The organism is Alteromonas genovensis (assembly GCF_010500895.1).
GTDB classification, from domain to species: Bacteria; Pseudomonadota; Gammaproteobacteria; order Enterobacterales; family Alteromonadaceae; genus Alteromonas; species Alteromonas genovensis.
This window is the reverse complement of the sequence record NZ_JAAAWO010000009.1, coordinates 57672-115342: the sequence shown is the minus strand read 5'-3', so window position 1 is coordinate 115342 and position 57671 is coordinate 57672. Positions and strand designations below refer to the sequence as shown.

56 protein-coding genes and 3 tRNA genes (2 of these 59 cut by a window edge) are annotated in these 57671 nt (G+C 45.3%); 27 read left to right on the top strand and 32 right to left on the bottom strand.

Going from position 1 to position 57671, the window contains the following annotated elements; translation table 11 throughout:
* From GTQ48_RS12665 to rpe, 5 genes are all read right to left on the bottom strand, one after another.
* Positions 1 to 575, bottom strand: partial view of an aspartate aminotransferase family protein gene (locus GTQ48_RS12665; RefSeq protein WP_163107009.1) — the 5' end (the start) only. Its footprint begins 631 nt before the window's first position; only the first 575 of its 1206 coding nucleotides appear in the window; it begins with the start codon at positions 573 to 575; the stop codon falls past the left edge of the window.
* Between the two features lie 336 nt (positions 576 to 911).
* The gene (locus GTQ48_RS12660; RefSeq protein ID WP_287010467.1) at positions 912 to 2087 is read right to left on the bottom strand and encodes an HDOD domain-containing protein; all 1176 of its coding nucleotides are present in this window, start codon (positions 2085 to 2087) and stop codon (positions 912 to 914) included.
* Positions 2088 to 2535: 448 nt separating this feature from the next.
* Positions 2536 to 3117 (bottom strand): anthranilate synthase component II, encoded by a 582-nt coding sequence (locus tag GTQ48_RS12655; RefSeq protein ID WP_163107007.1) that lies wholly within the window; start codon positions 3115 to 3117, stop codon positions 2536 to 2538.
* A 174-nt stretch (positions 3118 to 3291) separates the two neighbouring features.
* Positions 3292 to 4299, bottom strand: a complete 1008-nt coding sequence (gene trpS / locus GTQ48_RS12650) for a tryptophan--tRNA ligase (RefSeq protein WP_032095181.1) — start codon at positions 4297 to 4299, stop codon at positions 3292 to 3294.
* A 29-nt stretch (positions 4300 to 4328) separates the two neighbouring features.
* Entirely contained in the window at positions 4329 to 5006 is a 678-nt protein-coding gene (rpe, locus tag GTQ48_RS12645) for a ribulose-phosphate 3-epimerase (RefSeq protein ID WP_163107006.1), read from the bottom strand.
* Positions 5007 to 5439: 433 nt separating this feature from the next.
* Between rpe and GTQ48_RS12640 the strand changes: the two genes are divergently transcribed.
* The 3 genes from GTQ48_RS12640 to GTQ48_RS12630 all read left to right on the top strand — a co-directional run bounded on the left by GTQ48_RS12640 (position 5440) and on the right by GTQ48_RS12630 (position 6856).
* Complete coding sequence (locus tag GTQ48_RS12640) at positions 5440 to 6165, top strand: TorF family putative porin (protein ID WP_032095183.1); 726 nt, start codon at positions 5440 to 5442, stop codon at positions 6163 to 6165.
* Between the two features lie 179 nt (positions 6166 to 6344).
* Complete coding sequence (locus GTQ48_RS12635; RefSeq protein WP_239060110.1) at positions 6345 to 6659, top strand: hypothetical protein; 315 nt, start codon at positions 6345 to 6347, stop codon at positions 6657 to 6659.
* Positions 6659 to 6856, top strand: coding sequence for a DUF2970 domain-containing protein (locus GTQ48_RS12630; protein WP_032095185.1), 198 nt, complete (start codon positions 6659 to 6661; stop codon positions 6854 to 6856). The genes GTQ48_RS12635 and GTQ48_RS12630 overlap by 1 nt, the downstream gene beginning before the upstream one ends.
* 97 nt (positions 6857 to 6953) lie before the next feature.
* Here GTQ48_RS12630 and GTQ48_RS12625 read toward each other — a convergent pair whose 3' ends face one another.
* The 9 genes from GTQ48_RS12625 to pilM form a co-directional block, all read right to left on the bottom strand.
* Positions 6954 to 7880 (bottom strand): Dam family site-specific DNA-(adenine-N6)-methyltransferase, encoded by a 927-nt coding sequence (locus GTQ48_RS12625; protein ID WP_163107005.1) that lies wholly within the window; start codon positions 7878 to 7880, stop codon positions 6954 to 6956.
* 205 nt (positions 7881 to 8085) lie between these two features.
* Positions 8086 to 9627, bottom strand: a complete 1542-nt coding sequence (locus tag GTQ48_RS12620; RefSeq protein ID WP_163107004.1) for an SPOR domain-containing protein — start codon at positions 9625 to 9627, stop codon at positions 8086 to 8088.
* Positions 9628 to 9715: 88 nt separating this feature from the next.
* Positions 9716 to 10783, bottom strand: coding sequence for a 3-dehydroquinate synthase (aroB, locus tag GTQ48_RS12615; protein WP_163107003.1), 1068 nt, complete (start codon positions 10781 to 10783; stop codon positions 9716 to 9718).
* A 31-nt stretch (positions 10784 to 10814) separates the two neighbouring features.
* Positions 10815 to 11330, bottom strand: coding sequence for a shikimate kinase AroK (gene aroK / locus GTQ48_RS12610; protein WP_032095188.1), 516 nt, complete (start codon positions 11328 to 11330; stop codon positions 10815 to 10817).
* A 270-nt stretch (positions 11331 to 11600) separates the two neighbouring features.
* A complete protein-coding gene (locus tag GTQ48_RS12605; protein ID WP_163107002.1) occupies positions 11601 to 13373 on the bottom strand; it encodes a type IV pilus secretin PilQ in 1773 nt (590 codons plus the stop codon).
* A 2-nt stretch (positions 13374 to 13375) separates the two neighbouring features.
* Positions 13376 to 13900, bottom strand: a complete 525-nt coding sequence (locus tag GTQ48_RS12600) for a pilus assembly protein PilP (protein ID WP_163107001.1) — start codon at positions 13898 to 13900, stop codon at positions 13376 to 13378.
* Positions 13900 to 14511: a type IV pilus inner membrane component PilO gene (locus GTQ48_RS12595; RefSeq protein ID WP_163107000.1), complete on the bottom strand. Its 612-nt coding sequence runs from the start codon at positions 14509 to 14511 to the stop codon at positions 13900 to 13902. Before GTQ48_RS12595 ends, GTQ48_RS12600 begins: the two co-directional genes overlap by 1 nt.
* Positions 14512 to 15090 (bottom strand): PilN domain-containing protein, encoded by a 579-nt coding sequence (locus tag GTQ48_RS12590; protein WP_032095192.1) that lies wholly within the window; start codon positions 15088 to 15090, stop codon positions 14512 to 14514.
* Positions 15078 to 16145, bottom strand: coding sequence for a type IV pilus assembly protein PilM (pilM, locus tag GTQ48_RS12585; protein ID WP_163106999.1), 1068 nt, complete (start codon positions 16143 to 16145; stop codon positions 15078 to 15080). Before pilM ends, GTQ48_RS12590 begins: the two co-directional genes overlap by 13 nt.
* 138 nt (positions 16146 to 16283) lie before the next feature.
* On the opposite strand from pilM, the gene GTQ48_RS12580 reads away from it, so the two are divergent.
* The 3 genes from GTQ48_RS12580 to yghU all read left to right on the top strand — a co-directional run bounded on the left by GTQ48_RS12580 (position 16284) and on the right by yghU (position 22109).
* Positions 16284 to 18944 carry a PBP1A family penicillin-binding protein gene (locus tag GTQ48_RS12580; RefSeq protein WP_163106998.1) on the top strand — a complete coding sequence of 887 codons (2661 nt, stop codon included), beginning with the start codon at positions 16284 to 16286 and terminating at the stop codon, positions 18942 to 18944.
* 77 nt (positions 18945 to 19021) lie between these two features.
* Positions 19022 to 20713 carry an NAD-dependent malic enzyme gene (locus GTQ48_RS12575; protein WP_032095195.1) on the top strand — a complete coding sequence of 564 codons (1692 nt, stop codon included), beginning with the start codon at positions 19022 to 19024 and terminating at the stop codon, positions 20711 to 20713.
* A 538-nt stretch (positions 20714 to 21251) separates the two neighbouring features.
* Entirely contained in the window at positions 21252 to 22109 is an 858-nt protein-coding gene (gene yghU / locus GTQ48_RS12570) for a glutathione-dependent disulfide-bond oxidoreductase (protein WP_163106997.1), read from the top strand.
* Between the two features lie 163 nt (positions 22110 to 22272).
* On the opposite strand, the gene GTQ48_RS12565 is transcribed toward yghU, so the two are convergent.
* From GTQ48_RS12565 to argC, 8 genes are all read right to left on the bottom strand, one after another.
* Entirely contained in the window at positions 22273 to 22845 is a 573-nt protein-coding gene (locus tag GTQ48_RS12565; protein ID WP_203565215.1) for a hypothetical protein, read from the bottom strand.
* 88 nt (positions 22846 to 22933) lie between these two features.
* On the bottom strand, positions 22934 to 23800 hold the full coding sequence (locus tag GTQ48_RS12560) for an alpha/beta hydrolase family protein (RefSeq protein WP_338023322.1): 867 nt from the start codon (positions 23798 to 23800) through the stop codon (positions 22934 to 22936).
* A gap of 137 nt (positions 23801 to 23937) precedes the next feature.
* Positions 23938 to 25251, bottom strand: a complete 1314-nt coding sequence (gene argA / locus GTQ48_RS12555) for an amino-acid N-acetyltransferase (protein ID WP_163106996.1) — start codon at positions 25249 to 25251, stop codon at positions 23938 to 23940.
* Between the two features lie 18 nt (positions 25252 to 25269).
* Positions 25270 to 26652, bottom strand: coding sequence for an argininosuccinate lyase (argH, locus tag GTQ48_RS12550; protein ID WP_163106995.1), 1383 nt, complete (start codon positions 26650 to 26652; stop codon positions 25270 to 25272).
* 24 nt (positions 26653 to 26676) lie between these two features.
* Positions 26677 to 27882 (bottom strand): argininosuccinate synthase, encoded by a 1206-nt coding sequence (locus GTQ48_RS12545; RefSeq protein WP_163106994.1) that lies wholly within the window; start codon positions 27880 to 27882, stop codon positions 26677 to 26679.
* Positions 27883 to 27896: 14 nt separating this feature from the next.
* Positions 27897 to 28808, bottom strand: a complete 912-nt coding sequence (locus tag GTQ48_RS12540; protein WP_163106993.1) for an ornithine carbamoyltransferase — start codon at positions 28806 to 28808, stop codon at positions 27897 to 27899.
* Complete coding sequence (argB, locus tag GTQ48_RS12535) at positions 28805 to 29611, bottom strand: acetylglutamate kinase (protein WP_163106992.1); 807 nt, start codon at positions 29609 to 29611, stop codon at positions 28805 to 28807. Before argB ends, GTQ48_RS12540 begins: the two co-directional genes overlap by 4 nt.
* Complete coding sequence (argC, locus tag GTQ48_RS12530; RefSeq protein ID WP_163106991.1) at positions 29608 to 30621, bottom strand: N-acetyl-gamma-glutamyl-phosphate reductase; 1014 nt, start codon at positions 30619 to 30621, stop codon at positions 29608 to 29610. The genes argB and argC overlap by 4 nt, the downstream gene beginning before the upstream one ends.
* 577 nt (positions 30622 to 31198) lie before the next feature.
* Between argC and GTQ48_RS12525 the strand changes: the two genes are divergently transcribed.
* The gene (locus tag GTQ48_RS12525) at positions 31199 to 31609 is read left to right on the top strand and encodes a methylglyoxal synthase (protein WP_163106990.1); all 411 of its coding nucleotides are present in this window, start codon (positions 31199 to 31201) and stop codon (positions 31607 to 31609) included.
* A 127-nt stretch (positions 31610 to 31736) separates the two neighbouring features.
* Here the strand turns inward: GTQ48_RS12525 and GTQ48_RS12520 are convergent, their stop codons facing one another.
* Positions 31737 to 32609 (bottom strand): Spy/CpxP family protein refolding chaperone, encoded by an 873-nt coding sequence (locus tag GTQ48_RS12520; RefSeq protein WP_163106989.1) that lies wholly within the window; start codon positions 32607 to 32609, stop codon positions 31737 to 31739.
* Positions 32610 to 32855: 246 nt separating this feature from the next.
* On the opposite strand from GTQ48_RS12520, the gene GTQ48_RS12515 reads away from it, so the two are divergent.
* The 4 genes from GTQ48_RS12515 to trmL all read left to right on the top strand — a co-directional run bounded on the left by GTQ48_RS12515 (position 32856) and on the right by trmL (position 36597).
* Positions 32856 to 33563, top strand: a complete 708-nt coding sequence (locus GTQ48_RS12515; protein WP_163106988.1) for a response regulator transcription factor — start codon at positions 32856 to 32858, stop codon at positions 33561 to 33563.
* A gap of 5 nt (positions 33564 to 33568) precedes the next feature.
* The gene (locus GTQ48_RS12510) at positions 33569 to 34918 is read left to right on the top strand and encodes an ATP-binding protein (protein WP_239060109.1); all 1350 of its coding nucleotides are present in this window, start codon (positions 33569 to 33571) and stop codon (positions 34916 to 34918) included.
* Positions 34919 to 35099: 181 nt separating this feature from the next.
* Positions 35100 to 36065 carry an alpha/beta fold hydrolase gene (locus GTQ48_RS12505; protein ID WP_163106986.1) on the top strand — a complete coding sequence of 322 codons (966 nt, stop codon included), beginning with the start codon at positions 35100 to 35102 and terminating at the stop codon, positions 36063 to 36065.
* 67 nt (positions 36066 to 36132) lie between these two features.
* On the top strand, positions 36133 to 36597 hold the full coding sequence (trmL, locus tag GTQ48_RS12500; RefSeq protein ID WP_163106985.1) for a tRNA (uridine(34)/cytosine(34)/5-carboxymethylaminomethyluridine(34)-2'-O)-methyltransferase TrmL: 465 nt from the start codon (positions 36133 to 36135) through the stop codon (positions 36595 to 36597).
* Between the two features lie 177 nt (positions 36598 to 36774).
* Here the strand turns inward: trmL and gpsA are convergent, their stop codons facing one another.
* From gpsA to GTQ48_RS12480, 4 genes are all read right to left on the bottom strand, one after another.
* Positions 36775 to 37839 carry an NAD(P)H-dependent glycerol-3-phosphate dehydrogenase gene (gene gpsA, locus GTQ48_RS12495; protein WP_338023321.1) on the bottom strand — a complete coding sequence of 355 codons (1065 nt, stop codon included), beginning with the start codon at positions 37837 to 37839 and terminating at the stop codon, positions 36775 to 36777.
* 5 nt (positions 37840 to 37844) lie between these two features.
* Positions 37845 to 38354: a protein-export chaperone SecB gene (secB, locus tag GTQ48_RS12490; RefSeq protein WP_032095458.1), complete on the bottom strand. Its 510-nt coding sequence runs from the start codon at positions 38352 to 38354 to the stop codon at positions 37845 to 37847.
* 62 nt (positions 38355 to 38416) lie between these two features.
* Positions 38417 to 38677, bottom strand: coding sequence for a glutaredoxin 3 (grxC, locus tag GTQ48_RS12485; RefSeq protein WP_163106984.1), 261 nt, complete (start codon positions 38675 to 38677; stop codon positions 38417 to 38419).
* A gap of 13 nt (positions 38678 to 38690) precedes the next feature.
* The gene (locus GTQ48_RS12480; protein WP_032095456.1) at positions 38691 to 39116 is read right to left on the bottom strand and encodes a rhodanese-like domain-containing protein; all 426 of its coding nucleotides are present in this window, start codon (positions 39114 to 39116) and stop codon (positions 38691 to 38693) included.
* A 310-nt stretch (positions 39117 to 39426) separates the two neighbouring features.
* Here GTQ48_RS12480 and GTQ48_RS12475 point away from each other — a divergent pair, with 310 nt between their 5' ends.
* The 3 genes from GTQ48_RS12475 (at position 39427) to GTQ48_RS12465 (ending at position 42171) form a co-directional block, all read left to right on the top strand.
* Positions 39427 to 40605 carry a murein hydrolase activator EnvC family protein gene (locus GTQ48_RS12475; protein WP_239060108.1) on the top strand — a complete coding sequence of 393 codons (1179 nt, stop codon included), beginning with the start codon at positions 39427 to 39429 and terminating at the stop codon, positions 40603 to 40605.
* A gap of 202 nt (positions 40606 to 40807) precedes the next feature.
* On the top strand, positions 40808 to 41608 hold the full coding sequence (locus GTQ48_RS12470; RefSeq protein WP_338023320.1) for a divergent polysaccharide deacetylase family protein: 801 nt from the start codon (positions 40808 to 40810) through the stop codon (positions 41606 to 41608).
* Positions 41609 to 41733: 125 nt separating this feature from the next.
* Positions 41734 to 42171: a MerC domain-containing protein gene (locus GTQ48_RS12465; RefSeq protein ID WP_163106983.1), complete on the top strand. Its 438-nt coding sequence runs from the start codon at positions 41734 to 41736 to the stop codon at positions 42169 to 42171.
* Positions 42172 to 42193: 22 nt separating this feature from the next.
* On the opposite strand, the gene GTQ48_RS12460 is transcribed toward GTQ48_RS12465, so the two are convergent.
* The 4 genes from GTQ48_RS12460 to rsgA all read right to left on the bottom strand — a co-directional run bounded on the left by GTQ48_RS12460 (position 42194) and on the right by rsgA (position 45841).
* The gene (locus GTQ48_RS12460) at positions 42194 to 42883 is read right to left on the bottom strand and encodes a glycerophosphodiester phosphodiesterase (RefSeq protein ID WP_163106982.1); all 690 of its coding nucleotides are present in this window, start codon (positions 42881 to 42883) and stop codon (positions 42194 to 42196) included.
* A gap of 8 nt (positions 42884 to 42891) precedes the next feature.
* Positions 42892 to 43773 carry a DMT family transporter gene (locus GTQ48_RS12455; RefSeq protein ID WP_163106981.1) on the bottom strand — a complete coding sequence of 294 codons (882 nt, stop codon included), beginning with the start codon at positions 43771 to 43773 and terminating at the stop codon, positions 42892 to 42894.
* Between the two features lie 3 nt (positions 43774 to 43776).
* Complete coding sequence (gene asd / locus GTQ48_RS12450) at positions 43777 to 44655, bottom strand: archaetidylserine decarboxylase (protein WP_163106980.1); 879 nt, start codon at positions 44653 to 44655, stop codon at positions 43777 to 43779.
* Positions 44656 to 44797: 142 nt separating this feature from the next.
* Positions 44798 to 45841, bottom strand: coding sequence for a small ribosomal subunit biogenesis GTPase RsgA (gene rsgA / locus GTQ48_RS12445; RefSeq protein ID WP_163106979.1), 1044 nt, complete (start codon positions 45839 to 45841; stop codon positions 44798 to 44800).
* Between the two features lie 86 nt (positions 45842 to 45927).
* Between rsgA and orn the strand changes: the two genes are divergently transcribed.
* The 9 genes from orn (at position 45928) to ilvN (ending at position 54621) form a co-directional block, all read left to right on the top strand.
* The gene (orn, locus tag GTQ48_RS12440) at positions 45928 to 46473 is read left to right on the top strand and encodes an oligoribonuclease (RefSeq protein WP_032095449.1); all 546 of its coding nucleotides are present in this window, start codon (positions 45928 to 45930) and stop codon (positions 46471 to 46473) included.
* A 100-nt stretch (positions 46474 to 46573) separates the two neighbouring features.
* A tRNA-Gly gene (locus GTQ48_RS12435) sits at positions 46574 to 46649 on the top strand.
* 286 nt (positions 46650 to 46935) lie between these two features.
* A tRNA-Gly gene (locus tag GTQ48_RS12430) sits at positions 46936 to 47011 on the top strand.
* 182 nt (positions 47012 to 47193) lie between these two features.
* Positions 47194 to 47285, top strand: a tRNA-Gly gene (locus GTQ48_RS12425).
* Between the two features lie 530 nt (positions 47286 to 47815).
* Positions 47816 to 50902: a TonB-dependent receptor domain-containing protein gene (locus tag GTQ48_RS12420; protein WP_163106978.1), complete on the top strand. Its 3087-nt coding sequence runs from the start codon at positions 47816 to 47818 to the stop codon at positions 50900 to 50902.
* Positions 50903 to 51081: 179 nt separating this feature from the next.
* The gene (locus GTQ48_RS12415; RefSeq protein ID WP_163106977.1) at positions 51082 to 51543 is read left to right on the top strand and encodes a hotdog fold domain-containing protein; all 462 of its coding nucleotides are present in this window, start codon (positions 51082 to 51084) and stop codon (positions 51541 to 51543) included.
* Positions 51544 to 51766: 223 nt separating this feature from the next.
* Positions 51767 to 52150, top strand: a complete 384-nt coding sequence (locus GTQ48_RS12410; RefSeq protein WP_203565214.1) for a MaoP family protein — start codon at positions 51767 to 51769, stop codon at positions 52148 to 52150.
* Between the two features lie 255 nt (positions 52151 to 52405).
* Entirely contained in the window at positions 52406 to 54124 is a 1719-nt protein-coding gene (locus GTQ48_RS12405; protein ID WP_032095485.1) for an acetolactate synthase 3 large subunit, read from the top strand.
* A complete protein-coding gene (gene ilvN, locus GTQ48_RS12400; protein ID WP_032095445.1) occupies positions 54124 to 54621 on the top strand; it encodes an acetolactate synthase small subunit in 498 nt (165 codons plus the stop codon). Before GTQ48_RS12405 ends, ilvN begins: the two co-directional genes overlap by 1 nt.
* A gap of 111 nt (positions 54622 to 54732) precedes the next feature.
* Here ilvN and GTQ48_RS12395 read toward each other — a convergent pair whose 3' ends face one another.
* Entirely contained in the window at positions 54733 to 55779 is a 1047-nt protein-coding gene (locus GTQ48_RS12395) for a hypothetical protein (RefSeq protein WP_163106976.1), read from the bottom strand.
* Positions 55780 to 55961: 182 nt separating this feature from the next.
* Here GTQ48_RS12395 and tatA point away from each other — a divergent pair, with 182 nt between their 5' ends.
* The 4 genes in view from tatA to GTQ48_RS12375 are tightly spaced (at most 25 nt apart) and all read left to right on the top strand, a layout consistent with a single transcriptional unit that may run on beyond the window.
* On the top strand, positions 55962 to 56201 hold the full coding sequence (gene tatA, locus GTQ48_RS12390) for a Sec-independent protein translocase subunit TatA (protein ID WP_032095444.1): 240 nt from the start codon (positions 55962 to 55964) through the stop codon (positions 56199 to 56201).
* Positions 56201 to 56500: a Sec-independent protein translocase protein TatB gene (gene tatB / locus GTQ48_RS12385; RefSeq protein WP_032095443.1), complete on the top strand. Its 300-nt coding sequence runs from the start codon at positions 56201 to 56203 to the stop codon at positions 56498 to 56500. The genes tatA and tatB overlap by 1 nt, the downstream gene beginning before the upstream one ends.
* On the top strand, positions 56501 to 57274 hold the full coding sequence (tatC, locus tag GTQ48_RS12380) for a twin-arginine translocase subunit TatC (RefSeq protein ID WP_032095442.1): 774 nt from the start codon (positions 56501 to 56503) through the stop codon (positions 57272 to 57274).
* Between the two features lie 25 nt (positions 57275 to 57299).
* Positions 57300 to 57671, top strand: the 5' portion of a protein-coding gene (locus GTQ48_RS12375) for a hypothetical protein (RefSeq protein WP_163106975.1). Its footprint extends 189 nt past the window's final position; 372 of the gene's 561 nt are visible here — the first part of the coding sequence; it begins with the start codon at positions 57300 to 57302; the stop codon falls past the right edge of the window.

The window sequence follows — 57671 nt, the reverse complement described above, 5'->3', positions numbered from 1 at the left end:
CCTTGTAACGGCTCCATCATAACTGCACAGGTTTTATCAGAAATCATTGCCTCAAAAGCAGCAAGGTCGTTGAAGTCGCAATGCTCAACGGCGCCTGGCTTAGGTCCAAAACCATCAGAGTATGCTGCTTGTCCGCCCACTGTTACCGTAAAGAATGTACGGCCGTGGAAACCTTTATTAAACGCAATAATTTGATTCTTATCTTCGCCGTGCTTATCAAGAGCCCAACGGCGCGCAAGCTTAAGTGCCGCTTCGTTTGCTTCTGCTCCAGAATTTGCGAAATAGACTTTGTCAGCGAACGTAGCGTCAGCCAGTTTTTTCGCCAAGCGTAGTGATGGCTCGTTAGTAAAAACATTACTTAAATGCCAAAGCTTTGAGCCTTGCTCATTTAATGCTTTAACAAGCTCAGGGTGGCAGTGACCTAATACATTTACTGCAATGCCGCCTGCAAAGTCGACGTACTCAGCACCTTCTTGATCCCAGACGCGCGAGCCTTCGCCGCGAACCGGTACCATATGAGCCGGGTTATAGTTAGGAACCATTACATCGTCAAACGTCGCGCGAGTTACCTTCATTATCACTACCTCTGCATTGAGCGCCTTACACCAAATCTGGCGTGAAAAAGCGCAAAAAATAAAACTATACTGGAGCGCAGTATGCCATTTTTTTTAACATTTGTCTTGTCTTAGGGGTGCTCTAGCCCTTTGTTTACAAGGACTGTGGCTTAATTTGCAAGAAAAGTGAATAACTATTAACTGCTAAGCAATATCATTTGGTAATAGAGATTTTCAGTAGTGGATTTTAGGCTGAGGCATGCAGCAACGGGGGCGCTGCGACTTAAAATGAGTGACTAGTTTTTGCTTAAACGATTATCTCTTGCGCTGGCGGGCTGCATGAATATCCACTAAAAATTAATCTTCAGCATCACTTTTTACGAGAGGAAGTGTGAAAATATCGATATTTTTCAACTTTGCTAATATTCCCTGAGGGTATTTTAATGCTGACAATGTGCTTTTTGCTGTTTTGGCGTCGGTGAGTTTGGTTTGATGCAGCGCTCGAACTTGAGCGTATAATCGCGCTTGTGACAATGTATCGCTTAACACTGAGGGTTGTGCGTGTGATGAACCCGCAACTGCCCGCATAGCAGGCGTGATAAACAGTCGTTTCAATGCCAGTTCGTCTAACACATCTGCGGTTAACGCATCGGCAAAAGTGTGCTGTAGCGCAATGAGATGATTGGCTGATGGCACTATTTTAACTAATGCATCGTGGCGCTTGTGCTCTTTGTCTTTCTGACACTCTTGCAAGAGATGCAGCTGTACTTTGTCGAACATTCTAAAATAAAGGCGAATAACAGCGCATCTGCCTAAGTTACCTAACATGCCAAGCATATAGGCATCGCTCTTGTTTATTCCCTGTGCGATAGCGATGTGCTGCGCTGTTATCGCTACACCCGTTGAATAACTAGACAGCTTTTGTTTGATCAGCGGGTAGGGATCGGTAATTTGTGGCGTGGCGCGTTTTACAATGAGTGACGGGATAAGCAGTCTTAAGTTTTCAATGCCTAAAAAGCTAAGCGCCGTTCGCAGTGTCTCAACAATGATGATGCGACCTCGAGAATCTTTTCTTCTAAAGCGAGCTGTATTAACAATGCGCGTAAGGTCGTCGACAAGCCACGGCATAGTGGCAACAATAGGTTCAAGTTTTGAGACAGAACAGGCTCTTACCGTTAGTGAATCAAGAAGCATACCAATATTGGACGGCAGTTTTAGCAGGTTGCTTATCACCCCTGGCGTATCTTTGAGATACTCCGACATTTCTTCAACGATAATATCGTGGAGTTGATAGCTGATTGATTCGATATAAGAAGCTTCGGAGGTTCTTTGTAGCCGCTTATTCTCAATGGCCACTTTTTCTACGTGCAGCAGCTGCCTGCGAGCATCGCCTTGCTCTGATTGCTCAAAGGTAACTTTGCCCGTTGGCGATTTTCCCAAGATCTCGAACACACGTTCTGTTGAGACAATAAAATTCTCAAAACAGTCGTTAACAGTGGGTTGTTCTGTGTGTTCTTTAGGGGCTGTGGGCACGTGCAGTCGACTCCGATGCTTAATAGTTTCGTACGTTGCTGTATTGTCGTACATTTTATGGCAGTTTCCCACTTTCGATTATCGCTATACCGCTCTTTCACCAAAAAGTCGCTTAATAGCCTGCTTCCTAAGCGTAGAGTCGACAAGGCCTCTAGCTAGTCAAAACCCTAGCTAGTCAGAACTCTAGCTAGTCAGAACGCTAGCTAGTCAGAACTCTAGCTAGTCAGAACTCTAGTTAGTCAAAACTCTAGCTAAACAGGCCTCTAGCTCAAGACTCGGCTAAGCACATCAACTTTGCATTTTAGGTAAGCAATGTATTTAAACACTATAAAAAATGGACTTTTTCAGTCCGAATTAAGGACGTATCGGCAAGAGATACAATTACTTAAGCTATGGCTTGATTAGGGTGTGCTTATCTTTGCTGAACATTTTCTCAGCAGTCTGTGGGCTATTTAGACAGGGATATAAACTTCGCTAGCACATCGTGACCATATTCGGTCAACAGCGATTCAGGGTGATATTGAACTCCCCAAATAGGCATACTTTGATGAGAGATAGCCATAATTTCTTTTTGACCAACATTGGTGGTGCACCACGCATCAGCATTGAGGCATATAGGCAGACTTTCGGGTTTTAATACCAGAGAGTGGTAACGAGTAACGTTGAACGCCCTTGGAAGTCCGTTTAGTAGGCCGGTATCACTATGCTGTAGTTCTGATACTTTTCCGTGCTTTATTTCTTGTGCACCAACCACACTAGCCCCAAAAACTTGACCTATAGCCTGATGTCCCAAGCACACACCCAAAATAGGAATAGTACCGGCAAATCGCTTTATTGCCTGTAAACTAATCCCCGCTTCATTCGGTGTGCAGGGGCCTGGTGATATAACGAGCTGAGAGGGCGCTAGATGAGCAATCTCATCCAGCGTGATGGCGTTATTTCGCACTACTTTTACGTTTACGCCTAACTCTAAAAAATAGCGAGCTAAGTTGTGCGTAAACGAATCAAAGTTATCAATCAACAATAACACGGTAGTGCTATACCTCTGTGTGATATTAAAGCTATGTATTTTATAAAAACGAGTATGAAACACGTAGCATGATCAGTAAGTACTATGCTCAACAAGTACTATGTTCAACAAGTGCTATGCTACACAATTATCATGATCAACACGTGAGTGGGTTACTTTACGGTAAAAGCGACCCTATGGTTTAGGAATGAAACCCACCGCATCATACACTTTCTTCAATGTCACACTTGCTCGTTCTGAGGCCTTATTGGCACCACTTTGCATTACCTCGTTAAGGAAAGCTCTGTCGGCACGAATTTTTGCGTACTCTTCTTGAATCGGTGTAATCAGTGACACAACTGCTTCAGCAACATCGCCTTTAAGGTGTCCATACATCTTGTCAGTGTACTCAGGCTCCAGTTCTTTTATCGATTTGCCCGTTGATAAAGATAGCAAGGTCAGTAAGTTAGATACGCCCGGCTTCTCCTTAGGGTCAAAATAGATATTGGCCTGCTCGTCTGAGTCGGTAACGGCGCGCTTTATTTTCTTCGTCAGCTTTTTAGGCTCTTCAAGCAAACCAAGAAAGTTATTCGGGTTTGTATCCGACTTAGACATTTTCTTTTCAGGCTCTTGTAAGCTCATGATTCGAGCCCCAAAGTCTGGAATATATGGGTCAGGTAATTTAAATACATCGCCGTAAAGATTATTCACCCGAGTCGCGATATCGCGAGTTAGCTCTAGATGTTGTTTCTGATCTTCACCAACGGGCACTTTGTCTGCTTGATAGGCCAATATATCTGCGGCCTGCAATACCGGATAGCTATATAAACCTACGTTGATATTGTTTTCGTTTTTGGCAGACTTATCTTTAAACTGAGTCATTCGGTTGAGTTCGCCCATTTGAGCGTAACAGTTTAGCACCCAAGATAGCTGCGCATGCTCAGGTACGTGAGACTGCATAAAGATAGTGCTTTTTTGCGGGTCGATACCACAAGCAAGGTAGAGCGCTAGGCCATCTAAGCAGGCTTCAAATAACTGCTTGGGATCTTGGCGCACCGTAATCGCATGCAAGTCGACAATCATATAAAGACAGTCGTAATCTGCTTGCATGGAAACCCATTGCTTAAGCGCACCCATATAGTTACCTAGGGTGAGTTGTCCAGAAGGCTGACAGCCACTTAATACAACGGGTTTATTACTCATTATTTTTACCTGTAATTGTGTTTAATAAATTATGCTTTAGACAGCGATGCAAGCTCTTGTCGCATTTCGCTGATGACTTTTGTGTAATCGTCTTGAGAGAAAATGGCGGAGCCAGCTACGAACATGTCTGCGCCCGCTTCTGCGATGTCGCGAATGTTATCTACTTTTACGCCACCGTCAATTTCTATTCTTATATCGTAGCCACTTTCTGCAACGCGCTGCTTAACTGAGCGTACTTTATCCAGTGTCGATGGGATAAAGGCCTGTCCGCCAAAGCCTGGGTTCACCGACATTATAAGAATGTGGTGAAGTTTATCCATCACATGATCTAAGTAATGTAGCGGTGTCGCTGGATTAAAGACCAATCCTGGCTTACATCCCGAATCGATAATGAGCTGCAAAGACCTATCGATATGCTCAGAAGCCTCAGGGTGGAAGCTGATATAGGATGCACCCGCATTGGCAAACTTTTCTATTAGATCGTCTACAGGCTTCACCATTAAATGCACATCAATGGGTGCGGTAATACCGTAGTTTCTTAATGCGTCGCAAATCATAGGCCCAAAAGTAAGGTTTGGGACATAGTGATTGTCCATCACATCAAAATGAACGATATCCGCGCCTGCGCTGATCACTTTCTCAACGTCCGCACCAAGTCGGGCAAAATCTGCGGAAAGAATAGAGGGCGCAATTAAAAATGGTTTCATTTTTCATCCTTAGTCATTAATGCATACACAGCGATTGATGCTGCAGTGTACATATACGCAATGTACACAGATGCAATGTGCATAGATGCAGGTTGATGAAAGTTTAACGAAATCCGTCGTGCTTTACTACGAACTCTGTGTTTCCTCCAGACAATTTAAAATGCGCCCCTATTTCGAAGAGTGAGAAATGCAATACAGCCTGCCCAATTTTGGGGAGTGCGCGTTAATCTGGTGCATTTTTATTCATTTGAGCTGCATGGATATTTTCATTGGGTTCTTTGGGTTTTTAAATAAAATCATTAAAATCAATTATTTAAAATTAATTTTAACTCTTTTTTACTTGTGCCATAAACGGGCATCAGTTTTGCGTTAGCTAGTGCAAATATAAAAATACAGACAGAAAAACAAATTAGAATTTGACTGGAGAACACACATGAAAACGTCTACAAAAAGAACTCTACTTGCCGCTGCTATATCAACAGCGTGCCTTTTTACTGCAATGCCTACTTATGCAGAAGTTACTGCAAACGCAAGCTTCACAAGCAACTACATCTGGCGTGGTCTTACTCAAACAACGAATGATGCAGCTGTTCAAGGCGGTATTGACTATGCACACGAAAGCGGTTTTTACGCAGGTACATGGGCATCAAATGTAAACTACGGTGCTGACGATATTTATTCGTATGAGCACGACCTGTATTTCGGTTTCTCTGGTGAGTCTGACCAAGGCATCGCTTATGATGTGGGTTACTTGTACTACAACTATGATTCAGAAGCTGAATTTGATTTCGCAGAGGTTTACGGCTCAGTAGGTATGGGTGGTGTTAGCCTTACGGTTTCATTACTAGCGCACACAGAAGCAGATGAAGGCGAAGGGCAAGATTTTGGTTTTGGTAAAGCAACCTATGTTTCATTAGACTACGGCATGCCAGTACTAGACGGTGCTGAACTTGGTTTCCACGTTGGTTACCACCAAGGCGATTTCGCAGAAGCGTTTAACGGTGTACCAGATGGTTACGCAGATTACGGTATTTCATTATCTAAAGACGGTTTTAGCTTTGCGGTTACGGGCACCGATTTAGACGATACTGGCGCAGATGCATACGACAACGATGCAGTAAAATTCACTGTTAGCTACGGTATGGACTTCGAGCTATAAGTGTATTGAAAAGTCTGTTTAGTAAAGACTTTTCTGTTAATTGAAAAAAAAGCCCAGCTCATAATGCTGGGCTTTCTCAATGAATACGTGGGCTAACAGCAGGTTAAAATAATTAGCTTGTTCATTAACCTATTTAGATTATACTAAGATGGAATTTTAACCGAGTGATAGGAGTGTTCATGATGAAAGTTCTCCCATTTTTTGCCTTGTGTGGTGTCGTTGCGCTTGCTAGTGCGACAATGGTTTCAGCACCCAACGCTCGCTCGTCTGTCTGTGACTTTCAGCCTGTGACAGAGTTCAACCCCAAGCTACCCGCTAGTCATGTCATGAATCAATGTGCTCGTTATCAAGAAGGCGTTGAGGAAGTCAGCTGGCTCTCGTGGGTTGCAGGTAAGTCATCGTCATTCCAGTTTCACTTCCTCGATTTATTAGAGCTGTTACACAGCGACAATTCTCACCAAGACTTTTCTTCGTCTCCTAAAGACGCTCAGTAATGAGTCACAAGTCCGACTCTGGCTTATGGGCGATAGTTGGCAGCGTTCTAGCTAGCTTGTTTGGCGTGCAAAGCCACAAAAATTACGAACGGGATTTTACGCAGGGTACCTTTATTACCTATGCGGTAATTGGCGTGGTCATGGTGGTATTGTTTGTGGTGAGCTTGTTTACTTTTGTGAAGTGGTACGTAGGCTAGCTAATACCAGTCCGCATAGATAATTACCCTAACTAACGCCTGTCTAATCTCTTCATAACGTCGAACTCTCCTGCCTAATCTTTTCATAGCGTCGTGTCTACGATGTGTTGCTTTTACTTGTCTGCACTGCTGATAAATTTAACGCAGGCTTTTTTGCTTTTCTCGCTCCCTTCGCTCCCTTCGCTTTTTTCGCTGACGGCATCACCGGGGGGAAAAACGCGAGTATTTCATCGACAGGATTGCGCTTCGCGCCATTTTGACTGATGGAGCGTTTTACAGACAACATGCTGAAATCTGCCCCTTGATACAAGTCTCTGGTTAATGGCAAGTCGTGATTTGAGACTAGCACTGGGATCCCTCTTTTTTGCGAGGTTTTAGCTGCAAGCTTCGCCAATTTTTCCTGCGCTTCTTGCCCAAAACTATGACTGGCGTAACTGGTAAACGCGGCAGTTTTACTTATTGGTGCGTAGGGCGGGTCGCAGTAAATGACATTACCTTGTCTCGCCCTAGTAAACACCTTTTCAAAGGGTAAGCAGGTAAAGGTCGCTTTTTGCGATTTTTCCGAAAACACAAACATTTCATGTTCTGGAAAATAGGGTTTTTTATAGCGCCCGAATGGCACATTAAACCGGCCTTGAAGGCTGTAACGACACAATCCATTGTAGCCATGTCTGTTTAAGTAAAGAAATAAAATGGCGCGGTAGTACTCATCTTCGGTTTTATTAAACTCTTCTCGTAACGCGTAGTACATGGGCTCATTGTTACGAGCAGTACTAAAAAAGTCACGGGCATCATTGATAAGTGCGTCAGGCTGCGCTTTGAGAAAGTTATAAAGATTAATTAAATCTGGATTGATGTCGTTTAAGAGGTAACGTTTGTATTGCGTATTCAAAAACACAGATCCGGCGCCGACAAAAGGCTCAATAAGCTTATTTGCTTGCGGTAATCTGGCTTGAATATGCTCAACCAAGCTGTATTTGCCACCGGCCCACTTCAAAAAAGCACGGTTCTTTTTTTGCATCATGCGAAAACGTTACTACCTACACGGAATGAAGACGGTGGTTGTTCCTAACGTCGCCGTTCTAGGCGTATTGCTGGGGAAGGGAGCCTCTCGGCGTCACCACACTAATCGGTAATTGTATCTTTCATCGTTTAAACGGACAACCGGCAAGTGCCGGCCATTTGATATCTTTTTCAAATCGACTAAAAAGCCTGCAGCTAACGCCCATTTACCGACTTTCAGATAGGGCTATTTCCTGCAATATTTGTTGTCCATTTTTTACAAACGCTGACCCATTGCCGGGGTAATCAGGCAGCGCTTGTTTGGCTTGCTGAGCCTGTGTAGCAGATGAAAACGTTTGGGCGTATATCACTACATACCAATCGCCGCCATAGCGACGTGTTTTATAAACTCGGGTTTGCTGTGCCAAGTTATTTTCTTCAATAAAGTCGTTGAGCACTTGTTCGTTTTTCATTGCTAGCATTTGTAGCGCGTACTCATTAGGAGCAATGAACGGAGCTTCTGTACTGCTAGTGACACCTAACTCAGCCCCGGACGCAGATGCGTCAGTGTTTAGACTAGGTTTAGGTTCAGCTAAATTTGCTGTGTTAGCCCCATTGGCGTTTTCGCTTGTGCCGCTGGCAGCCCTTTTATCCTGAGGTAAGGCACTGCCTTTCTTCGATAAGTCACCAGTATCTTTTGATATGGCATTTTGCCAACTGGTAATTAACGCCTCCGGTTGGTTTTGTGCGGCTTCATTGCTTTGCGTGTTCACGCTCGCGTTTACTGTGTCATCAGAGGATGCGAAATTATTATTGATATCATCAGCGCCCTTTATTGTGGCAGCCCCACCGATTAGAGAGCCCTCAGCGTATGGAAAAGAGCCCTCAGCGGTAGGTAAGGAGCCCTCAGCGTATCGTAGAGAGCCCTCAGCGGCAGAATATGAGCCTTCAGCGTTCACTCCCGCTTCATTACCCATAGTTTCTGCTGCTATCTGATCGTAAGCAGAACCAGGCGCAACAAGGTTAGCGTTAGCACCATCTGCGTTGTCTATTGGCGCGAACAAAGAAGCGATGTCGTCGCCGTATTGCCAATAAACTAAACCTGAAAATGTGCTAACAAAAACGCAAAGCAACAATACATAGAGCCATCTCGACTTTAGCGGGTTGGAAAAGGTCAGTGCGCTTTGCTGCTGTCGGTTTTCAAGATGCGCTTGAAAGGCTTCTCGACGCGTTGCAATCATTTTATCTAAATCAGATGCAAAGTTAGGTTGCTCATCGATGACAGACTGACTGCTAATAATTAAGGGTGTTTCCGTGTTTTTGGCGGGTAGCCACTGCTTTGCTCGTTCTGCCCACTGGCTATCGGCAAACAATAATACGTTTAAATGCTGCTTATTGCCGGCAAATCGACTTTGAAGAACAAGGTCCCACAACTCTTGTAAAAAGCTATCCGGTAGGTGATGAGATTGAGTAATGGCAACCAGTATAGGCCCTTCGTGATTATTTAAATCAACAAGTAGCTCGTTTAGCGGTCTGACAAAACTGCCTACTACTTGCCCTAACAGCTGGCGACAGAGTTGGCGACGGTAGTCAGACACATCCATCGTCTCTTGTGCTGTCAAATAGGCTATTTCAGTATCATCATGCTGCTGAAAGACAAAGGCTTCTAGGGTTTTTTGCTGCTGAGCAATAGAGTCTCCACTGACAAAAATCAGTTGCGACGAGTAGTTAACTAAATACTCCAAACGTTCATGCAGTTCATTTTGCATGTGTTTGCCCCTATAAAAACCTTGCTGTGAGTAGAAAACAGTAACACCGCAAACGAACGTGTTTATTTGCGGTGTCGAATCTTTAAGGCTAGGAAAGTACGTTAGAAAGTATGTCGTCGGTCACTGCTTTTGTAACCACCGCGTTGCCAATGCCTTTAGGAAGCACAAATCGTATGCTACCGGCTTCTACTTTCTTGTCTCGCTTCATATGCTTGACGTAGTCAGCTTTGTTCATACTCTTAGGACCTTCAACGGGAAGGTCGAAGGCTTTAAACAGCGCGGCAACACGACGAGTTTCTGACGTTTCGAACCAATCTAGCTCTTGTGCAGCTAAACAAGCAATTATAGTACCAGCTGCCACGGCTTCACCATGCAGCCAGTTGCCATAGCCTTGCTCTGCTTCTATAGCGTGACCAAACGTATGGCCCAAATTTAGAATGGCGCGTAGCCCGCCTTCTCGTTCGTCTTTTTCTACCACATCGGCTTTTATTTCACAGCAGCGGTGAATAGTTTGGCTTAACACGTCGTTGTCGAGCGCTTTCAGCGATTCTACTTGAGACTCAAGCCAAGTAAAGAAAGGTGCGTCGTAAATAATGCCATACTTCACGACTTCAGCCATCCCAGCCGCGAATTCTCGCTTTGGAAGGGTGGACAATGAGAGTGTGTCTATTGCTACAAAAACAGGCTGGTAAAATGCACCAATCATGTTTTTCCCAAGAGGATGATTGACTGCAGTCTTTCCACCCACTGATGAATCAACTTGGGAAAGTAATGTAGTAGGAACCTGAATAAAAGGGATGCCGCGCTGATAGGTTGCTGCTACAAAGCCAGTAAGATCGCCAATTACCCCGCCGCCTAATGCGATTAACGTGGTATCGCGAGCGGCATTTAGCTCTAACAAACGGGTCATAACGACTTCGAATTGTTCGAGGTTTTTATACTGTTCGCCGTCGGGCAGGATAATGGTTTCTACGTTAACGTCGCCACAGGCAGCTTTTGCTGTCTCTAGGTACAATGGCGCAACGGTTTCATTGGTAACGATAACAGCGAGAGGCCCTTTTATGTAAGGGCTAAATAGAGCAGGCTGCGAGAGCAAACCTGCTTCTATCTGTATTGGATAGCTACGGTCTCCAAGTTCCACAGTTAAGGTTGACATGGGCGCAGCACCTCCTAATACATTATGCTATTTAAAGACCGATTTTACTGATGATTTGGTTTGCTACCGCACGTGCAGACTGGTCGTCGGTATCAACTACGTAGTCGGCTACCTCTTCGTACAAAGGGTTGCGTGAGTCAGCTAGGTCGCGAAGTACCTTCTCAGGATCTTCGTTTTGAAGAAGAGGACGACGCTTGTCACGTTGTGTACGAGCTACTTGCTTATCGATAGTGGTTTGCAAGTAAACAACGATACCGCGGGCAGATAAACGGTTACGTACTGCTTTAGTCACGATAGAGCCACCGCCAGTAGCAAGCACAATGCCTTGCTTGTCGGTTAAATCGTTGATGACGTTTTCTTCGCGTGCTCTAAAACCATCTTCACCTTCTAAGTCAAAGATCCAGGCGATATCAGCCCCAGTGCGGCGCTCAATTTCCTGATCCGAATCAAAAAAATCCAAGTGAAGTTCGTCTGCTAGATGTCTACCGATTGTGCTCTTGCCAGCACCCATCGGGCCAACTAAAAAGATATTACGTTTTTCAGCCATATTTGCTTATATCACAACTTAATCATGTTAGGGGCAGTGCACTGTTGCCTTACCAGCCTACCCATTGACTCGTGCCTATTTAATGTCCAATAAGCACCACTCCTTAAACCTCGTTAATATTTCGAGGCGGCGATTATCTCAGTTTCCTACAAGGCGTTGCAAGTTTTGTTACCAACAATATGCATATACCTGTAATTTCACTTAAAAAAACAGGGTTAAAACAAAAAACGTGCAAGGCTATGCACGTTTTCTTGGTAACTCAGGGAGGGGTTACGGTTTTTCAGTAATTATTTTCGGCGTTACAAAAATTAATAACTCGCGCTTTTGCTGTAGCTCAGTGGTATTTCTGAACAATGCACCAAGCACGGGAAGGTCGCCAAAAAGTGGTACTTTATTTACACCGTCACTACTTGTTTGCTGGAAGATGCCGCCTAGAACAATTGTTTCTCCATTCTCAACCAGCACCTGCGTCTGTATTTCTTGTGTATCAATTGCTACTGCATCCCCAGTTGATGTGGATACTGTTTCACCTCGGGTATCTTGTGTTACTACCAAATCTAAAATAATTCGGTTGTCCGGTGTGATATGCGGCGTGACTTTAAGTGATAATACCGCCTTTTTAAATTCAACTGCTGTGGCGCCGCTTGAGGTTGCCTGTACAAACGGAATCTCAGTACCTTGTTCTATATACGCTTCGTGTTGATTGGCAACTGTAATGCGCGGGCTGGCAATGATTTCACCCTTGCTTTCAGATTCTAATGCCGACAGCTCTAAATCTAATATGGTGCCATCAATTAAACTTGCCACTTGAAAGCCTATGGTGCCCGCAGCGCTGCTTACCGGTAAGTTAACGTTTAATCGGTTGTTGATTGAAGGAACAATGCCACCTGCAATGGTATCAGCACCTTCAAGAGAGCCCGATACACCGTTGTCGTCTTGTCTGTCACTGAAGCCCCAACGAACGCCAAGTTGTTCATCTACGTTATCCAGTACAGTTACCATACGGCTTTCAATAAGCACCTGCTTAACAGGAATATCGAGTACTTCAATGGTCTTTCTGGCTTCATCGATAGACTCCAACGTGTCTCTTATCAGCAGTGTATTGGTGCGCTCATCAACGGTCACTCCGCCTCTATCTGAAAGAATACCGCCTTCCGATGACTTTAAAATTGCAGCCAGTTCTGCTGCTTTTGCGTAGTTAATCGCAATATCCACTGTTTGCAAGGGGGCTAAATCGGCCACTTGCTGACGAGACTGCAGCGCTTGGGTTTCTCTTGCGGATAATTCTTCTGCCGGTGCAATAAGTAAAATATTACCTTCTAAACGCTTGTCTAAGCCTTTTACTCGCATGATCATATCGAGGGCTTGATCCCACGGAACCCCAGAAAGGCTAATGGTGACATTGCCTGTCACCGAATCGGTCGTAACGAGATTAAAGCCATTAACTTGAGCAATAATCTGCAGAACCTGACGTACCGGAACGTCCTGGAAGTCGAGAGATATGGGTTCGCCAGTATACTTTTTCTCGCTGCTAAGGGCTTCTTGCTGTTCTTTACCCATAGGCACTATTTCAATGTGAAGCTGCTTCCCTTTTACCGTGTTTCTAACGGTAACAGCGCCTTCATAATTGACTTCAACACGCGCAGATTTGTCGTCTTCAAAAGTTTCGATAGTAGAAACCACGGTGCCGAAATCAGCCACATCAAGCTCTACAAACTGATTTTCACCCAGTTTAGTGGCCATTAAAGTAACTGATACTTTGCCCTGAGATTCAATAAGCTGGGTCTTAGGTACTTGGCCTTCAAACGTCACCATAGTAATCGCGGTGTTGTTGGCGTTTTGCGTAAAGTCGACATCAGTGATGGTGGTGGTCACACGCTGAGCATCGCTCATAGACTGCGGGTCGACTAAAACTGGCTCTTGGGCTTTAGAGGGAGCAACAAACACAGTAAAAGAGAGGAGCGCGGCAATAGTACCTGCTAACCAATACCATCTAGGCCCGCTACGATTTAGAGACTTATTAAATATGTATCGCTCGGCCATGTTTACTCTCCCGCCTGTGATGCTGTTGTCATTGTTGTTGTTTTCCTTTGCCAGCAGCCAGCACCATCTGGTAATAACTGTTCTATCATAATTGATTCTGTGCCAATTTGCGTAATGCTGCCGTAAAATAGCCCAATTCTGCTTTTGGCTTTTGCTTTGTGCAGCACGCCGTCGTTACTTTTTATGAGCGCCCATTTTTCGCCTTGAACGGTAAAACTTCCAGTGAGTGCGAGTGCGTCTAAGCCATAGCTTTCTAACGCCTGTTTGGGACGTTGAAAATCGGGTTGTAAGCAATTTTCAACCCGGGTTTGGCTCACTACCGCAGGTATCCCTCTTGGCTGCTGAAAAGGGCTTCGCAACGAACTTGCGCTGTATGCAAAAGGCGGTTGAGTTTCAAATTTAGTGTATGGCTCTACGCTCGGCTGAGCTCGGCTTTTTACGCTTTCTGTGTAAGCCTGTAAATCGTTGATTTCAGGGGCGCATCCAGAAATCATAACAAAAATACACAAAGATAAAAGATATCGCATTAGTCTTCTTCTCCCTCTAAGAGTGAGGGATTGTCAGAACGGTAGGTTCTTGCCTGTAATCTAAGGGTTAAGCTACCTTCATCGCGGGCAATATCAAAGTCGTGCAAAGTTACAATACGAGGTAAATCTGCCACATTAGAGACGAATTCACCAAAGTTGTGATACCCGCCGCTTACTTCCATCTCTATTGGCAGTTCTGTGTAGAATTCTTTTGGCACTTCTTGCTGCCAGTTGAGCAGTTTAAAGGTTAATCCTGCCGAGGTGCCCACGTAGGTAATATCGTCAAGTAGTCCCGGTGTCTCATTACTGGTAGGTAGACTTTTCAGCATAGAAGAGAAGTCTTTTTTGATTTGCTCTAGTTGGGCTTGATAAGCATCGAGGTTTGCAGCAATTCGGTATTTAGCTTCAAACTGAAGCTTTAATTCGTCTTCTTTTAATTTCGCTGTATCTAAGATAGGAAGCTTTGGACTTATCAGCAGGTAGTAACTTAATGCGCCTATGGCAATAGCTACAAAGGCAGCAACAACAATGCGTACTTCGTTGGGCCAAATGGCAATTTGTTCGAAATCGAGTTCGTTGAGTTCTTTTAGTTTTGAGACATCAAATTTCATCTACTGAACCTCACTTTCTGCATCTGTCACTGGCGCTAGATTGGGGGCGATAGAGAATGTAAGGGTAAAGTCACTCACTGCACGCGCGGCGCTGCTATCCGATTTGATGGTAGACAGTTCAGCAGACACAAAGGTGTCAGAGCTGTCTAATGCGCGCATGAAATCAGATAGCCTGTTGTTTGAATCACTCGTACCCTCAATTTTTATGCTATTTCCAGTGCGAGCCATAGTATTAAACGCTACGCCTGAGGGTACAAGCTTGGCTAGCTCATCAAACACAATAGGCGAGATATTGCGACTTGCCTGAAGTTGTTCAATCAGGGTCATCCGTTGTTCAATGGCGCTTTTATTTTCCTTCACTTTCTTTATATCGCCAATTTGATTGTCTAGGGCGGCAATTTCACGTTCTAGAAATTGGTTTCGCGAGTTTTGATGGCTAATTTGCTGATCGATGGCTTGCCCAACAAACCAAAATATTAGCCCAACAATCGCCGCTACGGCCACGAGTGCTGCCAGATACTGTTGCTTTTGATGCTGGCGCTGTTTTTCCCGCCAGGGGAGTAGGTTTACATGTGCCACGGGGTAAAGCTCCTACTCGCTAGGCCTGCTGCTATGACAAGTTGAGGCGCTAATTTTTGTAGTTTTGCAGCATCCAATTTTGGATTGATTGTCATGCCTGCAAAAGGGTTAAAGCGAGCGACATCAAGACCTAAGTCTTGGTTTAAAATATCAACCAAAGGCTCAATGGTTGCTGCGCCTCCGGTAAGTAAAATTTTCTGAGGACGTTCGGCGTGAGTGGTACTCATGTACATCTGCAATGCGCGATTAATGCTTTGTTGAAGGTTAGCGGCAAAAATGGGTAGGGTGTCTTCAACCCAATTTCCTGCCAATGTGCCGTCTAGCAACTGGCGTTCTGCAGTTTCTCGCTCAATCATATGAATGGCGCTAATATCGCTAATGAGGTTATTCAGTCCAAAGGCGTGCTCTTTGGTATAGATAACGTTGCCGTTTTTTACCACACAGACCTGGAGCAGTGAGGCTCCCACATTCACACAACACAAGGACTCGTCGGTTGCCGGATTGGCGTGAAAAAAGTCGATGGCATTGCCGATAGCGTAGCTTTCCATATCGACAATTTTAGGCTCAAAATTGGCTTCTCTTGCTAGCAGCAGTCGGCTATCTACCAAATCTTTATGTGCAGCCGTCAGCAGAACATTTACTTTGCCTGTATGCGTAGTACTTGGCCCGATTTCTTCAAAGTCTAAATAGACTTCTTCTAATGGGTAAGGAATGAGACTGTCAGCTTCTATTTCAATTTGGTTTTCTAAATCGAAATCGCTTTGCTCTGGATCCATATAAACCACTTTACTGATAACAGACGTGCCCGCAACAGCCACGTTGGCTAACTTAATTTTGGTCTTAAGTGCTTTTCTGATTTTTTTTAGTGCAATACTGACCGATTCATAATCTTTTATGTCGCGCTCTGAAAAAGCAATTTTATTGATGGGTTCGCAGGCATACCCTTGAAGTACAAACCCATCTTTTGTCTGCTCTATCCATACCGCTTTTATTTGACGCGTACCTATGTCTAAGCCCACAATGGGCGGCAGCTTTTTTTTCAGTAGCGATTTCATTTATTCGTGCCTAGTTCCAAAGGTAGTTGCTCTAAAGTACAATATTACGCTAAATAATTCATATGTATGGTTCTATTGATAACACATACGTATAGAATATACGTCATTTCATCATAAATTTCCTTGGTACCCGTTACAGTGAAGTACATTAAACCGCTAATCCTTTTCAGTTTCTTATCCGGTCTTCTTGGCTTTGCTGCGCTGGTTGGTATTTACTTTTATATCAAACCTGACCTGCCTAGTGTCACTGTCCTTAAGGATGTTCGCCTGCAAACCCCAATGCAGATATATACCAAAGATGGAAAACTTATTTCCCAGTATGGAGTTAAACGGCGGATACCGGTAAAACTTGAGGAAGTTCCTAAGCAATTAGTCGATGCGATAATTGCCACTGAGGATAGCCGCTTCTACGAGCATCACGGTATTGATCCCATTGGTATTGTTCGAGCAGCAGTAAGCTTAGTACTGACGGGTGAAAAGCGACAGGGAGCCAGTACACTTACCATGCAGTTGGCAAGAGGCTTCTTTCTGTCTCGGGAGAAGACGTACATACGTAAGGTGAAGGAAATATTTATCGCTCTTCATATGGAGCAAGAGCTCTCGAAGCAAGAAATCTTGGAGCTATATTTAAACAAAATCGAATTAGGTCACCGTTCGTTTGGTTTTGGCGCCGCTTCACAGGTGTACTATGGAAAGCCACTTACCGAGCTGTCTTTAGCACAAATTGCTACCATTGCGGGTCTTCCCAAAGCGCCCTCAGTGCTTAACCCCATCAGCGGACCAGAGCGCTCTGTTGAAAGGCGACGAGTGGTTCTTCTAAGAATGCTCGATGAGAACTACATTACCAGAGCGCAGTTTGATGAAGCCGCTAGCGCTCCTGTTACTGCACGTAAACACGGCGCTGAAATTGAAGTTGATGCGCCATACCTAGCGGACGTTATTTATTCCGAAATGGTAGAAACCTACGGGAAAGAAGAAGCAGAAACAGGTGGGTATCAAGTGTATGCAACGGCAACATCTGAGCTACAGCTCGCTGCGCAAAGGGCGGTGATAAGAAATCTACATGATTATGACGAGCGCCATGGCTATAAAGGCGCATTAGGCTATTTGTGGAATATCCCTAAATCTGAGTCAAAAGACGAGAAAATCCCGATTCTGTCATTGAGTTTTGACGTGAGCAATCGCACAGAGCGAGCGATGTGGGATGACACGTCGTTAATATCCGTATTAGAAGAAATTCCCTATATTAAACCGCTAGTGCCGTCAGTGGTGAAAGTGGTAAACGAAAAGTCTATAGAGGTACTTACTGTCAATGGCGAAACTCGCACCATAGAGTGGGACGGCCTAGATTGGGCTCGTCGATACATTACTGACTTCAGGCAAGGAAACGACCCAGATACAGCTGCCGATGTGACGCGCGAAGGTGCGGTAATTTATATTCGTGAGCAAGACGGTGAGTGGCGAATTGCGCAGATCCCCGAAGTAAGCGGTGCGTTTATCGCGCTTAACCCGAAAAACGGTGCCGTGGAAGCGGTCGTGGGCGGCTACAGCTTCTACCAAAGTCAGTTTAACCGCGCCACGCAAGCTAAGCGTCAAGTTGGCTCGAACATAAAACCATTTGTCTATTCAGCCGCAATCAATAGCGGTTACACATTAGCGTCTATTATCAACGATGCGCCAATAAACCAATGGAACGCTGCAACGGGCGTGGCATGGCGGCCGCAAAATTCACCTGCTGAATACGATGGTCCTATTCGCATGCGAAAAGCATTGGGTAAATCGAAAAACGTGGTGTCGGTTCGACTACTTCGCGGCGTAGGTTTACGCGAAACAGCGAATTACCTTACTCGTTTTGGTTTTAACAAAGAGGATATTCCTCTCGATGAAACCGTATCATTAGGTTCGAGCTCTCATACTCCTCTTGAAGTGGCGCGCGGCATGTCGGTCATTGCCAACGGCGGTTATCTAGTAAACCCTCACTTTATCAGTGAAGTGCTCGACGAGAATGGTGAACAGCTATGGCAGGCAAACCCAGTATGGGCATGTCACCGCTGTGAAGAGGAAGACGATACCTCAACGTCCCAGCCCTTAGATGAAGACGATATTGAAGCATTGCTTGCGGCTCAGTTTAATGAAGACGCTGGTACGGTAGATTTGACCAATGACGTTGAAGAAAAAACCATAGCGCCTCAGGTTATTAGTGCACAAAACGCGTTTCTCGTCGCTGAGATGATGCGAACGGGCGTGAGAGCTAACGGTAACTGGAATAAGAAAACCTACTGGCTTGGCACCGGCTGGCGCGCTAGAAATATATTACAGCGTACGGATATTGCTGGTAAAACCGGTACAACTAACGATTCAAGAGATACGTGGTTCAGCGGGTTCCACAAAGATATCGTGGCGACTGCTTGGGTAGGTTTTGACAATATGAGCCGCCAGCTTGGTCGGGCTACTCGCAATCAAAACTTAATCAATAAGGACCCTGAGAAGTTTAATTGGATTGGTAATGCGCTTATCGGAACAGAAGATGGTGCCAAAGCCGCAGGCCCTGCCTGGATCCGCTTCATGGAATATGCACTGGCCGACAAACCTTATTCTCCGTTACCTGTGCCTGAAGATATCGTTCGCGTGCGCATTGATCGTACCAGTGGAAAGTTGACCAATCGCACAGACCATACGACACTATTCGAATACTTCCTTCAAGGTACAGAGCCTACCGTATACGTTCGTGACAACGATGTGGTAGACCCAGCCGAGCAGGATGAAACAACAACGCCAGAGTCAGAAGAAATATTTTAAAAAAGGGAAGGGCGTGCAAAACCACGTCCTTTCAGGCTTTGGCGCTCCATTTGCCTGAACCCATAACCGGAAAAAACATGTCAGAAGATTCACAGCGCTATCTCTATATCCCACATTCCGGCCCTTCATTGCTGGAAACTCCGCTACTTAACAAGGGCAGTGCCTTTACTGCCCGAGAAAGAGCTGCATTCAATCTAACGGGATTAGTGCCGCCGCGGTATGAAAGCATAGAAGAGCAGGTTGAACGCGCTTACATGCAGTACAGCAGCTTTGACGAAGCATTGAATAAGCACATTTACTTGCGTGCAATTCAAGATAATAACGAAACTTTGTTTTATCGCCTCATTCAGAAATACATTGATGAAATGATGCCGCTCATCTACACCCCTACTGTTGGGGATGCCTGTGAGCAGTTTTCTGATATTTACCGCAGCTCTCGTGGTTTATTTGTGTCTTATGAAGAGCGTCACCAGATAGATGACATTGTTCGCAACGCCACAAAACGCAAAGTGAAAGTCATCGTTGTGACAGACGGCGAGCGCATTTTAGGGTTAGGCGACCAAGGTATTGGTGGCATGGGTATTCCTATTGGGAAACTGTCGCTGTATACCGCCTGTGGCGGTATTAGCCCAGCCTATACATTGCCGGTGATGCTTGATGTGGGCACTAATAATGAAAAGCTGCTTAACGATCCTATGTACATGGGCGCTCGACACCCTCGCATTGAGCAAAAAGAGTATGACGAATTTGTCGACTTGTTTGTACAAGCAGTTAAACGACGCTGGCCTGACGTACTTATTCAATTTGAAGACTTTGCTCAGCCAAACGCCATGCCGTTACTTAATCGCTATCGCAATGAGATCTGTTGTTTCAATGATGATATTCAGGGCACCGCGGCAGTGACTCTAGGCACAATATTAGCCGCCTGTAGAACAAAGCAACAAAAGCTCAGTGAGATGAAGGTTGTTTTTGTGGGCTCTGGTTCGGCAGGTTGCGGTATTGCTGAAATGCTCATTCAGCAAATGGTATTTGAAGGGTTAAGTGACGAGGAAGCGCGAAAGCAAGTATTCATGATTGATCGCTTTGGCCTCTTAACAGAAGGCATGGAAGGTCTCCGCGACTTCCAAGAAAAGCTTCAGCAAAAACAAGAAGACCTTGCCGATTGGACCTTCAGTGGCGATTATGCGTCGCTTCTTGATGTTATGCATTGTGCACAGCCCGATGTGCTGATTGGGGTGTCTGGCCAGCCAGGCCTATTCACTGAACAAGTCATTCGCGCCATGAAGCAAAACTGCGAATTGCCTATTATCTTTCCGCTGAGTAATCCTTCACGCCAAGTGGAAGCGCGGCCAGAGCAGGTTATTGAATGGACAGATGGAGAGGTGATCATTGCCACCGGAAGCCCATTTAAGCCGGTTGAGTACAATGGAAAGGTGTTCCCTATTGCCCAGTGCAACAACTCTTATATCTTTCCTGGTATCGGTTTAGGTGTTGTTGCTGCAAAAGCGAAACTAATAAGCGATGAAATGTTAATGGCTGCTAGTAACGCCCTCGCTAAAGCGTCGCCATTAGTCAACACTGGTGAAGGTTCTCTGTTGCCATCCTTGGTACAAATTGCAGAGCTTAGTCGAGATATTGCTTTTGAAGTTGGCAAGGTAGCAATGCAGCAAGGCTTGGCCTTAGAAATGTCTGAGGAGGCACTTCGTGCAAGCATTGAAAGGAATTTCTGGAAAGCAGAATATCGACCCTATAAACGAGTGAGTATTTAAATATTCAAAAGCAGGCGCAACGCCTGCTTTTTTGTATGTACTTCAAGGTGGAACATATTCTAGCAAACACCTTTGTATCTTCCTCGGTAAGATATTGTCGCCAATGTGCAACATTTTCCTCTATTTTTTCCTGACTTTTTCGCTTTAAAATTTCCAACGCTATGAAAATATTGGTTTTTTTGTAGTTGGCTTAATTATTGATATCTAAATATTCACATGCACATAAGTGCAAGCATGTGTGATGAACAAGCGCGGTGCTAATGCAGTTAATTGATATGTACGGGTAGATGAGCGCTAGTGTAATCCGCTCATATAATTTGCTAGCTCAACTCGCTAACGCTATCCGTACACTACCGCTTTGCGTGCAATGGAGTGTGCGCCTTTTATTGTAGGCCGAGCTGGTGAATTTCACCGCTCGGCTTTTTTATGTTGGTGAGCCTATAACCTTGTTTATTGGTCGACACCGGTGAGCTCTATCTCTTTAAAAGTTGTTATTAGTTACTAGATAATTTACAAGCAGCGACAAAAAGGAAAAGCAATGTCAGCATCTGATAACTACACCCCTCCTAAAATATGGACGCAGGACAAAGACGACGGCAATAAGTGGGCTAGCATTAATCGCCCTGTGTCTGGTGCGACCCATGAAAAGGCCCGTGAACAAGGCGAGCATGGATTTCAGCTTCATTCTTTAGCCACACCAAACGGGCAAAAAGTAACCATTATGCTGGAAGAGTTGTTGGCCGCAGGCGTGGATGAGGCTGAGTATGACGCTTGGTTGGTGAATATTGGAGAGGGCGATCAATTTTCTTCAGGCTTTGTGGATGTGAACCCAAATAGTAAAATACCCGCGATGGTGGATACCACAACCACACCGGAGACGAAGCTGTTTGAGTCTGGCTCTATCCTGATGTACTTAGCTGAAAAGTTCGATAAATTTATTCCCAAAGATGCTCATGCTAAAGCAGAATGCATGAACTGGTTGTTCTGGCAGGTGGGCAGCGCGCCTTATCTCGGTGGTGGTTTTGGCCATTTTTACAGCTACGCGCCATACCCAATGGAGTACCCCATTAACCGCTTTACTATGGAAACGAAACGTCAATTAGACGTTTTAGATAAACATTTGGCGAAGAATACATTCATGGCGGGCGACGAGTACAGCATAGCGGATATCGCAATATGGCCATGGTATGGCAACCTCGTGCTTGGTAACTTATATGACGCCGCTACGTTTTTACAAGTAGATGATTATACCCATCTGCTTGAATGGGCCCAGCGTGTTGAAAAGCGCAAAGGTGTGCAGCGCGGCCGTATCGTTAATAAAACGTGGGGCGAAGACGGGCAGTTGGAGAACCGACACAGCGCTGCTGATATCAATAATGCCCTAGCGAATGGCTAAAGACGTTTAAAATAAGAGTAAAGCGACTGTGTAAAGCGCCATCATTGACGTAGTCGATGGTGGCGACACAGCTGTTTTGCGTGATGCTAGTGACAAGAACTAATGCAGTCAACCAATGCATTTAAATAGGCATAGTTAATTAAGCGCAGTTAGACAAGCACAGCTAAATAAGCACGGCTCGGCTTTTATAGTAGGCTTTTTGCAACGGTTTCAGATCCCAATCTTCAAGTGATACTGAAAAACTAAAATCGCCAACGTTTCCTTCCCACCGTGTTTCTGGAGGTGTCGCCCACGACTTCATAAACACTAATTTTCCTTGAATACAGTGCAGCACATCAATATTTTGTTCACCGTCGGCACCATAGTATTTAGTTTCTGTAATAGCAGAACCTTCTTCGCAGGGCTCGTCAAAGAATACGAAACCTCGATAACGGCCACTATCGCTAATGGTTAAAAGGGCTGCATAATTTTCATCTACGTATACCTTACGCAAGGCAGGTAAATCCCCTTCAACTCTTTTTATTTGAACACGCCGCTTTTCGTCAAACCATGACCACCCTTTGCTGCCCATAAAATTAAGTTCTTCTCGTTTCAAGGCGTGTTTACTCATACTTTTATATGAAAAAAAGGCGCCCGCGCCTATGGTGAGAAGCACAAAGACAATAGCAACAGTGAGTAGTCGTGATGTGTAAAGCGCCATAACGATAAAGAAAATTGAGTAATAGTACAGTTGCATAAATATACGTAGATAAAGTGGTAAACGTTTGTTTATCGCATCCAATTAACCGGAATTTAATGTATCAGGATTGGGTGTTTACTCTGCGCTAAGCAACACTATCAAAGTACTCAGTTACTTTAGGCCAAAGGTGTTGGCACTTGCGTGAGAAGAATTTCATGTGACCAATGTCTTTCACGTTGTGCTCGGCAGGGTCGAGCTGCTCCACTTCAGCCTTCATATTGGGGAATACACTTATCATGTCATGCACATTTTTTATGTTAGCTATGTCATCATCAGTGGCAAGTAACCATTTTGAGGGAATACGGATATCGTCAAAGTAATGGTTTTTTACTTCCTTCCCAAAAGCCGTTTTTATGTATCCACTGCCGTTACACCATTGTTGCCACTGGCGAGCAACCTTTTTTGGCAAGGGCTCACCCATACCAACCCATTGTGAGTTCGTGCAGCCAAACAAAAAGTTACTTAAGGGAATAAAGCCATTCATAAAAAAATGCGCTTTGATTAAATATCCCTTACGCATATTTCGTAAGCTACCTGATGAGCTACCAAAGTTACAAAAAGCACTCAGGTCGTGAACATTGTGCATGAGACCTAGCAATTGCCCACCTGCGCTATGGCCCACTAAAAAATAGTGACAGTGTGAAAAGTGAGATTTGAGCGTTGATAATATGGCAGGCATGTCTTGCTCGCCCCAGCTTACCAGCGACGCATTGCTGTGCTTTAACGGAACGTTACACGATTCACCAATACCACGATTATCGAATGTGATAACACCGAAGCCCTGTTCGCACAAATACGTGGCGAAGGCGCGATAGAATTGACGTTTGATGCCCGTAGCAGGGCCCACCATGATAGCCGCTTTCGCTGGGGTACTAGGTGTAAACAAAGTGGCTTTTAGCTGGGTTTTGTCTTCGCAGGTTACAAAGATATCGTCGGTTTTTATGTCTGTCACAAATAGGCCCGCTCGCAGTTTCTGGTCGAACCAGTAAAGCGAGTTTGCCGTTAATTTGCAACAAAGAGGGTATTTATTTTGATGATAAATGCCTATGCCAAAGCGGCCCTAAGAGCCTTTTGGCATAGGAGAAAAGGCTACTCTACGTTTAGTGTAAACACCTTCGAATTACGCTGGAAGTTGTACAGCTCTTTTTTCACTTCTGGCAAAGCACTGATATCTGCAGGCTGAAACCCCTGCTCCAAAAACCAGTGAGCTGTCACTGTGGTCAGTACAAATATACGATTGATACACGCTTCTTTAGCACGTCTGCATACTTCTTCTAGTATACGTTCACCGCGGTTTTTGCCGCGGTAATCTTGATGTGTTGCCACACATGCAAGCTCGCCGCAGTCATCCTCGGGATACAGATAAAGTGCTGCGCAAGCGATGATCATTCCATCACGTACAATAATAATAAATTGATTAATTTCACTCTCAAGGCGTTCGCGAGAGCGTTTGACCAATACGCCACTGTCTTCTAAGGGCTTAATAAGATTCAGTATGCCGCCTACATCGTCAATGGTTGCAGCTCGTAACTGCTCGTAATGATGTTCCATCACTAACGAACCTGTGCCATCGCGAGTGAACAGCTCTTGAAGCAGTGCACCGTCGTTTTCATAACTAATGCAGTGTGCTCGCGGCACGCCAGCTGATACGCTGGTGGTGAGAGCACGCAGTACAGTGTGTTCCGTGGTAATGCTGCCGCCCATTATCATTTTCTCTAACTGAGGGCGCTCAATGGTGCGAAGCAATTTACCATCGCTGTTATACACGCCATCGTAATTTGAAAATACAATGAGCTTATCGGCTTTAAGTGTAATAGCTGCTTGGGTGGCCACATCTTCATGAGACAGGTTGAACACCTCTCCTGTTGCTGAATATCCCATGGGCGAAAGCAAAACGATTGAACCGTCATTTAAATGATCGTTAATGCCCGTTATATCAATGCGTCTCACTAAACCGGTATTTTCAAAATCAATACCGTTGCGCACTCCCATGGGTTTTGCCACCACTAAATTTCCAGAACACACGCGAATTTGTGCGCCGTGCATAGGAGAGTTTGGTAGGCCCATGGTTAACAAGGCTTCTACTTGAGAGCGCACCGAGCCAGCGGCGTCTTTTACGCACTCAAGCGTTTGCTTGTCGGTAATTCTTACGCCGTCTTCAAAGCGCCCTTCAATATTGCGAAGGGCCACTCTTGAGTCTATTTGCGGCCTCGCACCGTGCACAATAACTACGCGCACGCCAAGTGTATTCAGCAATGCGATGTCGTGAATAATATTAGGGAAATTGGGATGTTCAATGGCTTCGCCACCGAACATCAGTACAAAGGTCTTTCCCTGGTGGGCATTAATATAAGGCAGCGAGCTGCGAAATAATTTAATGCCATCGTGATGCGCTAATACCATGCGAGTATGTCCCTACCGCTACCCTTGTTTATCCAAGTTTTCCAGCTCTTGATACAGCGCTTTAGTCACTGTTTCTTTACTGGTTCCGCCAAGTATATTTCGTTGATTAACGCCAAACTCAAGCTGCAGCACCGGATACACATCGTCTTCAATCTTGTCGCAAATAGCCTGCAGCTGGCTAAGGGGCAAATCTTCAATGGCACAGCCATTTTCAATAGCCTGCAGCACCACGCGACCTGCAATATCATGACCGGTTCTAAACGGAATGCCTTTGCCCACCAAGTAGTCAGCAAGTTCAGTGGCATTGGAGTACCCTTGCGCTGCAGCAACGCGGCAGCGTTCTTCGTTTAGTTGCAACGAGTCGAGTACTTCACTGGCGATGCACAAACAAATATGCCATTGATTGACAGCGTCAATAGCACCTTCTTTGTCTTCCTGCATATCTTTGTTGTAGGCAAGAGGCAGCCCTTTCATGGTGACTAACAGTGCTTGTAGTGAACCGAAGACTCGGCCGCATTTTCCGCGCATTAACTCTAGTGCATCCGGATTTTTCTTCTGAGGCATAAGTGAAGAGCCCGATGTCACGCTATCACCTAACTGCAGAAAGCCAGCTTCGCCAGAGTTGTAAAAAATCATATCTTCAGCTAGGCGAGATAAGTGCATCATGCTGGTGCTTGCAGTAAACAAAAGCTCAAGCACGAAGTCGCGATCTGAAACCGCATCTAGGCTGTTCAGACAAGGAGAATCAAACCCTAACTCATCGGCAATGGCATGGCGGTCAACAGGGAATGTTGTACCAGCTAATGCACCAGAGCCCAGCGGACACTGGTTCATTCTTGCTTTTAGGTCATCAAGTCGACTTAGATCGCGCTTTAGCATTTCAACGTATGCCAAGCACCAATGTGCAAAGTGAATAGGTTGAGCGCGCTGTAAGTGGGTATAACCAGGAATAATAGCTTCTTGGTGGCGACTTGCAGCGTTTAGCAGCGATTTAATGACGCCAAGAACGTCGCTGCGAAGTGAAGCAATATGTTCGCGAACCCATAGCCTAAAATCGGTTGCTACTTGATCGTTACGGCTTCTACCCGTGTGCAGCTTTCTGCCAATATCACCCAGCTTTTCAATAAGCGCAGCTTCTACAAAGCTGTGAATATCTTCTTCGCTAGAGGCATCAAAATCTAACTCGCCGGCATCAGCTTGCGCTTTAAGCTCGCTAAGTGCTGCTTCTAGCTGCTGCTGTTCGTCACTAGTCAGCACGCACGCTTTTTGCAGCGCCCGTGACCAACTTATTGAACCTTGTATATCTTGGCTCGCCATAACACGGTCAAACGGTAAAGAGTCGTTAACCTGCTTAAACATACTACTTGCACCGGATTCAAACCGGCCACCCCACAACGCCATGTGATACTCCTTTAACCTTTGTGATTAGCCTTGGTTTTTTAATGCTTCAATACGACTAGACAGGCTGAATAAACGGATAAATCCTTCAGCGTGTTTTTGATCGTATACATCATCGGCGCCAAACGTGGCGAAGTCTTCAGAATACAAGCTGTTAGGCGAGCGACGCTGGGTTACTGTTGCCTGACCTTTATAAAGTTTAACCACGATATCACCCGTCACTTTTTTCGCGAAGGATGCCGCACCAGCAAGCAGTGAATCGTTTAGCGCAGTAAACCAACGTCCGTCATACATAACATGGGAAAACTCTAAGCCAATCTGCTCACGGTATTTAAGCGCTGCTTTATCAAGTACCATGGTCTCAAGTGCTTTGTATGCTTTTAGCAGTACTGTGCCGCCAGGAGTTTCATAGCAGCCACGAGACTTCATGCCCACTAAACGGTTTTCAACAATATCGATACGACCCACGCCGTGTGCCGCCGCAACTGTGTTTAGCTTCACTAACGCTTGATATGGCGATAATGCTTCGCCGTCAATGTGAGTCAGTCTACCTTCGTTAAATGACAAATTTACGCGCTCCGGTGTGTTTGGCGCATCTTCTGGGTCTACCGTCATGGTCCAGACTTCTTTCGTCGGCTCTTGCCATGGATCTTCAAGCTCACCGCCTTCGTGAGAAATATGCCATGCATTGGCGTCACGGCTGTATATCTTTGTTGCTGAGGCGGTAGTGGCAATGTTGCGCTCGGCCAAATAGGCCAATAGGTCTTCACGGCTTACCATATCCCACTCACGCCATGGTGCGATAACCGTTAAATCTGGTGCTAGTGCAGCAAAGGTACTTTCAAAGCGCACTTGGTCATTACCTTTACCGGTACAGCCGTGACACAGTGCATCAGCACCTACTTTTCTTGCCACTTCTACCTGCGCTTTAGCGATAACAGGGCGGGCCATTGAAGTACCTAATAGATACTCGCCTTCATATACAGCGCCTGTGGTAATTGTTGGAAAGATGTAGTCGTTAACAAACTCTTCTTTCAAATCGATGATGTGGCACTCGCTAGCACCTGAAGCGATCGCTTTTTCATGAAGGCCTTCAAGTTCTTCATCGCCTTGACCTACATCAGCGGCAAACGCCACTACTTCACAGTCATAGTTTTCTTTAAGCCATGGAATGATAGCTGAGGTATCAAGTCCGCCGGAGTAGGCCAACACGATTTTTTTAACGTTTTGCATCTAAGTAGTTCCTCTTAGGCACTGAGTAATTGAGTAAGGATGGCGTTTTGGCCATGCATTCTGTTTTCGGCTTGCTGCATTAATAGCGACTTGTCACTATCAATCAGTGAGCCAGTAATTTCTAAGTCACGATGGGCCGGCTGGCAGTGCATTACGCAGCTAGCACCTGATGCCTCCATAAGCGCTTCGTTCACTTGATACGGCATAAACGTTGCTTTAATGGTTTCAAGGGGAGTGTCATCACCCATAGAAAGCCATGTGTCGGTGTAGATGACATCGGTACCATTTGCGGCTTCTAACTCGTTGCTTTCAACAATTGTTGCGCCGGTCTTCTCAGCTAACGCTTTTGCATGAGCGACAATGCTGGCATCTGCTTCGTGACCTTTCGGAGTAATCACAACTTGGTTGCAACCTAACAGGGCGCCAACAATCAATAGCGAATGGGTTACGTTGTTGCCATCGCCGATATAGGTCATGGTCAAACCCGTCGTTTTACCAAAACGCTCGAACATGGTGAGGTAGTCGGCTAAGCCTTGGCAGGGGTGGTATTTATCGCACAATGCGTTAATCACAGGTACATTCGCCGCTTCAGCATAGGTCTCTAATGTCGAGTGAGAAAATACGCGAGCAACAATGGCATCCGCCCAGCATGAAAGATTGGCAGCGGTATCTACCGAGTCTTCACGACCTGCCAGCTTGCCCGATTGCACATCAAGATACACCATGTGGCCGCCAAGCTTGTTTATACCAATATCAAAGCTCACTCGGGTGCGCAGAGACGGTTTTTCAAATAGCGCAACAATCGACTTTCCTTTTAGCACATTGCTATAGCTTGCCGGTGCTTGCTTTATTTCAACCGCAAGTTTAAGTAATGATTCCATTGCCTCTGGGGTCCAGTTGGCAAAAGTTAATAAATCCTGTTTCATTCGTTGTCTCCCAAGACGCCATTTAGTGACGAGGTCTCGCAGGGTATAATTTGTGTACCCGTGTTTTTATTAAGTATGTCAGTGATGTCTGCGGTCCAGCTGGCAATGTAGACCGCACGCGATAGGGTGTTTGCTGACTGAAGGGCTGCGTCGACCTTTACCTTCATGCCATCAACAATAACGCCCGCAGCAGAGTATTCTTCTATACGCGTTGCGTCTAACTCGCCAATAAGCGCTTTGTTACCATCGAGCACGCCGTCAACGTTGGAAAGCAGCAACAGTTCTGCATCGAGTAATTCAGCAATTACCGTTGCTGCCTGGTCGGCGTTGATATTGAGTAATCTGCCTTGTGCGCTTGAGCCAATAGAGCTGATAACCGGCAGCACAGACTGGGCTAATACGCTTTTTAAAAAGCTAGCGTCGGCAGTGGCAGGCGTACCAACGGCACCGTATTTGTCTGCCAGTGGTTCACAAACTACCATGTTTCCATCAAGTAATGATAAGCCCACGGGCGTTAATCCTGACGCTATTGCCGCAGCACAAAGCTGCTTGTTTGCCGAGCCAGCTAATGCGCCACAAATGTAAGGCATATGTTCATCTGGGGTTACCCTTAGCCCATCTATCTTAGTACTCTTAAGTCCTAAGCTAGCCATTAAGGTTTCCACCAGTGGCCCACCGCCATGCACAACCGCAACAGGACGGCTTTTTTGTACTTCTTTAACGCTTAAAAATAACCGGGTCATCGCAGCGGCGTCATCGAGTAACGCGCCACCTACCTTTATGACAATGGGGGAACGGCTCATAGTACTAACCCTGTTTCTATTGGCTGTTTAGTCATAATGTTTACGCATTGAATGGCCTGCGATGCTGCGCCTTTCATAACGTTATCAATTGCTGATGTGACAACGGCATAACCTGATGACTCATCAAGCTTCCAGTAAAGGTCAACAAATGGCGTGTGTGCTACATCATCTATTTTAGGGAAGCTGCTGCGCAAACGAACAATAGACTTATCAGCATAGGCAGCTTTATAGGCTTCATCAAGTTGCTCTTGAGTGACACCTGATTTTAATTTCACCGTTACCGTAGCTAATATCCCGCGTTTAAAATTACCTAGATGAGGCGTGAAGATAACGGGGGTGCCGAGGTATGCCTCAATTTCCGGCGTATGGCGATGGCCTAAAACACCATAGGCATGCAGGCTAACTTCGAAAAAGCTGGTGGTAAGGCTTGCTTTTCTACCGGCCCCAGAGACTCCGGACACTGCATTAATGACGGGACGAACAGCGCTATCTAACAAATTGTTTTCACCCAGCGGCTTAAGTGCACTTAGGCTGGCGGTGGGGTAGCAGCCCGGTACAGCAATAATTTTGGCTTGCTCAATAGACGAGGAATACCATTCAGCCAGTCCATAAACCGCATTGTCTAAACTTGCTTGCTGCTTGTGAGAAAAACCATAAAAGGCCTCGAATACCTCAGTGTCTTTTAGTCTAAATGCGCCAGAGAGATCGAGTACTTTTGCTGAGCCTGAGGTAAGCAATGGCATCCAGTCGTGGCTTGCTTCATGAGGCGTTGCTAAGAATATAAAGTCAACGTCATGCGCTAACGACTCTAAAATACTGTCGCTAATGGGGATAAGTGTTGCATCAACGTGGGCTAACTTTCCGTGTAGCTCGCCAATGGGTTTATTGGCATCGGCGCTGTTCGACGACACATAGGTTCCAGACAGCGTCAATTCAGGATGCTGTTGTACTAACTCTACAAGCTGTGCCCCTGTGTAACCACTGGCACCAATAATTGATACGTTATACATAATAAGTCTATTTTGAATAAAGAGAAAAAAATCACTTTTTACCTTTGTAAACTGATTGGACTCTATTGCCTAACCGCTACCACATTACAAAGGTAAAAAGTGTGCTACTGCAACAGCATAGATGAACGCGAGCGTCGTCGCACACTATGCAAAGTGTAGCTAGCCAGGGGAGTGGTAAACATGGTTACGTTGCTATTAAATTCAGCAGCGTAAATCGATGTTGTCATTATGCGTTCCTGTATCGTGTCATCCTCACAATAGATGACTGTTTTGACCGTGGATAAGTCTACCAATTTTGAATTTATATGCAATATTAATGTATAAATATTTTAAATTGAGTTGTCGTTATCGTTTTTTGCTGTGATATATTCGTTAACTAATATAGTACATTAGTATCTATTACATAAATTTGACACGGACTTCGCTGAGATTGAATATTTATACATGCCGTTTTGGCGAGGATGGCTATGTAAACAGCGTAAGACGCTGTACACTTTCCCTGTTGTCATAATTGGTTATTATAATTGGTTGTCATAATCGTATTTATCGGTTTACACATAAAAAGGCAGATTCAGCAATGAACAAGCTTACTTTGGCCCTAGTTGCCCACGATCATAAAAAACCTGAGTTATTAGCATGGGCTAATCAGCATAAAAAAATATTAGAACAATGCAATCTTGTCGCCACTGGAACAACAGGTGGGCTGGTGGCTGATGAAATTGGACTTCCGGTACAGCGCTTTAAAAGCGGACCGTTAGGTGGTGATCAGCAAATTGGGGCACTGATTGCTGAAAATAAGCTAGATGCCTTATTCTTTTTCTGGGACCCGTTAAATGCCGCTCCTCATGACCCTGATGTTAAAGCGCTGCTGCGCCTGTGTTCTGTATGGAACGTACCTGTGGCGTGCACACCGGCAACCGCTGATTTAGTTGTGACGTCACCGCTATTTTTGTCGCCAGAATATAAGCCAGTAAAGCCCCACTTTTAAACATTGAGTCGAAGTGACCTAGTATCATTGGCCCACTGCTTAGAACAACATATGCTAAAACAAAAAGCCGAGAGCAATGTCTCGGCTATGAATGAACGAAAGGTTGAGGGCTATTGAGATAAGAGCTCTACTTAATTAGATCCATCAAACCTCGCATTTCTCTCTTCCTGCTTTTAAGCTCTACTTGTTGCTCGTCGGTAAGCACGGCCATTAATGTGCTTCTGAATTTAACCTTTTCAACGCCCGCAGCGATAAGGTCGTCTTCATATTTCGCGCTAAGGGCAATAAAAGCATCTTCAGAGAACGCATCACTTCTCACTAAGTCGCGCTGTGCCTGTTTGAATGTTTTCACTGTTTCGCGATGTGACTCTGCACTCTCTTTCTGTGAATCAATCAATTGGGCAATTTCGGCCTTTTGTTCATCAGACAAAAACAGGCCAGCAAACTGTTTCATCTCTCTTTGGCCGCGCTGCTGTTTGTCGCCTCTGCTATCTTTGTGCGACTGCACAGCCTGCTCTCTGCGTTCGTGTTTACGTTCACGCTTCTCTTCAAACTTAGAGTGGCGCTCATCGAGTTCTGCTTGCTGCTCTGTGGTTAACACGGCAAAAATATCATGGCGTAATGTTGCAAATTCAAGCTGCTTTGACGATTGCTGTGCAACACGCTGTGCCACCATCTCAGTAATTTCAGCGTCCGTCGCCGTGGCTAAATCTAATCTTGGCGTTGAGTCAGCATTCCTGCGCTCTTGTTTTGAATGGCCATCGGTTCCATTAGAGTTGGCTTCTTTAAATTGAGTGACTAACGCTTTAATTTCACTTTTTTGTGCTTCACTAAGGGAAAGGCCGCGAAGCTGCTTAACCATCTGTTTAACTGAAAACTTTGCTGATTGCTGGTGACGCATTTCTGTGTCGTGATGCTTGGCATAAGCAAAACCACTGATACCTACGGTCGCTACAATTGCGCTAGTAATTAGTAATCGTTTAATAAGTAATCGTTTCATTTTCGTCTCCTTTTATTTGACACTGATAGATTAGTACCAATCGTCCAGCTATACAGTCAGCAAACTGTAAAGCTTGTGTAAAGGCGATACGATATCAAGACTGGAAGGAGTGGAAGCGATATAGTAGCGATATAGAAGTCATATAGAAGTTGTGCAGCCCAGTAAAAGCATTGCTTAGCAGCGTACAGTTTCAATCAATGGGCACAGCGGGTATGGGAATAAATCATAAAAGGCGAGTGTGTTTTCATGAGCAAGGAGTTCCATCTACAGTCTGTATTAGTCATCGATGATGATATTGAACTAACCGATATGTTGTCGACTTACCTCTCTGGTATGGGGTATAGCGTTAACGTGAAAAACGACGGTGAAGCCGGATTGTCTGAAGCAATATCCGGCCATCATTACGACCTTATTCTTCTCGACGTCATGATGCCAAAAATGGACGGTTTCGAGGTGCTCCAAAAACTTCGCGCTAGCCATACTACACCAGTGCTTATGTTGACGGCTCGCGGTGATGACTACGACAGGATCTTAGGCCTTGAATTGGGAGCCGATGATTATTTGCCAAAGCCCTTTAATCATAGAGAGCTAGTAGCGCGAATTAAAGCCATAGTGCGGCGCTATACACTAACTGCCGCTGGCGGCGGCACAGAGCAAGACCTTCTTATTAATGGTATTTTCCTTAGTCCTAGTAGTCAGCAGGTCAAGGTGAACGATATAGCGCTAGAGCTGACAACCACAGAGTTTATGGTGCTCAGGCTTCTAATGCTCAATGCCGCACAACGAGTGACAAAAGAGCAAATTAGCTTAAAAGTATTGGGCAAGCCCTTACAAGCATTTGATAGAAGCATCGATATGCACGTGAGCAATTTACGCAAGAAAATATCTGCAGTGGCGCCCGGCGATAAGATAAAAACCCTGCGCGGTGTGGGCTATATGCTGCTGCCGGAGTAATGCAGATGTTTAAAAAGTTAAATCCAACACGCAAAATTATGGGGCGCATTTTTTTGTGGTTTTGGGCTACATTTCTTGTAACAGCTGCGCTAGCCGTTGTGGGGACACGTTTTTTCTTCGAAGAATTAGAAGTTGTTGATATTAAACCTCAAGATGTGCGCGCATTGTCCGTGTCTGTCTCGCGAATTCAGCGTAACAATGCACAGCAAGTGCCTCTTGTTAAACTGCTTAACCGCTTCGAGCGAGAAAGACGGTGGCGTTTAATCGCTGTGAATACCAACAGCAAACAAGTCATTGTGCCTTCCGGTCCGCCCCTTCGAGATGTTGATGTTCGGGCGCTGCAAAACTTAGTAGGACAGGAGTCTGTCATTGCGATTAAACGCGGGGCGGTTAAATTTTCTGGACCTCTGTTTTTCAATTATGGTGGGGAACGTTATGCGCTGTTTTCAGCAAAGTTAGATCGCAGTGAAGAAAACAAGCCATCGTTTTTACTACTGTTCTCTATCGCCATACTGACCACAACCATACTCAGTTGGTTGTTTGCACGCTCGTTAACTTCACCTATTCTTGATATACAAAGTTCTGCCAAAAAACTTGCCAGCGGGCAGTGGGACACGCGAGTTGGCTCTGCATCGAATCGCCATGATGAATTAGGTGAGCTAGCCCGAGACTTCAATACAATGGCCGCACGATTGCAAGCCATGTGGGGCTCACAGAAGCGCCTCTTAGCTGATGTATCTCATGAGTTGAGGTCGCCACTGGCTAGGCTACAAATGGCATTAGGACTGGCGTATCAACAAAACGTAGACCCTGACACATTAAGCCGAGTTGAGCGAGAAGCTGAACGCATGGAAGCCTTGGTGGCACAGCTACTTACGCTAAGTCGTGTTGAGGCTGGTCATGTGTCGCTTACCAAGCAGCCCCTAGCCGAAGTGCTCAACGATGTATTTACTGACGCTAACTTTGAGGCACAGAATAAAAATAAGCAGCTGCGTATTGCTGAAGTACCACAAATAACCGTTGAGGTTGATAGCAACATGCTCTGTAGGGCGGTGGAAAACGTGCTAAGAAATGCTATTCGCCACAGTAAAGCGCTTACCTCGGTTGCTTTTGAGCATGACGATACACAGTGGCATATCTCTATTTCAGATGATGGTGATGGTTTGTCACAAAAAGAGTGCGAACAAATATTCTCTCCGTTCTATCGAGCATCTCTGGCTCGAGAGCGTGAGTCTGGCGGAGTTGGGCTTGGGCTCTCTATTGCTAAGGCCGCTGTAGAGTTACATAACGGAGTTATCTGTGCTGAACCTCAAAGTGATAAAGGGTTAAAGGTGACTTTATCCTTTCCCCGGTAGTGCATGGTATTACCCTAGGGCGTGTTGATCTTTGCTGTACATTTAGCCCAAAACTCGTACGTAAAAGCTCAACACGCCCTAATCTGCTATTAAATAAATAAAACTTTGTGAGTATGTTGGTAAAGTACCTAGGTTTTTAGGTATCATTTCGATATAACAACTTTATAACAAGGCAAAACACATGGAATGGACGTTCACGTCTGAAAATGACCTGGCGACGACGTTTGCTACGGCAATAAACCCATTCTGGCAAGAGCACGTCACTGAAGGGGCTTTTAAAGGCCAAGAAGGTTTCAGTGTTCGGTACGCGTTTTGTATTCCAAAGAACCCGCGTTCTACGGTGGTGATCAGTTCTGGCAGAATTGAGTCTTACTTAAAGTATAAAGAGCTTATTTTTGACCTATACCAAAATGGGTTTGCTGTCTTCATTCTTGATCATCGAGGACAAGGGCTGTCCGATAGGCTGACTCACGACCCTCAGCATGGCTATGTAAGCAGCTTCGATGATTATGTGGACGACCTGATCACCTTCGTTAAAGAAATAGTAAAGCCAAAACAGTGTGGCGAGTTACAGCTTGTGTGTCACTCAATGGGTGGAGCAATTGGTGCCCTTACTCTGCTACGGGTGCCTACTTTATTTGACAAAGCCGTATTGGCTTCGCCTATGTTTGGTATCAAGCCAGCCTTGCCTGACTGGGTGGCCAACGGACTTATTCGTACCGGTCTGGCCGTAAATAGAATGAGAAAGCAGCAGTCGGGGTACTTTTTTGGCCAAACGCCTTACATCGCATTCCCCTATTCATTGAATAAACTCACTCACAGCAAATCCCGCTACGCGCTATTTCGTTCGCTGTATGATGAAGAGCAAGAAATACAGCTGGGCGGCGTGACGACAGAATGGCTAGCTGCTGCACATGAAGCTATGCACCGAATAGAAGATAGTGCTAGGGCCGTCACCACACCTATGATAATTTTTAGTGCCGATGGTGACAGCATTATTGATAATACTCGTCAGCGCCGAGTGGCAAAGAAAATGCCAAATGCAGAGTTAGAAGTCATACCAAGGGCCTATCACGAGTTATTTACCGAGTCGGACTCCATACGCGAGCCCGTGCTTAATCGACTATGTGATTACCTTTCTAGCTAAACGCAATGGAAGTATCGCAACTCATTCCATAGCCCTTAACTTTATAGCAGTAAGTAGAACTCACAGCATGTTTGATATTGTACTTTTCCAACCTGAAATTCCACCAAATACAGGTAACATTATTCGTTTATGCGCCAATAGTGGTTTCGCGCTACACCTCATTGAGCCGCTTGGCTTTGAATGGGACGATAAACGAGTACGACGGGCTGGCCTCGATTATCATGAGTTTGCCCATGTGAAGCGACATGCAAATTTAGACGCCTACATTGAAGATGCAAAACCCACGCGAATTTTTGCATGCACCACAAAAGGAAAAGCGTTTCATAGCGATGTCAGCTTTAAAAAAGGTGATGCGTTAATATTTGGCCCTGAGACGAGAGGGCTACCTGATGAATTTATTCAGTCTCTTCCTGAAGGGCAGCGAGTAAGAATTCCTATGCTGCCAGACAGTCGCAGTATGAATCTTTCTAATGCCGTGTCTGTGTTTGTTTATGAGAGCTGGCGTCAAATGGGATACGAAGGAGCAAGATAGTCTTTGACAGCGAAACCATTTCTCGTCGAGGCCATTTCGCGTTGAGACTCCCTCACCCTGCATACCTTCTTAAAAGCGTAAAAAAAGCGCAGCGTGATAAAACGCTGCGCTTTTTTTAGTGTTACATTTGCGCTTTTACAATGCTTGGGCAAACGAAGTTTCAGTCACTGGAAACGACTAGCCCTCAGTTCGAAGGTCCCGTCCTAACAGCGCTAAAGCGGCCTCTTTAGGGTTTTTGTCGTGATACAGAACGGCATAAATTTGCTCACAAATCGGCATTTCTACACCCACCTTGTTCGACAATATATGCACTTCTTCGGTATTTCTGTAACCTTCAACCACTTGCCCAATTTCTTCTATGGCTACGTCAACGGATTTACCTTGACCCAGTGCCAAGCCAAAGCGGCGGTTTCGAGACTGATTATCTGTGCAGGTAAGCACTAAGTCGCCAAGTCCAGCCATGCCCATAAAGGTTTCAGGGTTGGAGCCGAGCTTTACGCCTAAGCGGGTTAGTTCGGCAAGACCACGGGTTATCAGCGCAGTACGAGCGTTTGCACCAAAGCCCAAACCGTCGGCCAATCCCGCACCGATCGCGATAACGTTTTTCACTGCACCGCCAAGCTGTACGCCAGTAAAGTCTGAGTTTTTATACACTCTGAATGATTTTGCACAGTGAAGCTTTGCCGAAAATTCATCAGCGAAAGTATCGTCAGTAGAAGACAGCGATATAGCAGTGGGCAATCCCGCTACCATTTCTTTGGCGAAGGTTGGGCCGGAGAGTACCGCTAGAGGGTAATCAAGGCCTAAAATTTCTTCTGCTACTTCTCGCAACAAACGTCCTGTTTTTGGTTCAAGACCTTTTGTCGCCCAAATAACTCTGTGATGAGGTTTTAGCAAGGGCTTTAAGCTTGTCAACATAGCTGCAAAAGCGTGGCTTGGAACCACGACTAATATGTCTACGCTTGCTGCCACAACGCTTTCTAAATCAGCATCTACCTGCAGCGCATCAGGAAACGTTGCTCCTGGTAAGTATCGAGCATTTTCTCGAGACTCTGCGAGTGCTTGTATGTGCTTTTCGTCCCGACCCCACAACAGTGTTGGTTTACCATTTCTGGCAAGACAAAAAGCAAGAGCAGTGCCGTAAGACCCTGCTCCCAATACCGAGGTAGACGATACCGTTGTAGATGGTACCGAGGTAGACGCAGCAGAAACCGAAGGTTCACAAGCCGTCTTAGTGTTCACGTTATTTACGCGTCCATCTTAGGCGCTTGGCCCTGTGCTTGTTGCGCACGTTTTTGCACATAAGCTGCAAAAATTGCATCAAAGTTTACAGGTGCAAGGTTAAGCGGAGGGAAAGTCCCGCGGTTGACCAAGTTAGAGATGGTTTCACGTGCATAAGGGAAAAGCATATTCGGGCAGAACGAACCAAGAGTATGTGCTTTGTTCTGATCTGGCATTTCGCCAATAGCAAAGATTCCTGCCTGCTGAACTTCACAAAGGAACGCTGTTTCTTCGCCAAGAGACGCAGTAACGGTAACAGAAAGTACCACTTCGTATACGTTCTCTTCTAGCTTGTTTGTGCTAGTGTCGATATCCAGCTTAATTTCAGGCTTCCACTCTTTTGTGTAGATAGCCGGCGCATTGGGTGATTCAAAAGAAATATCTTTGGTGTAAATGCGTTGAATATTAAACTGTGGTCCTTGCTGAGCCTGTTCGCCTGCAGCCTCGCCGTTATTTGTCTGATTTTCGTCAGCCATGATAGTTCCTATTTATTTGTTGTTTTATTTTAAATTTAGAGCGTTGCTGTCGTGCTGACGCTTTAAGCTAAACCCAGCATTGGGTCGAGTTTACTCGCGGCTTCTAAAGCCATCATCTCGTCACAGCCGCCAACGTGCTGATCATTGATAAAAATCTGCGGTACTATCCAGCCACCGTTTGCACGCTCAATCATAACGTCGCGCAATTCAGGCTGCACGTCGATGGGATATTCAGTAAATTCAACACCTTTTTGCGTAAGTAGTGCTTTTGCACGATGGCAATATGGGCAATGGCCCTTGGTGTATAGTTCAACGTTGCTCATAAAAGGTTACCTATTATTTTGAAACGGGAAGGCTGGCGCTTTGCCACGCATTCATACCGCCTTTCAATACATTCACATTTGCGAAGCCGTCTTTTTGCATCGCACTTGCTGTACCACGAGCCTGATTACCCATAGCGCATACTACGATAATGGGTTTGTCTTTGCTGTTTTCAAGCTTCTTGAAGTTTTTCTCGCGAAGCTCTTCTGGTTTTATTTGTCTAGCACCGAGAATGTGTCCGGTTTTAAAGTCTTTTGCGGGACGAGTATCAAATATCACCGCGTCTTCTTTATTAATTAAAAGCGTTGCTTCATGGGTGCTTAATTCTTTTACCGACGAGGTGAGCCCGCTGACATAACTAAATATCAACATTGCCACTAACGCCACCCACACACCAGCAAGAACAATATTGTTGCTGGCAAATTCAATTAGTTGATCCATTACTGCTAACCCTGTCTACAGACCTTGAAAAGAGTGCAAAGTATATAGAAAAATCGGCGAGAAACCAGCCTGCCGTTATTCGTCGCTCGCATCAGCATTCCCATTTGCTTCAGATGGTTGATATTACGGCGAAATTGAACTGGGATTATGGCAAAGCCTCAGATACACTGATTTTGGAACGAATACCCGCGCTTTGTCATTAAATGCGCGCGATTTTAGTTAAGGTTCGTTATTTTTAGATGCTCGATGAGTTCATCATTTCAAATTTATACACAGCCATGCTTGTTAATAGGATATCTTCACCGCTTTTATGTTTTTAAGAACCGCGCTTTCTCTGCTGTCTTTTTGCTTGCTAATGCTTGTCTCGCCCCTTGCGTGCAGTCAGGACTCTGATCAGGGCTCTAGTCAACAAGTTAGGCAAGCACAACAAAAAGAGCAGCTGGCACAACTTCAGGCCGAATTAGTCGCTAGGCAACAGGTGCTTAAAAATAGTAAGGCAAGTGCAGAGGAGCTTGAGGGTGTGCTTAAGCAGTCTGAGCTGGAAATAGCCAAGATCGCTAAAGCATTGAGTAGCACCAAGCAGTCTTTAGATAAGATAAAAGACGAGCAACAGGCACTCCAAAAAGAGCAGAGCGAATTGAAAACCGCGATTCGTCAGCAACAGTCGTTACTTGCCAGTCAGCTTAAAAGCGCCTTTATGGCAGGGCACTACGACTATGCAAAAATGCTGTTTTATCAAGAAGACGCTAAGTCCTTTGAGCGCGTCATCACCTATTACAAGTATGTTGCGAAAGCACGTCAAAAAGAGATTGAAACGTTTAGGGATAACGTGGCTCGCTTAGAAGCAGTTAACGCGGAATTGGTTGAAAAAGCAGAATCGTTAGCGCGCCTTCAAGATGAGCAAGAAAATCAGCGGGCTATCTTGCTTACTCGCCAGAACGATCGCAAAGCCACACTGAATAAGCTCAATCAAACGATTGCGTCAGAAAGCCAACGAATTGCCTCCCTGCAAGCAAACGAAAAAGCCTTAGTGGATGCTATCGAAAAAGCGCGCATTGCGGCTGAGCGAGCGGCAAGAGAAGCGACGATTACGCTAGACGGATTAGCCAAGCTAAAAGGTCAGCTCGATTCGCCAGTGAAAGGTCGCATACGCAAGCTGTTTGGAAACAGAAGGCAGGGGCAGGTACGATGGAAAGGCATTGTTATTGATGGCGCAGAGGGCGACCCGGTAAATAGTATTGCACAGGGTAAGGTGCTGTATGCTGATTGGCTACGCGGTTTTGGGTTGGTCTCTATTGTCGACCACGGTGACGGTTACATGAGTGTGTACGGGCACAATCAAGCGCTTTTAAAGCAGGCGGGAGATGACGTGCGAAGGGGAGAGCGTATCGCTTTGGTAGGGCGAAGCGGGGGGCAAGAGTTTCCGAACCTCTACTTTGAAATTCGTCATAAAGGCAAAGCAGTTAACCCGACGATTTTTATAAACTAGCTAGGGTTTGTATTAAGTGGCCGTGTATTCAGTAGCTATGTATTGAGTCGCTATTCTGCACGGCGAGTTGTGTCAAATTCATTACTTGGTATGCTAGGTCAACACCTCTTAGTCGTCTGTTTCACTGGCTTGGTGTTTATAATAAGCGCTGGTAAATACCAGGAACAAATAATAATAAATCAATGGATATTGTTAGGTGCACGTGCGTCGTTTTTTAATTAGCGTAACTATAGCGATGAGTGCTGCTACTTGCAGCCTCACAAGCTTATCTGCTTTTGCAAAGCCTAATATCATTGTTATTCTCGATGACCTTGGCTACAGACCTACTGATGTGGCCGCATTTTCACTTCCTAAAGAGGTGGCGTTTTCTATTCTTCCGCAAACGCCGCTGTCAACAAGCATTGCTCAACGCGCTGAAAATGAAGGTCGCCCTGTGATGTTGCATATGCCGATGCAAGCCACAAATCACAAGTCCATGGGGCCCTTAGGTTTGAGTACAGATATGTTTCCTGGTGCCATTACCCATACATTGCGAAAAGCCATCAAAAGTGTTCCTAATGCAATTGGGGTAAATAACCACATGGGGAGCGCCTTCACTGGGCAAGAAGACTCAATGAAAGCGCTTATGGAAGAAATTAAGCGCCAAGGTTTGTTTTTTGTAGACAGCAGGACAACCGTCTTAACCAAAGCTCAAGAAGTTGCTGAACGGGTGGGGGTGCCAAATGCCAGCCGCCAGATTTTTTTAGATCATCAGCGCAACACGGCATTTTTCGAACGCCAATTTAAGAGAATGAAAGATATAGCAAAAGCTAAAGGCTATGTGGTTGTTATCGGCCATCCCCACCCTGAAACCATCGCATTTTTAAAGCAGCAGTTACCTTCTTTAGAATCTGAGGGATTCAACCTGTTATCCATTGCAGATTATTTCGCAAAAGACGAGCAAAGCGACCAGTTGCTCGCCACTTATTCCACCGATAGCGGCGCATCCTCTCCAAACGAGTAGCACGATAGAGTGCAATCGGACATGAACTGCGCGAATTCGATATAAAGTTTAATGCGAAGAAATTTTTCATTTCTCCCAATTTGTTATATTATAACGTCTCTGACACGTTTTAATATAAGGTATCCATGGCTCCTCTTGATGACAATCCAGCGAAATTAGACAAATTAGACAAATTAGGCATTTGGGTGTCTGGTCTGTGTGCGCTGCATTGCCTTGCGCTGCCAGTACTTATTCCTCTGTTGCCATTGATTGGTTCAACCTTTTTTGCTCAGGTCTGGTTCGAGCGCACCATCTTGTCATTTTCTTTATTGGTTGGCGCAGTAGCCCTCATTAGCGGTGCAACCCGTTATCACGGTCGGTATTATCCACTTGCTTTGCTGTTAACCGGTGGCGTAATTTATTGGAATAAAGATATATTTGGCGAGTCCTACGAGCCCTTCACTATAGCGACGGGTGCATTTTTGATTGTAGCGGGGCATTGGGTAAACATGCGTCTTTGCCGTCAATGTAAGTGCTGCAAAAACTCTGTATTGTCGAATCACTTATCGACAGAGGCAAAGTAGCCGACTACTTCAGATTTGAATTTTACCTCAAAACCTCAATCGCTTTATTCGGCACATTGGTAAATATACCTGTTACTCCCCACGCGGCTAACTGCTGCATATCTCTTGGTTCATCCACCGTGTACACATACACTTCAAAGCCTTGAGAGCGCACTTCTTCCACAAAGTCTTTTTCTACTGCGTCTAATGCAATGTTCACAGAGTAAGCGTTAAGTGCTATTGCACTTGCTGTGCAGTCCAGTTCGTAGCTTGCGGTTAATGCACCTATTTTTACCTCGGGCCAACGAGCGACAATACCAGCAAGCCAATGGTGGTTAAATGACGATACAAGCACCTGCTCTTCTGCAACCGCACTTTGTGCGATGGCCTGTTTAGTTTGAGTTACCCAAGTGTCGATACACTGAAGGTGCTTTATTTCAATATTGCACCAGCGCCCTATAGGCACCGTAGCTAGGGTGTTGTCCAACGTAGGAATGCACTCACCTTCACCAATATCTAAGTGGCGCAAGGTAGACCATGGCGTATCTAATAAATAACCAGGAGTACGGGCCCGTCGAAGCAGCAGCCTGTCGTGAAAAACAATAATGCCGCTGTCGTGTTGATAAGTATCAAACTCAATGCCATCAGCGCCCTGCTCAAAAGCCAAATGAAAGGCTTTGAGTGTATTTTCGGGAGCGGCTTTACTGGCACCACGGTGGGCAAAAATACGCATAGCTATTCCTACTCATCTTGTACGTTTGATTGATGGAGTTTGTGCGTATTAAGCGTTTCGTAAACCGATGCCGATGTAATAAGAATACCGCCAATGAGGGTGCGAAACGTTGGGCTTTCATCAAGCACAATGATAGCGAGTGCGACGCCGTATAGGGGTTGCATGCAAGCGATGAGAGAAAAGGTTTTTGCGCGCAAATGGCGTAGAGTGGCAGCAATAAGGGCGTGTGGCAGCGCAGTGAAAACAGTACCTAATAGCAATAGCATGAGCCAATCGCGAGTTGTTGCTTCGCCAATTCTGCTACTTATGGTTGGCAGCAGCACCGCGATGATCACGAGCGTTTGCCAAGCCATGGCTTTTGCACCGCTATACTGCTTGAAATGCTTGCGATGAATAATATTTCTAAACGCGTACAAAATAGCCGAGCCAATGCCTATCAATACACCAAGCGTGACTTCATTTTCCAACGAAGACTCGGGCACAATAAGATACACGCCTACAATAACGGTGAGGGCCGATACAATGTCTTGCCATACCAATCCTGTTTTTTCAAAAAAAGGCTCAATGAGCACGGTGATAACAGGAAAGGTGAAAAGGGCAATCATTCCTACCGATACGCCGGCGTACTGCATGGCCGCAAAGTATGAAATCCAATGCAGTGCCATAAGCACGCCTAGTCCGGTAGCAATTAGGTAATCACGGCGAGAACGAAGTGATAGCTCGTCTTTCGTTAAGGTTAGAAATGCAAATAGGGCGATACACGCAAAAACAGAGCGTATCAGCGTGATATCGCTAGCACTTAACGGGATAAGACGAGAAAAAAGCGCCGTACCACCAAGCAGAACAACAGTAAAATGCAGCGATATCAGGCTTTTTTTAACAGCATCCATAAATTAAGTGTCAGTGGTATCGGCACTGCGTTTTGCTGCCATTGGCTCACCGAGACGGGTGACCATACCCGGCACAAGATCTTCAAAATCTATGGTGTCTTTCTCGAAACACACCACAATAGTAGAGCCCAGTTTGAAGCGGCCTAATTCGGCACCTTTTTCTAACTTAACGGCAGCTTCACTGTCTTGCTCGTAAGTCCAGTGCTGCACATTTTGACCCGCTGGTGGTGTAACCGTGCCCGCCCACACTGTCTCAATACTTGCCACAATGGTGGCACCAACAAGTACCATTGCCATTTTGCCCACAGGGGTATCAAATATAGCGACGACCCGCTCGTTTCGAGCGAATAATCCAGGTATGTTTTCTGCGGTCAGTGGATTAACTGAAAACAGTTCGCCAGGCACATAAATCATATCTGTAAGGGTGCCTTCAACAGGCATATGAATACGATGGTAGTCTCGCGGCGCTAAGTAGATAGTTGCAAACTTGCCGTTTTTGTAAGGAGCAGCGATATCTGGCTTGCCACCTAGTAACGTGGTTAAGCTAAAGTCGTGTCCTTTGGCTTGAAATATGCTGTCGCTTTCAATATCGCCAAACTGACTGACGGTTCCATCTACAGCATGGATCAGCACATCGTCGTTGTCGTCGATGGTGCGAGCCTCGGGTTTTAAAGGGCGCGTGAAAAAAGCATTAAAGCTTCGATAATGAGAAGGGTCTTCGTGCAAGGCTTCTGACATATCCACATTATACTGCTTTATAAAAAGCTTGATTAACGATGTGGTTACGCTACCCATTTCTGCTTCAGCAAGCTTTCCCACCAAGCGTGATATGAGGTGCTTTGGGGTTACGTACTGTAAATTAACTTTAAGCCAATCTAACACTAAAAATTCTCCATTTTTCTAACAAGGCCCTTTCAACGGGTGAGATTGTACCTTATGTTGCGCAACGACAAACTACTTAAAGATTATGGATGCTTCCAAGTCGATATAAGTACGCGACTAAAGGTTTTGACGCTAGAGCTTTTTAAGCCCCCGGAGGCTGACTGTGGCTCGGCCTATTTTCTTCCATCGAGACTAAAATTCGATGATAACTTTCAAAGCGTTCTTTGTTTATTTCGTTTTCTTCGACCGCTTTTTTAATTAAACACCCAGGGTCGTTTAGGTGCTTACAGTCTCTAAACTTACATCCGCCAAGGTAATCTCTAAATTCAATAAAACCCCAAGTGATACGCTCGCTGGGAATGTGCCAAAGCCCAAATTCTCGCACTCCAGGAGAGTCTATTAAGTCTCCTCCCGCAGGAAGGTGTAGCAGTTTCGCTGTTGTGGTGGTGTGCTGACCTAACCCAGAGTTATTTGAAATCTCGCCCGTGAGTTCATCCGCGTCAGGCAGTACCTGATTTATTAGGCTAGACTTGCCCACGCCAGACTGGCCAACAAATACGCTTATACTATTATTTAAGTAGTCGTTAAGCGCTTCGATGCCTTCGCCAGTTGCACAGCTAGTGTAGAGCACTTCATAACCCAGTTTTTCATAGGTGGTAAGCTGATTTGCCACCGCAGTTCGTTCTTCGTCGCTAAGTAGCTCAACCTTATTAATCACTATCAGCGGTGTTATGCCTATGTCTTCACAGGCAACAAGATAGCGGTCGATAATATTGGTTGAAAGCGAGGGCAGAATAGCACTCACTACAATAATTCTATCTATGTTCGCGGCGATGGGTTTTACGCCGTCATAAAAGTCGGGACGGGTAAGTACAGAGTGTCTGTCTTTGACAATTTCAATAACACCGTTTACACCGGTGTCAGTGGTATCACCTTTACTAAAAAAGACTTTGTCTCCACACACTACGGAGTCCACCGTGCGGCGAATGTGACAACGTGAAATAGTGCCGCTAGTGTCCTCTACATCGGCATGCTTGCCAAAGCGACCCACGACGGTGCCGCTCAGCAGCGCGCTCTCATCCGGTGTAGAGGATGATGAGCTCGCGTGTTTTTCTTGCAAGCGTTTGCTACGGTTAGTTGCAACTTGACGCTTTTGTCTTTGAGTAAGTTTTGGTTTTTTCGCCACGATTATTTTCTAGTTTCACGTATACTAATACAATAATAACGTTTGTAGGGCATGGTTGCCATGTCTGTAACGCATAGAGGAATGATATGAGTAAAGATAACAGTAACCTTGTTTGGATAGACATGGAGATGACAGGGTTAGATCCCGAAACCTGTGTGGTAATGGAGATTGCTACCATTGTGACTGACGCACAGTTAAACATCCTTGCCGAAGGGCCTGTTATTGCCGTTCACCAAAGTGATAGCGTGTTAGATACCATGGACGAGTGGTGCACGCGAGTGCATGGCGAAAGCGGTTTAACAAAGCGTTGTCGAGAAAGTACGGTGAGCGAGAGCGAAGCTGCTGAGCAAACCATAGCGTTTTTGCAGCAATGGGTTGATGCTGGTAAATCGCCACTATGCGGAAACACCATAGGGCAAGACAGACGCTTTATGGTGAAATATATGCCAGAACTCGAAGACTACTTTCACTACCGCAGTATTGATGTCAGTACAATTAAAGAGCTAACTCGTCGTTGGAAGCCTGAAATATTATCTGGTTTTGACAAAAAAGGCGTTCACCTTGCACTCGACGATATTCGCGAGTCTATCGAAGAGATGCGCTATTACAGAGAGAAAGTGTTTACGATTTAAGCACTCAAGTGCAAAGGCACTAAAAAAGTAGAATAAAAGGTTGCGTTACCCCAAAATTTTTGTAAAATGCGCACCACTTCAAACGAAGTGCCTTTTTGTTGCGGGAATAGCTCAGTTGGTAGAGCACGACCTTGCCAAGGTCGGGGTCGCGAGTTCGAATCTCGTTTCCCGCTCCAAATTTTAAACCTGATAGTAAACATTACTTTCAGTGGGCGTGAAAAGCGCGACCCCTTGTGGGCCCGCGACCGAGTGTCGGCCAGTTGGCGAATCTCGTTTCCCGCTCCAAATTCAAATCTAACTAACGGATAAAACGTCAGTTAGTGAGTGCGAAAAGCGCGACCCCATGTGGGCCCGCGACCGAGTGTCGGCCAGTTGGCAAATCTCGTTTCCCGCTCCAAATTCAAATCTAATGTCTAATCAACAACATTAGTGTTCAAAAAGATGCATCAGCATCGACTCTATGCGGGAATAGCTCAGTTGGTAGAGCACGACCTTGCCAAGGTCGGGGTCGCGAGTTCGAATCTCGTTTCCCGCTCCAAACTTTTCAGACATCTTGAAACTTATCTCGTTGTTTCGATGCGCCCCCTAATGGGCTCGCGACCGAGTGTCGGCCATTGCTTCACAACGAGTTCAAATCTGTTTCCCGCTCCAAATTCAAATCTAACTAACGTAAAATCAAATGCGTTGGTGTTCAAAAAGATGCATCAGCATCGACTCTATGCGGGAATAGCTCAGTTGGTAGAGCACGACCTTGCCAAGGTCGGGGTCGCGACTGAGTGTCGGCCAGTTAGCAAATAACGTTTCCCGCACCAGCCTGTTTACTTCATTTTCATAAATTAACGATTAGTGTATTCATACTAAGTGCATCATTATGCATCGTAACTTGCCTTTTATTGGTGCGCTAGAAATACGGTGTTCGCTATTCTACGCGTTTTTTCTGCACTCTATCTCTACTTAATGCCGATTTACAATGGCTTAATTCCATATGATTGCACAAAAATAGTGCGGTCGATGGTTTTCTTGGTTGACCTTTTGCATATTAAATAGATTTTTATAAATAAGTATGCATAATCACCAGCCTTTATGGGCTGTCGCAGTACAAAAGTGAACACATACTGGGCACAGTGCTTGCTAAACCATAAATGCTAAAAGTAAATAAATATAACTTTCTGGGTAAAACCAGAAAAAAATCCAGAAAAAATACCAGACAAAAAATGATAGTACACCACGTGAGCACCTTAATGTTGCTTGTTGTAGAGGTACGCATAATCAGTCTTACTGCCGGTAGCTATCACTAAGAATAGTGGCTTAAACAGACAAGAAAATATTCGGAGAAACACACATGGCTTTTGATTTATCAAAGCGCAATAACATTTCTGTACTAGCATTTGCCGTATCGTCGGCATTGGCCGTAAGTGCAGGAGCAGTTCAGGCTCAGGAAGAGACTGAAGTTAAAGAACGGGAAGTCGAAAAAGTAGTGGTAACCGGTTCTCGTGTTGCGCAAGATTCATCATTAAGTGCGGCAAGCCCAGTCTTGGCCATTAACGCGGGCGACATTAAAACTTCAGGTCAAATCGACCTTGGTGCCATGCTGCGTGAGTCTCCACAGCTACAGGCTTCACTTCCTGGCTCATTTTCAGCGTTCAGCGGTACGCCACTAGGTGCAAGTTTATTAGACTTACGTAACCTAGGTAGTGAAAGAACCCTAGTCATGGAAAATGGTCGCCGCCATGTTTCTGGTATTGAAGGAACAGGCTCAGTTGATGTCAATGCTCTTTCTACTGCACTGCTTCGCAATGTAGAAGTGTTAACGGGTGGTGCGTCAGCGGTATACGGCGCCGATGCGGTTACCGGTGTTGTTAACTTCAATATGCGCGACGGCGCATCGTTTGATGGCTTAGAAGTTCGTACGCAAACCGGTGTTACTGATGATGGCGATGCCAATGAATTCTTCTTATCATTAGCAAACGGTTTTACGAGCGATCGCGGTGACCTTGTTTTTGCCGTTGAATATCAAGAAACCAGCCCCGTATTTGCTCGCGACAGAGACTTTGCGGGTTCAGGTTTATTCTCTCAAGTCGCTAACTCAGAGGCTACTCAGGAAGCTTTTGGTGTAGATGCTCGCTTTGATAATACATGGGTACCTAATTATCGCCTGCCTATTTCAAGTGATCGCGGTGTAATTTCACTCACTGGCAGTGCATTTTTTGACGTACTTGATTCTGGCGGTGCTGCAGGTTGTGCCACTATCGGCTCACAAATGATCCCAACCTGTCAGGTAATTGGTGAAGACGGTAATTTACGTGCCTACAACCCAGGCGATGTCTATGTGGGTGCCTTTGATGCAAGTGGCGGTGACGGTGTTCCTGCATCCCCAGATAGCGAATTGATTCTGCCTGAATCTAAGCGTTTGTTAGTTCAAGCGGTGTCTAACCATGAAGTAAATGATTTTATAAACTTCTTTGTTGATGCTAAGTTTGTTTCAAGTGAAACAAAGGAAACCAACCAAGTAAACGGCTTTAACGATGATATTCCAATCTCGTTAGACAACCCGTTTGTACCTAGTGCGCTACTTGCTCAAATCAATCAGCTTAATGGTGAGGGAGAAAGCGTCAATTTGGTAATGTCTCGCGACGTTCTAGATTTCAATGCAACCTCAAACCCTGAAGCCGAGCGCAAAACGTTCCGTATAGTCACTGGCTTCGACGGTTACATTCCTAATACCGAATTAGAATACGAAGTATTTTATAACTACGGTCGTACGGATGCTGATATTACATCCAGAGTTCGTTTAGAAGACCGCTATTTCGCAGCTATAGATGCGGTTACAGACCCAACAACTGGCGAAACCGTGTGTCGTTCAGATTTAGACGGTTCTGCACTGCCACCAACGTCACCATTTCCTACGGTTAATGGCAACTTTGGTTTTAATACTTTCCAACCTGGTGACGGTTCGTGTGTTCCTGTTAACTTATTTGGAAAAGATTCAGTAAGCGCCGAGGCTGCTGCGTTTATTTTCCAGCCGGCGACGTCGCAAAACGAAATTGAACAAGAGAACTTCCTTGCTGTTATATCAGGTAACTCGTCTGATTTATTTGAACTACCAGCCGGTCCAGTATCGTTTGCGTTAGGTTACGAATGGCGTCGTGAAACAAGTACTTTTACACCAGACCCTTATTCTGCATCTGGCCTGACATTTGGCACACTAGATTCACGCAGTGGACCAACGAACGCATCAAATGGCCAATACGATGTTTCAGAATATTTTGTAGAAGCCACTATTCCACTATTAGAGGGAATGGATTTCGCCGAGCGTCTTGAGCTTCGTACCGCATACCGTAGTTCAGACTACGACCCATACGGCACTCATGATGCGTGGACAGTGGGTTCGGTATGGTCTCCTGTAGAAACCTTCAGTGTGCGTACTACGTACTCTGAAGCAGTACGTGTTCCAAATATAAACGAAGCATTTGCGCCAACGTTTGCTGCAACCCTTGGTGCAGGTGACGACCCATGTAACCAAAACTTTATTGAAGCGGGTTCTGAATTCCGCGAAGCAAACTGTATTGCATTAATCGGCGATAGCGTCGCCGACGGCTCATATGATTCAACTAACTTCTTGTCGGCCTTCGTCGCTGGAACCACAGGTGGTAACCCAGACTTATCACCAGAAGAAGCGGAAACCATTACGATTGGTACAGTGTGGATGCCCGCTGGCGAGTTGGACGGTTTGTTTGATGGGCTAGTATTCACGCTCGATTATTACAACATCCAAATTGATGGACTTATCGACAGCCTAACTGGGTTTGACATTGCGTCTAACTGCGTTGATGCACCAACGATCAACAACCAGTTTTGCGATGCGGTAGACCGAAATGCAACTAACGGTTCTATTTCTAACTTCCGCTCAGGGTTTATCAACCTAGCAGCAGTGGAAACTTCAGGAATCGATTTCCGTGTTGATTATGGTTTTGACTTAGCTGAATTAACCGACACAGACTCTCGTTTAAACTTTACCCTTAACGGCACCAACTTCCTTAAGAATGACGAAGTTCGCGACGTGTCGGCACCGGATGAAGTGACTGATGTACTTGGCACATTTAGTCGCCCAGAGTGGATAGTGAACATGAACGTTGATTATTTAATTGGCGATTTTGTTATCGGATGGCAAGGGCGTTACGAAAGTTCGCAATTACTTCCGGGGTTAGAGAATCAAGATATTGAAAACAACCCTGACTTCGTCAGCATTACATCTACAGGTTCTGCGCTAGTTCACGACTTTTCTGTGTCTTATACCTTTGACGATTCGCTAGAAGTTTACGGTGGTGTGAATAATGCGTTCGAAGAAGACCCGTATTTAGGTACGCTTTCTCGTCCAGCAGGCCCTCGAGGACGTTTCTTCTTCCTTGGTCTGAATTACAACATGTAATCTAGGTGAGATAAATAACAGCCCCGCCACGAAAGTGCGCGGGGCTTTTTTTGTCTCATTGCTTTTAACCGAATCAAACGCTACTCTTGCTGGTCTAACCAGATGTGTGCTTGCTGTTACAAGATGCCAGCTCAATTTTTAACATACGCGTATACCGTTGCTGTGGAACACTGAATACTATGTCCAATAACTACGTACTAAACACCTACAATAAATTTCTTAAACTGCCTTTCGGTAAAAAGCTGTTCAGTTGGTACTCTGCTCGAAGAGCGCCTTATTTCTCTACCGTATCGCCTTTAATTACCGACGTCAGACCGAATTATTGTGAGGTCAATCTTAAGAAGCGTAAAGCAATAGAAAACCATATCGGCACGGTGCATGTTATTGCAATTTGTAACGGACTAGAAATGGCGATGGGGTTTATGTGCGAGGCATCTATTCCTAAACATTTGCGGTGGATTCCTAAAGGTATGGAAGTGAAGTACCCAGCAAAAGCAGACTCCGATATACGTTGTGTTGCCGAAGTGCCAGAAGATGCATGGAAGCCCGGTAACCTGCCTATTTCAGTAAAAGCATACAACAAAGAGGGCACAGTAGTGGTTGATGGAACTATTACTGTGTGGATAAGTGAGAAACGGTAAAAAAGCGTTTCATCAACCGTGATTTAGAGGGCCGCATTTGCGGCCTTTTCTGTCTTCAAACCACCTTAATATATTAAGTTTTTACTACCGTGTATTTTCGGTTTGACAGCCGCTATAAACCAAACTAAACCTATCGATAGATGTCGGGTAAAAAGTCTATTGCATAGCTGAGCGCGTGTGTTGCCAGCTACCACCAAGCTAACATGTGTTGAACGGGGTGAATATGTCGGTTATGACGAAAGAGCAGGTAGTGGGTAAATTGTTTGTGGATAAAAAAAATTACCCGTATGGCTTTGCCCGTTCCGGTGATTTCTCTATTTCAGAGAGCAAACTTCTGCAGTCTACAGGGGGATTATTTGCAGCGCTTGTAGATGGCCACATAACGCCCGAAAATGATGAAGAGCAATCCTACCTCGAATCAGCACTAGGCCATCGCGAGCCAGCAACGCCTCAAGAGAGGGTGTGGTTAAAGTATCAACGACGCATAAATCGACCAAAAGCAGCGAGTATTTACGGTTCTCAAAAACCAATTCTTGAGGATGGCGATGATGGAAGCGATACAACCATAAGTGATAATAGCGACCTTGATGTAGACATATCAGATTAAGTCGTGTCTACCTTTACCCTATACCTGTGCACAAGATGTATTGATCCTAATAAATGTTAAATCAATGTAAAACTCTATCCTAATTTAGGTTGCAAGCTCGCTGCATTCGAAATGTTTATCCTAAAAATCCTCGTTACTGGGATATATATCTCACTTTTCCTCAATTTGGTGTTTTATCTTCCTAATAGCTTCGATATAGTCCAGACATGGTCAACGAAAGCTGACAATACATAACCTTTTATGGGAGATACAACAGTGAAAATGATGTCGGGCGCAGCCATGGTGGTTGAAGCGCTAAAAGATGTAGGAGTGACTCATGTATTCGGCTACCCAGGTGGAGCCGTACTAGACATTTACGATGCGTTATATGCGCAAGAAGATGTCAAACATGTCCTCGTGCGTCATGAACAGGCAGCCGCACATATGGCGGATGGGTATGCACGTTCAACTGGCAAAACCGGCACCGTTCTCGTCACCTCAGGTCCAGGGGCAACAAACACGATCACCGGTATAGCCACAGCCTATATGGATTCAATTCCTATGGTTGTGCTGTCAGGGCAAGTACCGTCTATGCACATTGGTGAAGACGCATTCCAAGAAACGGACATGGTTGGGTGCTCGCGCCCTATCGTTAAGCACAGCTTTCTTGTTAAGCGTTCAGTGGATATCCCAGAGGCGATTGCTAAGGCTTATTATATTGCAAACACGGGGCGTCCTGGCCCTGTTGTGGTTGATTTACCAAAAGACTTGGTGAGTGTGGCAGATGAACATCCCTATGTATTCCCAAGCGATGTTACTATGCGCTCATATAACCCCACTGAAAAAGGCCACCCAAAGCAGGTTAAAAAAGCGGTAGAGTCACTACTTAAGGCCGAGCGCCCCATACTTTATGTTGGCGGCGGTGCAGTAGCATGCGATGCATCAAGTAAAGTGATTGAATTGGCAGAAAAGCTCAATGCTCCTGTAACTTGTACACTTATGGGTTTAGGTGCAATGCCAGGCACGCACAAGCAGTTTATCGGTATGTTGGGCATGCACGGCACCCTTGAAGCCAACAAATCGATGCACAATGCCGATTGTATTATTGCATTGGGGGCTCGATTTGATGACCGCGTGACAAACAATGTGGACAAGTTCTGTCCCCATGCAGACATTATTCACGTAGATATCGACCCAGCGTCAATCTCAAAAACCGTAAACGCACACATTCCTGTTGTGGGCTCGGTAGATAAAGTATTGGATCAAATTCTTAGCCAAGTAGATAAGAAAGACTTATCACATCAGCCAGAGAAGCTTGCCGATTGGTGGGAACAAATTGCAACATGGCGTGCAAAGACGTGTTTGAATTACGAGCAAGGCGAGGAAGTCATAAAGCCTCAGCGCGTTATCGAGACCTTGTACAAACATACCGATGGAAAAGCGTTTGTGAGTTCAGATGTTGGCCAACATCAAATGTTTGCGGCATTGTATTATCAATACGACAAACCTCGTCAGTGGATAAATTCAGGTGGCCTTGGCACCATGGGCTTTGGCTTGCCAGCGGCCATGGGCGTTCAGTTTGCTCACCCTAAAGCCACATCGGTTGTAGTCACTGGTGACGGTAGTATTCAAATGAATATTCAAGAGTTGTCTACCTGCTTGCAGTACAACCTACCAATTAAGATTATTTCGTTGAACAACCGTGCCCTTGGAATGGTTCGCCAATGGCAAGATATGATTTATAAAGGTCGCCACTCGCATTCCTACATGGATTCTATGCCTGACTTCGTTAAGCTTGCTGAGGCCTATGGGCATGTTGGTATTAAGGTCGACAAGTTAGAAGACCTAGATGCAGCGATGGAAAAATGCTTTAGCTATACAGATAGACTTGTATTTATGGACATTGCCATCGATCAAAACGAACACGTATATCCAATGCAAATTAAGTACGGCGCCATGGATGACATGCGCTTGAGCAAGACGGAGCGAACCTGATGAAACGCATTATTTCAGTATTAATGGAAAACGCCCCTGGCGCACTATCACGTATTGTTGGTGTATTCTCACAGCGTGGATATAACGTTGATTCGTTATGTGTAGCGCCTACAGACGATTCAAGCTTGTCTCGTTTAACGATTATCACCCACGGGGATGATAAGGTGATAGAGCAGATCACCAAGCAGGTGAACAAGCTTATCGACGTACTTAAAGTGGCCGATTTAACGGAAAATACGCACATTGAGCGCGAACTGATGTTAATCAAGGTCGCTACTCGTACAGAGTCAGTGCGCGCAGAAGTGAAGCGTAATTCAGATATATTTCGTGGTCGTATTCTCGATGTGAATGCCAACAACTACACCATTGAGATTACCGGTACTACCGATAAGCTCGACGCGTTTGCCGCCACTATGGGGCAATGTGCTGAGGTGATTGAATCTTCACGAACCGGCGTGTGCGGTTTAGCGCGGGGTGATAGAGCACTTCGTCCTTAATATTTATCGGCTTTCGCTGCTAATGACTGGCAGCACAGAAACGATAAAAGAAAGAAGGCCAGTTGATAAAAACTGGCCTTTTTATTTGCCAATCAAAAAAGTCCGACCTCATTAATTGCCTGAGTTGCCGCCGTAGTAGGCTTCTACTCTAAGGGCCACACCTAAAGACGCTGAAAAGTTATCTTCGCGAAGTAATAGAACGAAGGGCTCTACATCGAAATACAACCAGTCTCTAATCGTGTTAGAGCGCCATCTTAATCCACCATACACCTCCTCTACGCGATAATTTGGTTGACTCAGTCCTTCTACCATCAGGTGCGGAATTAACGCGTTGTGGTTGTTAATAGAATAAAGGTGCTGAATTTCATGTCGCCAAAACCAGTCGTTGGTTTCATCGCGATAGAAAAAGCGATTGTTTTGTCTCACAAGGTGCCGTGGGCTAATATCGTACTGAAAGGCAGCGCCTATCTCTGCACCAAGTCTGTCCCTGGTAAAATAATACAACTCAGCATCATACAGCATGGCCAATTTATTGGTGAAAGCTAGGGCATCCCGATACCTTGCTCGGGTATACAGTTGGTCCCGTCGTCCGGCTCCTACTCTAAAAGAGTAGTGTGAATTCTGGTCTGGGCGAAAGCGCAGGGCAATGGTGGTCTGGTCGCGATTGTTATCGGCGGTATCTCTGGCGGCTCGAATCGATGAGTCTTGGGTTTCATCTTCATTGTCACTTAACAAAAGGTCAACGCGCTCTTCAAGTGCCGGAAGCTTTACGCGGATCCTAAAACGTAAATCTGTGTCAGCAAAATCCTCAGAACGAGGTTCCCACGCAAGCTGAATACGCCCCTCGGCATGGGCCTGTTCACCAAGCTGTTTTGCACCTGAGTCGCCACTGTGAAACCAACCATCAAACTGCTTTACAGTAAAATCCATGGAGTCAGTAAAACTGCGCTGCCAGATATCAAACCACTGCTCGTCAAAATGATGTTCATGAACGTCATTGGCCTCATTGGACTGATGGGTTTGCAGGCTGGCGCTGCTTTGTGATTGCTCATGGTTACTGACCGCATCTACATTACGTTTGGCCGTCTCTATGTTGGTTTGTAGCGGCGAAAAGTTGACAAGCATTAGGTGACATAACACAGTTACCGCACAGGTCATTAACGACTAACCCCTTGTTAGCAATCGTGATGTTAGGTGCTTAAATTAGCAAACCTTTGTAATACAAAGAATGAAACGGTAAGTACAAAACGTCAATGATTATTCGATAAGATAAATATTCAGGTGAAAGGAACGGCTCGCGGTGGCATACTGGTGCCATTGACGTTGGGGAGATAAATTTTATGGGTGGAATTAGTATTTGGCAGTTGCTGATAATACTGGTTATTGTTGTGTTACTTTTTGGTACAAAACGCCTTAAAGGTATCGGCACCGACTTAGGTAGTGCCATCAAAGGTTTCAAAAAAGAAATCACTGAAGACGATAAAGATGCAGACTTCGACCAAAAAAAACAGGTTGAAGAGCAGCGCTCGACTGACTCAGTATCCACAAAAACAGAAAGCGACGTTAAAGATAAGTCCTAATGTTTGATATTGGCTTTTGGGAGTTATTGGTCATTGGCGTTCTGGCCCTACTAGTGTTAGGTCCAGAACGGTTGCCCGGTGCCATGCGTTCTACTATTAATACTATTCGCGGCGTGCGTAATATGGCAACTGGCTTTAAGCAAGAAGTTGAGCATCAATTGCGCGTGCACGAATTGCATGAAAATCTTAAGAAAGCGGAACAGCAAGGGCTTAAAGATCTCTCACCAGAACTTGAACAAAGTGTTGATGAGTTGAAAAAAGCGGCTGAGTCGGTTCAAGAACCATATAAAAAGCAGTAGATGTCTGACGCAAACAACTTACTATCTCATTTAATTGAATTACGCAGCAGAATTCTAAAGGCGCTATTGAGCGTGCTGGTGGTTTTCCTGTGCTTGGCTGCGTTTGCGCAAGATTTGTATCAGCTTTTGGCTATGCCGCTTTTAAATGCAATGCCAGAAAATGCCACAATGATTGCCACTGACGTTGCCTCACCGTTTTTCGCGCCGTTTAAACTTACCTTGGTGCTATCCTTTTTTATCGCCATTCCTTACGTGCTTTATCAAGTGTGGGGCTTCGTGGCGCCAGGTCTTTACCGTAATGAAAAGCGTTTGGTGGCGCCATTGTTGTTATCAAGCACCTTACTCTTTTATGCGGGTATGGCCTTTGCGTACTTTGTGGTTTTCCCCATTGCCTTTGCCTTTTTCACGAGTGTGGCCCCCGAGGGCGTTACGGTAAGCACCGATATTTCAAGCTACCTTAACTTCGTGTTAAAGCTGTTTTTCGCTTTTGGCGTGTCTTTTGAAATACCCATCGCTATTATTCTATTGTGTTGGACCGGTGTTACAGACGCCAAATCACTACGTGCTAAACGCCCATTTGTGGTGGTTGGTGCGTTTGTTGTCGGCATGCTGCTTACCCCGCCGGACATTATCTCGCAAACTTTATTGGCAATCCCCATGTGGTTTTTATTTGAAGTGGGCGTGATCATAGGCGGACTATACGCTGGAAAGGCCAAAGACGCAGATGAACCCGAGCAAGACGAAGCAGAAAACAAAATTTCAGACGACGTTTAATTCATTAATAACAAAAGGGATAAAAATGAAATCACGAGCCATTACTTTGATCTCACTGCTTGCAGCGTTAGGTACATTTTCGGTGCAGGCTGAAAGTATTAGCAAAGCAATCGAAAAATGTCGCGGCACTGAAAACAGCCTAAAGCGCCTTATGTGTTACGACCGTATGGCAAAATCTATAAGCCAGTACGACGACGTTGACATGCAAATAAGTGATGTACCGGCTATTCCTCGAGCAACTCCAAAGCCAGCCGTCACCAAAGTACCGGCTGTTCGCCCTACCGTTGCTGCTGCGCCGCAAGAAATGGAAGAGCAAGACCCTGAAGCGTCTTTCGGCTTAGATAAAAAGCGCACTCCAGCTGATGACGTATCTGAAGTTGCACTAACGGTTGCTGAA

Bases quoted from the DNA above. Each gene is read 5' to 3' on its own strand.
- trpS (WP_032095181.1), bottom strand. From the start codon at position 4,299: ATGAGTAATAAACCCGTTGTATTAAGTGGCTGTCAGCCTTCTGGACAA.
- rpe (WP_163107006.1), bottom strand. From the start codon at position 5,006: ATGAAACCATTTTTAATTGCGCCCTCTATTCTTTCCGCAGATTTTGCC.
- GTQ48_RS12640 (WP_032095183.1), top strand. From the start codon at position 5,440: ATGAAAACGTCTACAAAAAGAACTCTACTTGCCGCTGCTATATCAACA.
- GTQ48_RS12635 (WP_239060110.1), top strand. From the start codon at position 6,345: ATGATGAAAGTTCTCCCATTTTTTGCCTTGTGTGGTGTCGTTGCGCTT.
- GTQ48_RS12630 (WP_032095185.1), top strand. From the start codon at position 6,659: ATGAGTCACAAGTCCGACTCTGGCTTATGGGCGATAGTTGGCAGCGTT.
- GTQ48_RS12625 (WP_163107005.1), bottom strand. From the start codon at position 7,880: ATGATGCAAAAAAAGAACCGTGCTTTTTTGAAGTGGGCCGGTGGCAAA.
- GTQ48_RS12620 (WP_163107004.1), bottom strand. From the start codon at position 9,627: ATGCAAAATGAACTGCATGAACGTTTGGAGTATTTAGTTAACTACTCG.
- aroB (WP_163107003.1), bottom strand. From the start codon at position 10,783: ATGTCAACCTTAACTGTGGAACTTGGAGACCGTAGCTATCCAATACAG.
- aroK (WP_032095188.1), bottom strand. From the start codon at position 11,330: ATGGCTGAAAAACGTAATATCTTTTTAGTTGGCCCGATGGGTGCTGGC.
- GTQ48_RS12605 (WP_163107002.1), bottom strand. From the start codon at position 13,373: ATGGCCGAGCGATACATATTTAATAAGTCTCTAAATCGTAGCGGGCCT.
- GTQ48_RS12600 (WP_163107001.1), bottom strand. From the start codon at position 13,900: ATGCGATATCTTTTATCTTTGTGTATTTTTGTTATGATTTCTGGATGC.
- GTQ48_RS12595 (WP_163107000.1), bottom strand. From the start codon at position 14,511: ATGAAATTTGATGTCTCAAAACTAAAAGAACTCAACGAACTCGATTTC.
- pilM (WP_163106999.1), bottom strand. From the start codon at position 16,145: ATGAAATCGCTACTGAAAAAAAAGCTGCCGCCCATTGTGGGCTTAGAC.
- GTQ48_RS12575 (WP_032095195.1), top strand. From the start codon at position 19,022: ATGTCAGAAGATTCACAGCGCTATCTCTATATCCCACATTCCGGCCCT.
- yghU (WP_163106997.1), top strand. From the start codon at position 21,252: ATGTCAGCATCTGATAACTACACCCCTCCTAAAATATGGACGCAGGAC.
- GTQ48_RS12565 (WP_203565215.1), bottom strand. From the start codon at position 22,845: ATGCAACTGTACTATTACTCAATTTTCTTTATCGTTATGGCGCTTTAC.
- argA (WP_163106996.1), bottom strand. From the start codon at position 25,251: ATGGTATTAGCGCATCACGATGGCATTAAATTATTTCGCAGCTCGCTG.
- argH (WP_163106995.1), bottom strand. From the start codon at position 26,652: ATGGCGTTGTGGGGTGGCCGGTTTGAATCCGGTGCAAGTAGTATGTTT.
- GTQ48_RS12545 (WP_163106994.1), bottom strand. From the start codon at position 27,882: ATGCAAAACGTTAAAAAAATCGTGTTGGCCTACTCCGGCGGACTTGAT.
- GTQ48_RS12540 (WP_163106993.1), bottom strand. From the start codon at position 28,808: ATGAAACAGGATTTATTAACTTTTGCCAACTGGACCCCAGAGGCAATG.
- argB (WP_163106992.1), bottom strand. From the start codon at position 29,611: ATGAGCCGTTCCCCCATTGTCATAAAGGTAGGTGGCGCGTTACTCGAT.
- argC (WP_163106991.1), bottom strand. From the start codon at position 30,621: ATGTATAACGTATCAATTATTGGTGCCAGTGGTTACACAGGGGCACAG.
- GTQ48_RS12525 (WP_163106990.1), top strand. From the start codon at position 31,199: ATGAACAAGCTTACTTTGGCCCTAGTTGCCCACGATCATAAAAAACCT.
- GTQ48_RS12520 (WP_163106989.1), bottom strand. From the start codon at position 32,609: ATGAAACGATTACTTATTAAACGATTACTAATTACTAGCGCAATTGTA.
- GTQ48_RS12515 (WP_163106988.1), top strand. From the start codon at position 32,856: ATGAGCAAGGAGTTCCATCTACAGTCTGTATTAGTCATCGATGATGAT.
- GTQ48_RS12510 (WP_239060109.1), top strand. From the start codon at position 33,569: ATGTTTAAAAAGTTAAATCCAACACGCAAAATTATGGGGCGCATTTTT.
- GTQ48_RS12505 (WP_163106986.1), top strand. From the start codon at position 35,100: ATGGAATGGACGTTCACGTCTGAAAATGACCTGGCGACGACGTTTGCT.
- trmL (WP_163106985.1), top strand. From the start codon at position 36,133: ATGTTTGATATTGTACTTTTCCAACCTGAAATTCCACCAAATACAGGT.
- secB (WP_032095458.1), bottom strand. From the start codon at position 38,354: ATGGCTGACGAAAATCAGACAAATAACGGCGAGGCTGCAGGCGAACAG.
- grxC (WP_163106984.1), bottom strand. From the start codon at position 38,677: ATGAGCAACGTTGAACTATACACCAAGGGCCATTGCCCATATTGCCAT.
- GTQ48_RS12480 (WP_032095456.1), bottom strand. From the start codon at position 39,116: ATGGATCAACTAATTGAATTTGCCAGCAACAATATTGTTCTTGCTGGT.
- GTQ48_RS12475 (WP_239060108.1), top strand. From the start codon at position 39,427: ATGTTTTTAAGAACCGCGCTTTCTCTGCTGTCTTTTTGCTTGCTAATG.
- GTQ48_RS12465 (WP_163106983.1), top strand. From the start codon at position 41,734: ATGGCTCCTCTTGATGACAATCCAGCGAAATTAGACAAATTAGACAAA.
- GTQ48_RS12460 (WP_163106982.1), bottom strand. From the start codon at position 42,883: ATGCGTATTTTTGCCCACCGTGGTGCCAGTAAAGCCGCTCCCGAAAAT.
- GTQ48_RS12455 (WP_163106981.1), bottom strand. From the start codon at position 43,773: ATGGATGCTGTTAAAAAAAGCCTGATATCGCTGCATTTTACTGTTGTT.
- orn (WP_032095449.1), top strand. From the start codon at position 45,928: ATGAGTAAAGATAACAGTAACCTTGTTTGGATAGACATGGAGATGACA.
- GTQ48_RS12420 (WP_163106978.1), top strand. From the start codon at position 47,816: ATGGCTTTTGATTTATCAAAGCGCAATAACATTTCTGTACTAGCATTT.
- GTQ48_RS12415 (WP_163106977.1), top strand. From the start codon at position 51,082: ATGTCCAATAACTACGTACTAAACACCTACAATAAATTTCTTAAACTG.
- GTQ48_RS12410 (WP_203565214.1), top strand. From the start codon at position 51,767: ATGTCGGTTATGACGAAAGAGCAGGTAGTGGGTAAATTGTTTGTGGAT.
- ilvN (WP_032095445.1), top strand. From the start codon at position 54,124: ATGAAACGCATTATTTCAGTATTAATGGAAAACGCCCCTGGCGCACTA.
- GTQ48_RS12395 (WP_163106976.1), bottom strand. From the start codon at position 55,779: ATGACCTGTGCGGTAACTGTGTTATGTCACCTAATGCTTGTCAACTTT.
- tatA (WP_032095444.1), top strand. From the start codon at position 55,962: ATGGGTGGAATTAGTATTTGGCAGTTGCTGATAATACTGGTTATTGTT.
- tatB (WP_032095443.1), top strand. From the start codon at position 56,201: ATGTTTGATATTGGCTTTTGGGAGTTATTGGTCATTGGCGTTCTGGCC.
- tatC (WP_032095442.1), top strand. From the start codon at position 56,501: ATGTCTGACGCAAACAACTTACTATCTCATTTAATTGAATTACGCAGC.